This window comes from Clostridium sp. YIM B02551 (assembly GCF_022324735.1).
Classification (GTDB): Bacteria; Bacillota; Clostridia; order Clostridiales; family Clostridiaceae; genus Clostridium_T; species Clostridium_T paridis.
Window position 1 is genome coordinate 115,344 of sequence record NZ_JAKGTF010000003.1, and the last position, 57,671, is coordinate 173,014.

Here is a 57,671-nt window from a genome sequence, read left to right on the forward strand (position 1 = left end):
CTTTCTTTTCTCTTTCAGCATTTGCTTCTGTTATGTTCTTTCTAACATCATCTTTAACTTCAGCAATTGTATCGAATTCTGAAACTTCTTTTGCAAATTCATCATCTAATTCTGGTAATTCTTTTACTTTAATTTCTTTAATAGTTACTTCGAATTTTGCAGGCTTTCCATTTAAATCTTCTTTTCCGTAGTTTTCTGGGAATGAAACATTAACATCCTTGCTTTCTCCAGCTGATAAGCCTACTAATTGATCTTCGAAATCTCCAATGAATGTTCCTGAACCTATTTCTAATGAATAGTCTTTTCCTTCTCCGCCTTCAAAAGCAACTCCGTCTATGTATCCTTTAAAGTCAATAACTGCTATATTTCCTTTTTCAACAGTTCCTTCTGCTTTAGTTTCTACTCTTGCATTCTTTTCTTGCATAGAAGATAATCTCTTATCAACTTCTTCTTCTAATACTGGGTAAGAAACTTTTTCAACTTCTACACCTTTGTATTCTCCAAGTTCAACTTCTGGATATACAGTTACTTTTGCAGTATAAACTAAATCTTTTCCTTCACCAACTTCAACAACATTTATTTCTGGAAAATCAACTGGTGAAATTTCATTATTTTTTAATGCTTCTGGATATGATTCATCCATAGCAATATTTATTGCATCTTCAAGTAATGCTTCTACTCCATAGTATTTTTTTACTATTTGCATTGGTACCTTTCCTTTTCTGAATCCAGGTACATTGAATTTCTTTTGATTCTTTTTAAACGCTTTATTTAAAGCTTCGTTGAACTTAGCAGCCTCAACTCTTATTTCAAGCTCAACAACATTAGTTTCTATTTTTTCCATTTTAACTTCCATTACTTTTCCTCCTGATTTTCTCGCCTTTAGAAAATAGTTATTTTAACTAGGTTATTATATCATAGATACTTTAAAATTATCAAATATTTTAGAAAAACTTTCTAAAATTAAATATTTAATCATTTTTTACTATATTATTTCTTATTTACTATTGTGGTGTTACATTTCCATCTGGCATTAACAGTGATGTATTATTATCAATAGCTACTTGGATTCCACCATCTTTTAAATTGCCAAGTGAAATATTTTTACCTTTTAGATTCCAAACAGCTTTATGCTCTCCAGTCCCTAAATCAATTATCCAAACGTAAGTATCCAATTCGCCAGTTCCGAAATAGGGAAGTTGACTCAAGTATGCAATATGTGAATCATCTATAAATCTAGCATCTTTGCACCATACATATCCACTGTAGGTTGATAACATTTTATCTTTTGGAAATGACTCACCTTTACTAGTTACATATTCTGGCTTTGTTATTACAGTTTCCTTACCATCTGTATTATAAGTTTTAATATCTTGTGTTAGATTATCCATAACAAGTATCAACTTTGATGATGGGTTAATTTCAGCATTTCCGGCATTTGATGAACCTGAAACAAATTTATATACTCTATTGCTTCCATCCCCCTCATATATAGCTTTTAATACTTCTCCATTTGAAAGTTTAATATCCATTGATTTTTCTTGAACAGCTTCTTCTTTTTTAGTATCAGCCGGCTGATTTGCTTCAGCTGAATTACTTTCCTGCTTTGTTGTATCTTCCTTAGTAGAATTCTTATCTGCTTCTTTATTCTTATCTTTAGCAAATATTGAAGTTATGCTATTTTTTGCGTAGGATAAAAATTTAATTGCCTTAGTGTTAAAAATAACACCTACTGACACTAATAATATTATAATTATTGAAAAGATAATTGTATTTCTTCTTCTCTTCATTTTTCTTTCATATTCTCTACTAAAAATACTTGGCTTTCCCAAAGTTATTCCCTCCTAGCTGTTACTCCTAACATGTATATTATACCTTATAGATATAGAAATACTAAATATTTTTCTATTTATATATATTGCATTAAAGAATTTACATACCACTTCAACTCTTAGGCGTTTCAACTAAGACTTATACCATGAGATGTAATATGATTTTCCATTATATTAATTAATTTCACTTGGCATTCATATCAAAATATTCCTAAGTTTGAATTAATTTGGAAATGATAATTTACAATTTATCATCCCTATCTATATATATTGTAATCTATCTCTTTTTACTTTTGCAACAACCACCTGAAGAACAACCACAAGAAGCAGATAATCCAAGTTCCTTCATTTCTTCTAAAGTTAGACTTACAACATTTTCAGTCATCTCTTCATAATCCGGAGTATCCTTAAGCAGAGATTTTCTTTCAATATTTATCATATTTCCTCCTAAAATTTCAAAAATTTTTTAACTTTATACTTTAAATTCATTACCTTTCTTTAAATATTTTACCCTAATTTCATATAAATTCATATTTTTTTATTGAAATTGTTGATTTTAATGAAAAAGTTAGTATAATTAAAATTGTAATTATAATTAAACACTTGTTAATGGATATTATACTAACCCTAAAGATACATATCTACAATTGTTTAATAACCCACACCAATCTAATGATTTACATTAGAATTTATTAAACCCCACACAGTTCATTTATTCCCTTTCTTAAATGAACTTAGCTTTCCTGTGCATTAGTTTGTACAGGAATATTTTTTTACTCATTTAAAGAATTTATAACATTTTAAAGTTTTAAATAATCTTATATTTTTTATAAACAAACCCCAAAATGCTTGTCCATTTTGGGGTTTATTATTATAAGCTCAAATAATTTGCTGGATTAACAGGTACGCCATTTATTCTAATTTCAAAATGAAGATGAGGTCCTGAACTAAGTCCAGTACTTCCCACATATGCTATAACTTGTCCTTGTTTTACTTGTTGCCCTACAGATACTATGTAATTTCTTGTATGTCCATACATGGTTTGTTGACTATTTCCATGATTTATTACTACCATATTCCCATAAATAGAATTCGTCTCTGCTGCAACAACCGTACCATCCTTTGCTGCTACTATAGGAGTTCCTAATGATGCCCCTAAGTCAACCCCCGTATGATTACTTGGTTTTCCAGTTACAGGATGTATTCTAGGTCCAAAGGGACATGTAACAGGTCCAGAAGTAGGTCTAACAAACCCTTGTGAGTTGCTTGAACCCACATTTCCAGTATTGCCTTTGTTCAAATTTGCAATAGCATTATCTAATTGCTTTTGAATATCCTGCTCCCTTGATGCTAGTTCATTATACATCTTTTGTTTTTGATCCTTTAAATTTTGTAATGAACTTTTGTCTGCTTCTAACTTATTCTTTTCATCTACATATACCTTTTGAGCATCAACAACCTCTTGCTGCTTTGTAACCACCTGTTTTTTTTGATCATCTAGAACAGATTGTTTTTCCTCTAAATCAGCCTGCTCTGATGCAAGAGTTTTTTTAGCCTTGTCCACTTCTTCGATAGTATTTTTATCTGTTTCTATTATCTTGCTTACAGCCATGAATTTTGAAATAAAGTCTCCTACATTTCGGCTTTGAAGTAAAACTAAAAATAATTCACCCTCATAATTACTTTTGTACATGTTCCTAAGTCTGCTAGCCAAAAGCTTTTCTTTTTCTTCCTTTTCTTTTGTCTTTTTTTCTATATCTTGTTTCTTAGCATCAATATCCTTCTGAACTTTAGTTAAGTTACCTTGAATAGAATTGATTTGTGATTGTAAGTCATCTATTTTACCTTGATACGAGTTTACACTTTGTTCAGTTTGACTCAATTCAGAATTTTTCGCATCAATTTGATCCTTAACACCTTCTAAATCCTGAGATGCCTTATTCTTATCATTTGTTATAGCATCTTTTTGTTGCTGCAATGAGTTAACAGTCTCAGCATGTACATAATTTACAGGGATTATAGCTACTCCTAGAATTAAACTAATACTTAATGCTACTATTTTCTTTGCCATTCTTTACCCCCCAAACATTTCACTCTCCATATATTATAACAAAAAGATTTATATTTTTCACATTATTCGATAAATTTTAATTAAATTTAATATTTTATACGATTTTTTGTCTAATTAAATCATTTATAGATTTATTCTTTCCTTTTTATCAGGGTATATTGTAGCAAGTATCAATGTTGTTAATCATTTCTTAATATACTTATAATACATTCTTAATGTAATTACCTTATACTATCTGTAGCACCCTAGGTGCAATTTCCATACTTTTTAATTATCACATACATTTTATAGAGGTTCTACTTATATGTAGGCCTCTCTTTTTTCTTTTAAAAAAAGAAAATTCTCTGATATTAAATTCAGAGAATTTTCTATTAACATTTATTTATCTACTAATATAATGTGTATGCAATAATTCGTGGGCCTTTTCACTATTAGGTTTGATCAAATAGTTCTTATATACTTTCTTTATCATTGGGTTCTCATGAGATTTTCTTATTTTTTTGTCCACGTCTTCACTATATAAAACCTCAGCTCTCTTTCTTAAGATATCTCTATTTCCCCTTATGAAAGGCTGCCCCCCTCCATCAATGCAACCAAATGGACACGCCATAACTTCGATCATTGAGTATTCATTGGTTCCATCTTTGATTGATTCCATAAGCTTTCTTGCATTTCCTAAACTACTTGCTACTGCTACCTTTAATTCCAAATCCCCAATTTTAACTTTGGCGTTCTTTATACCCATAAATCCTCTAACAGCTTTAAACTCTATATTTTCTAAAGTTTCTCCTGTTACCCATTCATGTGCAGTTCTTAATGCCGCCTCCATTACTCCACCAGTATTACCAAAAATAACTCCGGCACCACTTGATTCACCTAATGGATTATCAAAGTCTTCATCTTCAAATTCTTTCAAATCTAATCCAGCACTCTTTATCATACTGCTCAATTCTCTAGTAGTTATTACTATATCTACATCTCTAATTCCATTAACTTCTAGTTCTTCTCTGCTGGCCTCAAACTTTTTAGCTGTGCAAGGCATAACAGATACTACTATCATATTTTTAGGATCAATACCTATTTTTTCAGCTAAGTAACTCTTTGCAATGGCTCCGAACATCTGTTGAGGAGATTTACAACTTGATGGTAAGTTTAAAAATTCTCCATAATTATGTTCTAGGAACTTAATCCAACCTGGGCAGCAGCTAGTTAATAATGGTAAGTTTTTGTTTTCTTTTATTCTATTAATTAACTCAGTAGCCTCTTCCATAATAGTTAAATCTGCAGCAAAATCAGTATCATATACTTTTTTAAATCCTAAAGCTTTAAGTGCTGATACCATTTTACCAGTTACATTTGTTCCTGGCTTAAATCCAAATTGTTCTCCTAATGAAGTTCTAATAGCAGGTGCGGTTTGAACTATTACATACTTATCTTCATCATCTAGAGCATCCCATACTCTGTCTTCATCGTTTGCCTCTCTTAATGCGCCAGTTGGACATACAGCAACACACTGACCACAATTAGTGCAATTTGTATCTGCTAATGGTTCTAAGAAGGCAGTGGACATAATTGTGTCAAAGCCTCTTGAAACAGGACTTAATACATTCACAGTTTGAATATTGTTACATACACTCACACATCTTCTACATAATATACATTTATCAACGTCTCTTGTTATAGCAACTGAGGAGTAATCCGTTGGAACTCTATTCATTTCTCCTTCATATCTAATATCTCTTATATTTAAATCAGAGGCTATTTTCTGAAGTTCACATTTCAAGTTCTTTTGACACTTTAAGCAGTCTTGAGGGTGATCTGATAATAGTAACTCAACTATAGTTTTTCTTGCATTTGCCACCTTTTGAGTATTAGTTTTAACAGACATATAAGGTGACACTGGTGTAGAACATGCTGCGGCTAAGTTTTTCCTTCCATCAACCTCTACAACACAAACTCTACAGGATGAAGTACAACTTACATGTTCTCCATCTTGAAGCCTCAAATGGCAAAGTGTTGGTATTTCAATATTTAATTTTCTTGCAGCTTCTAAAATAGTAGCTCCCGGCTGTACCTCAACAACTTTTCCGTTTATAGTTAATTGAACTAATTCCATATCTCTCATCTCCCTCTAAACCAAGTCAATGGCTTTTACTGGACACCCTTCAAAACAAGTTCCACATTTAATACATTTATCTTCATCTATGAAATGTACTTCCTTCAATTTTCCTGATATACATTTCACTGGACATAACCTGCTACACTTTGTACAACCTATGCATTTATCAGTTATCTTATACCTAACAAGCTTTTTACATTTTCCTGCAGGACATCTCTTTTCATTAACATGAGCATCATACTCATCCATAAAATATGTCATAGTGCTCAATACTGGATTTGGTGCAGTTTGCCCAAGCCCACAAAGAGAAGTATCTTTTATTATTTTTGAAAGATCTTTAAGCTTTTTCAAATCATCTTTAGTTCCTTTTCCTTCTACTATTTTATTTAGCATCTCTAAAAGTCTTTTATTTCCTACTCTGCAAGGAGTACATTTTCCACAGGATTCATCAACAATAAATTCTAGATAGAATTTAGCAATGTCAACCATACAGTTATCTTCATCCATTACTATCATTCCACCAGATCCCATCATAGAGCCTATTGCATTTAATGATTCATAATCTATAGGCAGATTTAATAAAACAGATGGAATACATCCTCCCGATGGCCCTCCTGTTTGAACTGCTTTAAATTCCTTATTATTCTTTATTCCTCCCCCTATTTCGTAGATAATTTCTTCTAGGGTTATTCCCATTGGAACTTCCACAAGCCCTACATTATTGATTTTTCCTGCTAAAGCAAATACTTTAGTTCCTTTTGATGTATTAGTTCCTATTGAACTAAACCAAGCAGCTCCATTGTTAATAATTGCAGGAACATTAGCAAATGTTTCAACATTATTAACTGAAGTAGGCTTCTCAAAGAGTCCTTTTTCAGCTGGGAAAGGTGGTTTAGTAGTAGGTTCTCCCCTTGACCCTTCTATTGAATGCATCAATGCAGTTTCTTCTCCACAAACAAAAGCTCCTGCTCCATATCTTATATCTATATCAAAACTAAAATCACTACCTAGTATATTTTCTCCTATTAATCCAAGCTCCTTTGCCTGCTTTATTGCTATCATAAGTCTATGAACCGCTAATGGATATTCAGCTCTAATATAGATAAAACCCTTGCAAGCACCTATTGCATAACCAGCTATAGCCATAGCTTCAATTATGTTATTGGGGTCTCCTTCTAATATAGATCTATCCATAAAAGCACCTGGATCCCCTTCATCTGCATTACAAATTATATATTTTATCTCGTCCTTAGATGCCCTTGCAAAACTCCACTTCTTTCCTGTAGGGAAACCTCCACCACCTCTTCCTCTTAGTCCAGAATCAGTGATTTCCTTAATTACATCCTCAGGAGTCATCTCTGTGAGTACTTTACCCAGTGCTAAATAACCTTTTGCTGCTATATATTCATTGATATTTTCTGGATTTATTACTCCACAATTTCTTAGTGCTATTCTTTTTTGCTTTTTATAAAAACTCATTTCATCTTGTCTTTTAACTTTTTGTTTTAAAGTTGGCTCTTCATATAATAATCTCTCTACAACATTACCATTTATGATATGTTCTCTGACTAATTCCTCTGCATCCTCTGGTGTTACATGAACGTAAAATGTATTGTCTGGCATAAACTTAACTATAGGTCCTTTTTCACAAAATCCAAAGCACCCTGTCATTTCTACATTTACCTTATTAGAAAGATTGTTTTTTTCAACCTCTTCCTTAATATTTTTAATTATTTCATCTGCTCTTGCAGATTTGCAACCAGTTCCTCCACACACCAATATATCAATTTCATGTTCACTTTTGTGCTTTTCAATATTGTTTTCATCGGAGGTTCTTAAACTTAAAAGCTTTTTACATTCTTCATGGAATAGCTTTAATTCCGTATATGATTTTACCTTATCCATCATATATCCTCCACCTATTCAACATATTCTTGAATTAATCTATCAACGTCTTTTCTATTAAAATGTCCATATACTTTTCCATTTACTGAGACTACTGGAGCTAACCCACAAGCACCTACACACCTTAATGTATCTATGGTAAATTTACCATCTGCTGTAGTTTCACCTTCATGGATTCCTAACTTCTTTTCAAATTCCTCTAATACCTCGCCTGCTCCTCTTACAAAGCATGCAGTTCCAGTGCAAACATTTATTACATATTTACCCTTTGCAGTTGTTGAGAAGAATGAATAAAAAGTAACAACTCCATATACCTTTGAATATGGTAAGTTTAGTTTTTCAGCTACAAACATCTGCACTTCTTTTGGTAAATACCCAAAAATCTCTTGAGCCTTGTGTAAGATAGCGATTAATTGTGATTTACTAGAGCCTTGCAATTTAATAAATTCGTCAAGTTCATTATATTTTTTTTCTGATAATTCATTTGAACAGCACATATACTCACTCCTTCCATAACTATATATTTGACATCTACCAAATAATTCCTGCTAATTTTTTCACAATTATTTGAATTTTCAAACTTTTTCACTTTACATTTTATTTTGAACCTTCTCTATATAGAATAAACTTTTAAAAAATAAAAAAAAGAAAAGGCATTTTTTATAAATACCTTTTCTTTCAAAACATTTTATTATTATAATGTATCTTGTCCTTCTTCCCAATTAATTGGGCAAAGTCCATTAGTTTTAAGTGCTTTCAGCACTCTAATAGCTTCCTTAGTATTTCTTCCTACATTCTTATTATGATAAAGTGCATATTGTACAATCCCTTCTGGATCTATTATAAATAGCCCTCTTAAAGCTACTCCTTCTTCTTCAATAAGTACACCTAAATCTCTAGATAGGCTCTTAGTGATATCAGATGCTATTGGGAAATTAATTTTTCCAAGACTACTTTCTATCCATGCTTTATGTGAGTGAACACTATCGACGCTAACTCCTAAAATCTCTGCATCTTCTGACTTAAATTCTTCTATAGCTTGTGAGAATCCAGTAATCTCTGTAGGACATACAAAAGTAAAATCTAATGGATAGAAAAATAATACTAACCATTTTCCTTTATAATCCTCTTTGCTTACGCTAATAAAATCACTTCCATCACCTTTAACTGCTTCAAGCTTGAAATCAGGTAACTCTCTGCCTACTAATCTTTCCATAATAATACCTCCTATAACTGTAAAATTGTCTAACACAATTAAAGCACATATTATTAGTTTTGTTAAACAGCAAAATCCCTGATTATAGCAATATATCTTCCTATAGATTCTATATGCTCCATAATAATACTTATTGATAATTATTATTAATTAATATTATATATCGTTTATGCTCTTTATTATCCACTTATTATCTTTATATTCACATGTAGTCATGAAAGTCTTTTCTTTCTTCTCTTTATTTATTGATATTCCAATAAAATCTTTACCTGTACTGTATTCTATTTTCACTTTTACGTTTCCAGAGTAGACTTTACCATCAAAGTTAAAGGAATCCTTCTCTATTTCGCAATCAATCTTATCCATTCTATATATATTTTTTAATAAAAAGTATTTCTTCATTAAATCTGAATATAATAAAAACTTCTGATCTTCTGAAACATTTTCTATAAGATTGCTATCTTCTTTATTTAATGCATTAATAACACTTTCATAAAAGCTAGTTACATTCTTAGTTATATCTTGTTCAGACTTATCATTTATCATCTGAATCTTTGGTGTTATCTCTGGAAATTTCCCAACTTCAATTTCTTCACTTTGAATTTCTCCCCAAGGGAATATATATTTAAAATACAATTTATTTTTCTCATCAATTGGGAAAAAGCTATAATTTTTAATATCCTTAACTGTTTTATTAATATCTTTATTATTAATATAAACTTCTCCTTCTTGATATGGCGAATTTATTATTGTTATTGCATTACCTTGAAGTTCAAAATCTACTGATTCATCCTTGAATAATGATATTTCCTTGCTACCTTTAGCTTTTCCATAATCATCTCCAGCTATAGCATTAATCGTATATATTCCTGGGAGCTTATCTTTAATAATTAATGATTCATCACTTTTTGTATTACCAACTTCTTTGCTATCTATATCTATTTCTGATGGATAATTTGTGCTTATCTTAATTTGAAATCCTTCTGACTCCAAATAATATCCTTGAAAAATTAATTTTTTCTTATTCTTCAATGTAATTCCCAAAGCTTTTCCATTATCCTTAATATTCTTGATAAATGCATCCCCATTCTTTTCTCTTGATAAATAATCTAACAGTGGCTTTACTTCTTCGCTTGTGACCTTCTTACCATTTACCGTTATTAATGAGGAAAATTTTTTTACATCATTGTTAGTAATAGATTTTTCCAAGGAATTAAGAAAGTACTTTTCTGTACTTCTGCTATACTGAGCTACATAAATAAGTGATATTAAAATTATCACTATAACTGGAACTATCACCTTATAATATTTTTTAAAAACTACTATGCCTATGTCTTTTACATGTAGGATATAATTTTTAAAGTTTATTAAATACTTCCTCATTTTACTCTCCCTAACTTACTCCAAAATATCTATCATCCATTTTTCACACTCAACACATTTATATATTCTTATTACAAATAACTCCAAATTTTCAGGTTCAGAGTCTAATTCTTCAGTTAATAGGAATTCATCTTCTTCGTTAATGAATCCTTTTATTTCTGCAAAATAATTCTCTTTTGTTTGGAAACAACAGTCATTATTATCTACACAACTTATTTTTTCTAAACTAAGCGCCTCTTGGAATTCCTGTATTATTGGTATTATATCCACATATTCTGAATAATCATCCTGAAACTCCTCTTTATAAAATTTTACTCCATCAATTTCAAATAACAACATTTCTACACTGCCTTTCTTTTCTGATTTATTATCTATAATACCACAAATTTCATTAATCTTTATACATTCTTAAGCTTTTTTTAACTAAGCTTTAAGGTTTTTGTAACCTTTTTATAAGGTATGCAATGTATAATATGTATATAAGATTTAATTTTCCCTATAATTTAATGGAGTTCTGAGTCCCCTCTCAGAACTCAAAGAAGCTCCTTTTAGGGGCTTTTTTTATTGTATATAATTATATAACTAGTATGATATAATCTAAATATATGGTTTTAAGTTCAACTAATAACTTATTTATGTATGAATAAATTAAGTTTCCTATAAAAACCCTATAACACAATAACTTAAGAATTAGGAGGAAAATAATGATTTTTGATAACCATATGCACACTATATTTTCTAGCGATTCTAAAATGAAAATTGAAGAAGTGATAGAAGAAAGTAAAAATAAAAATCTTGCTGTTACTCTTACTGAACATATTGATTTAGATTTTCCTGATCCTGCTCTATTTAGGTGCGATGTACCTAAATATATTAAAACCTATGAGCCCTATAGATCAGAAACACTTAAACTAGGAATTGAGATAGGACTTAATTCTTCATTTGTTAGTGATTATAACAACATAATTAATTCAAATCCCTTTGATTACGTTATTGGCTCGGTTCATATGGTAAATGGTAAAGACATTTATGTAGATTTTTATAATCCTGAAAAAAGCAAAGATGAACTTTATATAGAATATTTAGTCGCTATGGAGAAGCTTGTTGACTCATTTGATTGCTTTGATGCACTTGGTCATATCGATTATGCGTGCCGCTATGCTCCTTATGAAGATAAAGAAATCCATATAGAATTGTATGGTGAATATATTGATAATGTTTTAAAAAAGCTACTATCTAAAGATAAATTATTAGAACTAAATACAAGAATGTTACATGAAAAAGAAAGATATATATCTTTATATAAAATTTTTAAAAGATATAACGATTTAGGCGGTAAATATGTAACCTTAGGTTCTGATGCTCACGAAAAGTCAGCAATTGGTGTTAATTTTAAAGAAGCTAATGAGCTAATTACATCTATTGGACTTAAGGCTGTTCACTTTAGTGAACGTAAATTAGAATATTAACGAAAAGACATCCTTAAGAACTATTAATTCCTTTAAGGATGTCTTTTTTATGCAATTTATTTTATTTCATTTACTATTTTTACAACTTCTTTTGCAATATAATCAGCATCTTCTAATTTTAATGTTGAATATACAGGAAGTGTTATTTGATTTTCATATTGAGCATATGCATTTGGATAATCCTTAATATCTAATCCTAAGTTTTTATAAAGAGTTAGCATTGGAAGTGGTTTATAGTGTACATTGGTTCCAATACCTAATTCAGCTAATCTATGAATTAATAGATTTCTCTTAGTCTCATCAAATCCTTTTATTCTTAAGGTGTATAAATGATATGAAGATTCTGTCCCCTCATCATTCTTACTTGGCGGTAAGATTGCCCATTCATAATCTTTTAGTATATTAGAGTAGGTATTAAATATATCAGCTCTTTTTCTTAGCATATCTTCATATCGAGTAAGCTGAACAAGACCAATAGCTGCACTCATGTCTGTCATGTTACATTTAAATCCATCAGTTACAATATCATATTCCCATGCGCCTAGCTTTGTTTTAGATAGAGCATCTTTTGTTTGTCCATGAAGGGATGCTGTCTTAAATTCTTTAAACAAATCTTCTTTTCCATAAAAATTATTATTATTAAAAGTAAGTGCTCCTCCCTCTGCAGTAGTCAAGTTCTTAACTGCATGGAACGAAAAGCTGTGGAAATCACATTGTCCTCCAACCCTCTCACCTTTATATTTTGCTCCAAAGGAATGGGCTGAGTCACATAAAATTACTATATCTTCTCTCTTTTTAGCTTTTAATATTTCTTTTATTGCATCATAATCGCATGGGAAACCGCCTAAATCCACTGGCATTATTACCTTAGTATTAGGGGTTATAGCAGCTTCTAATTTATTTAAATCCATAAAAAATGAATCTTTTTCAACATCAACTAAAGTTGGAGTAATTCCTCTATGAACGGCAACACTTGAAGTAGCTGTATATGTATATGGTGTTGAGATAATTTCATCTCCTGCTTTTATATCAAGAATCTTTAAAACTAATTCCATTGCTGCAGTAGCTGAATTTAGGGCAACTGCCTTATTTACTGATAAATATTTTTGTATCTCTTCTTCAAACTTCACAAGTTTTGGGCCTGATGTGATCCAACCTGATCTTAAAACTTCTGCAACAGCCTCAATTTCGGCTTCTGTTATATCTGGCGGCGAAAATGGTATACTTTTTCTGTTATCCATCTTGTTATTCTCCTTTAATTCTAGATCTAAATTTAATTTACTAAACAAATCCATTTTATATCAATTCGATTAATTTGTCATTTATGTATTTAATTAAAATATGCTAATTTCCACTATTTTAGCTAATATCATTAGGTTTAATTTGTTTTTAATACTTATTATATTATATTCCAATAGGTTGAACTATTGGTAATATTTTATCTTAGTAAAAATTAATAATTATTTTAATGATATTCTATTTTTATTATGTTAAAATGTTTTTAGTTTGTATTTTGCATGTAATCATTTTCTAATACTATCTTGGAGGGGAATTTTTTGATAAACAAAAGCTTTAATTATAAATCCATTATTCAATTTATTACTTATGCCTTAGTTGGAGCATCCAATGTAATAATAGATTTAATTGTACTTAATATACTATGGTTTGCTTCTGGTATGTATATAGGCAGAATCAATTATCTTTTTAAGTTAATTTCGTTTGCTGTATATTCTACTACTGGATATTTACTTAATAAGAAATATACTTTTAAAACAAAAGCTTCAATAAAATCTTACTTTAGTTATATTTCCCTTTTAGCAGTATTAAGTTTAATGGATGCAATTATTTTAGTTAAACTAACAAGATTAAACCCTTTCCACTTACATAGAGGCATGAATGCAAACCTATCAGCCTTTACTGCTGCTATGGCAACAGGCTTGATTGGTTTTATAATTAATAAGTTTATTATATTTAGAAAGAAGTCACACAAAGAACATCCAAATGAAATGGGTGAACTTCACTAAAATTTTGTATATTCCAAAAATCCCTCCATATTTTATCATATGGGGGGATTTTCTAATATTTTTATAGATTTTTTACTTCTTTTCTTTCGCCTTTAAAATTGCCTATCTTCTCACTTCTTTTTTTCAATTCTTCTTCTACTGCTTCTAGTGGTATATCTAGTTCTGCCATTAGTACTAATAAATGATAGGTTAGATCACATATTTCTGCTACTTGATCTTCTTTGCTATCTCCTTTTGAGGCTATAATTACTTCTGTACTTTCCTCACCTATTTTCTTTAATATTTTATCCAAGCCTTTTGAAAATAGATACTTGGTATATGATTCTTCTTCGCCATCTTCTTTTCTAGATAAAATAAGTTTATATAAGCTGTCTAATTCACTTTTCATATCCTTCCCCCATCTATTTTATTGAAAAAGCAACTATTTTTCCCCGTATGGCATGCTGGCCCTTTTGGCTCAACCATCACTAATATTGTATCTCCATCACAATCATAGTACATTTCTTTTACAAATTGTAAATTACCTGAAGTTGCTCCTTTATTCCAATATTCATTTCTACTTCTTGAATAAAACCACGTGGTTCCACTTTCTAAAGTCTTATTAAGACTTTCTTTATTCATATATGCTAGCATTAACACTTCTTTTGTTTTATAATCCTGAACTATTGCTGGTACAAGAGAATTACCTTTGTCAAAATCAATTTTCTCTATATCAAACATAATATCTCCTTTATTTTCTCATAGGAATTTTTCTTTTTCTTAAATAATCCTTAACTTCATTAATTCGAAGTTCCCCATAATGAAATAGAGACGCAGCTAATGCAGCATCAGCTTTCCCACTTTCGAAGGCTTCATAAAAATGTTCTAAACTTCCACAGCCTCCAGAGGCTATAACAGGTACGTTAACTATTTCATCAACCTTTGCAAGAAGTTTATTATCAAAACCTTCCTTTGTTCCATCTCTATCCATGGATGTTAGAAGTATTTCTCCTGCCCCAAGCTTTACCCCTTCTTCAATCCAACTAAGAACGTCTAAGCCAGTATCTATTCTTCCTCCATTTACAAACACATTCCATCCAGTATTATCAGTTCTTCTTTTAGCATCTACTGCAAGTACTATACACTGAGAGCCAAAGTAATAGGATCCTTCTTTAATCAGTTCCTTATTTCTAACTGCAGCAGAATTAAGAGATATCTTATCTGCACCTGCTCTTAATATCCTTCTAATGTCATCTACTGAAGTTAATCCCCCTCCTACAGTAAAGGGAATAAATACTTTTTCAGCAGTTCTTCTAACCACATCCTCCATTATTCCTCTTCCTTCATGAGTTGCCTTAATATCTAAAAACACCAGTTCATCGGCACCTTCATTACTGTAGTATTCTGCGAGTTCTACTGGGTCTCCAACATTTATAAGTCCTTTAAAATTAATTCCCTTAACTACTCTTCCCTTATCTACATCTAGACAGGGAATTATTCTTTTAGTATGCATAATATCCCTCCTAGGTTATTTAACTAAATCCAATGCAGCTTTCAATGAAAGTTCTCCTGAATAAATGGCCTTTCCAGTTATTGCCCCATATATATCTAGTTCCTTTAGTTTTTGAATATCTTCTATATTTTTAACTCCACCAGAAGCTGTAATTTTTATATTTACTTCCTCTTTTAGCCTCTTTAACATTTCAAGATTAACACCTTGAAGGGTTCCATCTCTGCTTATATCAGTAACAATAATATTATCTACACCGTAGTCTGCCATAGTTTTGCTAAAGTGAATATAGTCTAAATTACTTTCTTTAAGCCATCCATTACCGCAGACCTTTCCATCTCTAGCATCAATTCCTACTATAATAGCATCTCCATATTTATCTAATGCTCTTAATAACAATTCTTTATTTTCAATTGCTGCTGTTCCTAGAATAACCTTATCTACTCCATTAGATAGAAGCTTCTCTATTCTATCAAGGTTTCTTATTCCTCCACCTACTTCAATAGACATATCTAAGTCTTTTGCAAGCTTTAGAATAATCTCCTCATTTATTCCTGTTCCTTCCTTTGCTCCATCTAAATCAACTAAATGAAGATTAGTTGCTCCTAAGCTTTGAAATTCTTTAGCTTGATCGAATATATCCTTTGCTACAATTTCCTCTTTAGAATAATCTCCTTGATATAATCTAACAGCTTTTCCACCTCTAATGTCTATAGCCGGTAATATTATCATTAAATCAACTCCCTAAAGTTTTTTAATATCTTAAGTCCTACTTCTCCGCTTTTTTCTGGATGAAACTGTGCTCCATACACCTTACCTTTATTAACTATCGCTGGTATTTTATTTTCTCCATAATTACTATAGGCAATAAGATTTTCATCTTTTATATTTTCTCCTTGAAATGAATGAACAAAATATACATAGCTCTCAACTTGTAACCCTTCCATTATTTTATCTTGCCTATTTACCTCTAAGGAGTTCCACCCAATATGCGGTATCTTAACACTGCTCTCTTTAAGTTTTTTGACTTCTCCTTGTATTATATTTAACCCTTCACATTCTTCGCCCTCATATCCTTTTGAGAATAATAATTGCATACCTAAGCATATTCCAAGCATAGGTTTGCCCTTGTCCACTTCTTCCAGAATTATTTGGTCTAAATTATATTCTTTTAGATTTTTCATAGCATCAGGAAATGCGCCTACTCCTGGTAACAATATTCCTTTTGATGTCTTAATTTCGTTATAATCTCTTGTGACTTTACTCTCTATACCAAGAAATTTAAAAGCATTATATACACTTTTAAGATTTCCCATACCATAATCAATGATGCTTATCATTTTGACCCTCCTTAAAGAGCTCCTTTACTAGAAGGAATTCGGTTCATATTATTTTCATCTATTGTTACAGCTTCTTTCAATGCTCTTCCTAAAGCTTTGAATAGGCCTTCAATTTTATGGTGATCATTCTCCCCATATAAAATTCTTACATGTAAAGTAATCCCTGCATTCATAGCTAAGGCTCTAAAGAATTCCTTTACCATTTCAGTTGAAAAGTTTCCTATACTCTCTCTTGAAAAGTCTCCCTCAAAGTGCAAGAATCCTCTTCCAGATATATCAAGAGAAACTGTAGCTAATGCTTCATCCATAGGTAAAAAGAAGGTGCCATATCTTTTTATTCCTTTTTTATCTCCTAAAGCTTCTTTTATTGCTTTTCCTAGTAGTATTCCTGTATCTTCAACTAAATGATGATCATCAATATATAAATCACCTTTTGCTTTAATATTTAAATCAAAATTCCCGTGAAATGATAATAATGTTAGCATATGATCAAAAAATCCAACCCCTGTTGATATTTCTGAATTACCACATCCATCAATATTAAGTTCCAGTGCAATTTGAGTTTCTTTTGTATCTCTCATACCTTTATAAACTCTTAATGTCATATCCATCATCTCCTTCATAGACTAAAATCTTTCGTAAAGTATCCATTAGTCTTTTATTCTCTTGAGGTGATCCAACTGTTATTCTGAAACTATCATCTTCAAAAGTTCTAATTAAAATATTTTTATTTTTAAGTCCATTTACCAGTGCATCCTTATGAGATGTTTTTCCATATATAAAATTTGATTTAGATGGATAAAAACATATATCAAGTGAGCTTTCAACCTCTAACTCTTTAAGCTCTTCTAATAATTTTTCTCTTTCTGAAATTATTATATTTGTATTCTCTTTTAATAAATTTATATATCCTAATGCAATAGCTCCTAAAGTCTGAGAAAGAGTATTTACATTATAAGGAACCTTATATGCTAAAAGCTCATTTATCTTTTCTTCATTAGAAATTAAGAATCCTACTCTTATAGCTGCTAACCCCCATGCTTTAGATAGAGTTCTCGTCACTATTAGATTATTAAATTTATTAATATACTTAATCATTGATTCACCGTAAAATTCATAGTAAGCCTCATCAACAACTATTGGAATATCTCTAAAGTTTTCGCATATCTTAACTATATCTTTCTCTGCCATCACTGTTCCTGTTGGATTGTTTGGATTTGAGAATATTATCAAACTTACCTTTTCACGTTTCCCTGTTTCTATAAGTTTCTTTACATTAATTTCTCCTTGATCTTCAATTTTAACCTTAACTATTTCTCCGCCTTGAACTGAAGTATAGAAATCAAACATAGAAAAGTCTGGATCCAAGGTTAGTAGTTTCTTTCCCTGTGATATTGTTGAGCTTATAATAAGATTTATCATCTCATCGGAACCATTACCAACAATAATATTTTTTTCCTTAACTCCAGAATATTTTGCATATGCTTTTCTTATACTTAAGGCTTCATCCTCTGGATATCTATTAAACTGAGTAGACGCCAATATTGATGTCATAGAAAATATTGCATCCTTGTATAGATTATTAGATATCTCATTGGCATTAAGTCTAATCTCCTTTGATGTATCCATTGATGTATATGCTTGTATTTTTTTCATCTTAATCTAACCTCACTTTTATAGAATTTCCATGGGCGGTTAACCCTTCCTTATCAGATAAAGTTATAATGTCTTTCGATGCCTTTATTAATTCTTCTCTTGTGTAATATATAAATGAAGATTTTTTAATAAAACTATCGGTAGATAATGCTGAGAAGAACCTTGCTGTTCCTGATGTGGGTAGTACATGATTTGGGCCACCAAAATAATCCCCAACAGGCTCTGGCGTATAGTATCCTAAAAACACACTTCCTGCATTTTTAACTTTCCCTAATAACTCCATTGGATTTTCAATCATTAGTTCTAAATGTTCAGGGGATATTATATTAGAAAGCTTAATACATTCCTCAATACTCTCACATAGTATCCCTATTCCAAACTTAGCCATGGATTTTTTTATAATATCTTTTCTATCTAAATTTTCAGTTTGTTTCTCCATTTCTTGACACACTTCATTTAATAACTCTTCAGAAGTAGTTAGCAAAATTGATGATGCTAAGACATCATGTTCTCCTTGTGATAACATATCTGCAGCAACATATTCCTTTTTAGCTTTTTCATCTGCTATAACTAATATTTCAGATGGTCCTGCTATCATATCTATATCTACAGTACCAAATACTAATTTTTTAGCAGTAGCTACATATATATTTCCAGGCCCAACTATTTTATCAACCGCTTTAATACTTTCAGTTCCATAAGCTAAGGCTCCGATTCCTTGAGCTCCTCCAACCTTATATATTTCATCTACTCCAGCAATTTTAGCTGCAGCTAGAATATAAGGGTTTACTTTTCCGTCCTTCATTGGTGGAGTAATCATTGCAACTGATGAAACCCCTGCTACTTTAGCTGGAATAACATTCATTAATACTGAAGATGGATATGCAGCCGTTCCACCTGGAACATAAACTCCAACTCTTTCAAGTGGAATTACTCTTTGCCCCATAAATACTCCACTTTCATTAGTCTGTATCCAAGAATTTAATTTTTGCTTTTCATGAAATACTTTTATATTTTCTTTAGCTTTTTCTAATGCCTCAATAAATTCTTTTTCAACTTTAAAAAAAGCTTCCTCACTTTCTTCTTTTGAAACTAAAGTTGATTCTAGTTGAACTCCATCATATAACTTAGTGAAATAGCTTAGAGCCTTATCTCCCTCAGCTCTAACCTTGTTTAGTATTTCATTTACTGATTTTAATACCTCTTCACTTTCTTTAACTTCCCTATTCTTTAGTTCTTCTAAAACTTTATTTCTATTTTCTTCGTTGTAATTTAATATTCTTAACATTATAGCCCCCTATATTACATTGCTTATTTTTGAAAGAAAATCTCGAATCTCCTTCTCTTTTAACTTAAAGGCAGTATTATTAACAATAACCCTCGCACTTATATCACAGATTTCATCACGGACAACCAATCCATTTTCCTTTAGTGTTGTTCCCGTTTCCATGATATCTACTATCCCATCACATAACCCTAAAAGCGGTGCAAGTTCAACAGAACCTTCAATCTTGATTATTTCTACGTCCATTCCCTTATCGTAAAAATATTCCTTTGCTACATTTGGATATTTAGTTCCTATTTTAATATGCCCATAGTCTTTAAATAATCTTGACTCTGGAAGAGATGCAACTATGAATTTACACTGTCCTATCTTTAAATCTAAAACTTCGTAATAGTTCAAGTTACTTTCAATAAGCGTATCCTTCCCAACAATACCAACATCCGCTACCCCATGCTCAACATAGGTAATTGCATCAACGCTCTTAACTAGAAAATAGTTATAATCCATTTTCTCATCCTTAAAAATGAGTTTTCTTCCTTTATCTTTTAACAATGACACATCAAATCCAGCTTTTTCAAAGATCTTAACACTTTCTTTTTCTAAACGCCCTTTTGTTAGTGCAATATTTACTGTCATATCCTTCCCCCCAATGAATCATAATAATTTAGAAAGATTAGATTAATATTGTATTTTCATCACTCTCTATTTCTGCGTCGTCATCTTTCTTTTCAATTAAATTAACCTTATAGCCCTTATTTGTTAATTCATTTCCTTTTACCAGTGCCTCAATAAAGTCTTTTTTTGAATATAATATCTTAGTAATCTTTTCTTTTTTACTAATTTTATATACCTCAATTAATGAGTCAATATTTATAGCAAATCCAATTGCCCCATTATCTATTCCAAAAGAATTTATTAGTTTATCATAGCGTCCCCCTTGGAGTACATAGCTTCCAACCCCTTGCACATATCCTCTAATTATCACACCTGTATAATAATTTATTTTAGGTATGATCCCTAAATCTAGGGATACATATTCTTGTAACTTTAATTTTTTAATCGCCTCTGCCAATGCTTTTAAATATAGTATTGGTTCCTTTATTTTTTCATATATTTCAAGTTCACTTATTGAGTCTAAGACTTCAATATTTCCAAAAAGCCATGGAAGCTTTTCTAAAAAGTTTTTAATTTCCTCTGGTATATTAAGCTTATTTAAAAGCCCCTGTAATTCTCCTAGTCTCTTTTTTTCTATTAGAAATGATATTTTTTCTTTAACCTCATCATCAAGATTTAACTCTTCAAATATCCCTGTGATTACCCCCATGTGTCCTAATTCGATTTTGAATTCTTTTAAGCCTAAAGATTTTAGAAGATTAATTGATAGATAGATTATCTCTAAATCACCTTCTAAAGTTTCTCTACCAATTAATTCAGCTCCACAATGAGTTATTTCATTTGGCTTTCCTCCAAAAACCTCATTTACTCTATATACATTCGAAGTATATCTAACTCTAATTGGTCTTTTATAATCTTTTAATTTTGTACTTACTACTCTTGCCATTGGGATTGTCATATCAGGTCTTAAAACAAGAATCTTTCCTTTATTATCAAAGAACTTATACATTTCTTCTTGTTTAAAAGCTTCAGGATGAGAATTAAAAGTATCATAATATTCTAAGGTAGGTGTAATTATTTGTTCATATCCCCAATTTTCTAAGTTTTCTTCTAAAGATTTTCGTATCTCTTCCTTTTTGTAACAATCTTCAGAAATTATATCTCTTGCCCCTTCAGGAAGAAAATTATTAATAGCCCCCATTTTATCCCTCCGTCATTCACTTTATCACTTTATTCTGATAAATTACTAAAGTATACCCTTAATTATACACATTTATACGTAATTGTCAACTTAATATATATTTCCACTATTTCTTTTAAATATGCTAGTAATTATCTATATTTAATAAAAAAAAGATACCCTATATAGGATATCTTTAATAATTTTAAAATGTATAAACTTCCATGTTTTCTATTGCATCTTTAACTAATGCTTCACAATCTAAACTAGATTCTGATTTTTTTATTTCCTCAAGTACTGGTTTTGTCTTAGGATGCTTTGGAACAAAAATAGTACAACAGTCTTCATAAGGTCTTATTGATATATCGTAAGTTTCAATATCTCTTGATATGTCCATTATATCTTCTTTATCCATTGAAATTAACGGTCTAAATACTGGTCTATCTGCTACATCATTTGACACAATTAAACCTTCCATTGTTTGGGAAGCTACTTGACCTATACTTTCTCCAGTTGTAACTGATTGAATGCCTTTTTCCTCTGCTAATGTACATGCCACTCTCATCATAAATCTTCTCATTATTATAGTAAGTTCATCTTCACGGCACTTTTCAATTATTGACATCTGAATATCAGTAAATGGAACTACATATAAATTAACTTTTTCTGTATATGTTGCTAGTACTTTTGCTAAATCCTTAACTTTGTCCTTAGCTCTTTCTGATGTATAAGGATGAGAATGATAGTATACGCAATGTAATTCAACACCTCTTCTTGCCATCATATATCCAGCAACTGGTGAATCTATTCCACCTGAAAGCATTAGCATAGTGCTTCCATTAACTCCGTAAGGCATACCACCTTCACCTTTTACAACATCTCCTAATGTCCATATATAGGCTTTCTTTCTTATTTCAACTTTTACCATACATTCAGGATTTTTCATTTTTACTGAAAGTTCACCATCAAAATTAATTAGAACATGTGCTCCAACTTCTCTAGATACTTCAACTGATTCCATATTAAAATCTTTATTTGCTCTATTAGTCTCTATTTTAAAAGTTTTTGCTCCTGATGCTTTTACTTTTTCGAATGCTAATTCTTTTATTTTGTCAAAATCACTTTCTAGTTCAGTAACAAAACATATTTCCTTAACTCCGAAAACTTTCTTTACTCTATTTGCTACTTCTTCTAAATTTTCTGAAGCTATAAACCATCTGCTCATATCTTCTACAAATTCGAATTCAATTCCGTGTAGTTTTCTTGCAATATTCTTTTTTAATTTTCTTTCAAATTTATTTCTATTTAAACCTTTCAGAAATATCTCTGATGCATATTTTATTAATATTAATTTTCTCATTTTCTTACTCTCCTTAAAAATGTAAGTGCTTTTATAAGCTCTTCTACTGTATAATCTATTTCCTCTTTTGTGCTAAATCTTGAAAAAGAAAATCTAATTGCTCCTTCGCTTTCCTTTTCATTTAAGCCAATAGCCTTAAGTACATATTTTCCTTTACCACCTCTAGAAGAACAAGCTGATCCTGTAGAAACAAAAATATCCTTTTCCTCAAGTAAATGCAATAGTACTTCTGCTTTAATTCCTGGAAATGAAACATTCAAAATATATGGACTTATATATTCCTCTTCCTTAGAATTTATTATTTTATTGTCTAAATCATTTATTAAACTAATGAAATACTTCTTTAGTTCTTTTACTTTATCAAAGTTTTCTTTTATAGATTTATGAGCTATTACTGCTGCCTCAGTCATTCCCATAACAGATGGAACATTTTCAGTACCACTTCTAAATCCGCTTTCCTGTCCACCACCTGATATTAGAGCTTTAGGATTAAGTCCTTTTCTTATGAAACAGAAACCTACACCTTTAGGGCCATGAATCTTATGTCCACTTGCTGTTAAAAAATCTATTTTATATCTATTTACATCTATTTCTATCTTCCCATAACTCTGAACTGCATCCACATGAAATCTTGCTCTACTAGATAATTCTTTTATAGTTTTCCCTATTTCTAATAAATTTTGTATTGTACCTACTTCATTATTAACATGCATTATAGATACTAATACAGTTTCTTTTTTAATGCTTCTTCTAAGTTCCTCTATATCAATTCTTCCTTCTGAATCCAATGTCAATTCAGTAACTTCTGCACCCATATCCTTTAATTCTTTAAGTGTGTTAAGTACTGAAGGATGTTCAAATTTTGTTGTTATAATATGACTTCCCTTTTTGCCAAAAGATTTAAGTATAAAATTATTACCCTCACTTCCACCTGAGGTAAAATAAATCTCGCTTGCAATTGCATTTATAGTACCTGCTATTGCTTCTCTGCAGCTTAATAACTTTCTATCTGCTTCTAAACCAAGTCTATGTAAAGAAGATGGATTTCCAAAGTATTCTCGCATACCAAAATTAACTGCTTCAATTACTTCATCTATAGGCTTTGTTGTAGCAGCATTATCAAAATATACAATCATTTCTGTATCCTTTCTCAATTCTTTTTCCTTTATTTAAAGAACTTTAAATTGTTTGTACTATTCTAGTTATACGGTTTTCCATATGAAACTTAACTTATTCTTGTTTGAATAAGTTATTAGTTGAATTTAAAACACTATAAAAAACCCCTAACTTTAAGATTAATTAAAAATTTATTATATGTCAAAGGAAAGTTTATAAAAAAATAAAAAACTCTTAAATTTATATTGTTGAAACCATTACAATTATTATTTATTAAATTTAGAGAAAATAAAAAAGGAAAAAGATTATTATCTGTAAAAATAATAAAGCATTTTCCTATTAAACTTATTCTATTTCTTCTAATTTACTAAAGAAGTGACTTTTAAATCTTATCCCTACACCAATTATAAGAACAAATACTACTGACAACATTATTATAATAAACTTTTTACCACTTGCTATATTTGCTCCATAATAACTTGATAAGAATAATGCTGGTAATCTTCCTAATGTTGAGTAGATAATAAAGTTTTTAAAATTTATTTTTGATAACCCCGCTAGAAATGCCAAACTATCTTTTGGAAATCCTGGAATTAAGTATACTAAAAAAACAATTAAATTAATTCTCTTGGAATTAAATATTTTCTCGAAAGATCTCTTTACTTTTTTCGGTAAAACCTTTTCAACGAAATTATGGCCAAATCTTCTAGTTGCAAAAAATAACACTGTTGATCCAAGGCTAATTCCTATTATTGAGTATAGTGTTCCAATCCACGTTCCAAATGCATATCCTCCAGCCGCTTGAATAAATTCGCCTGGGATAAAGAAAATAACCACTTGTAGAACTTGTAATAAAATGAATGTTATCCCCGCTAAAGGACCGAAGGATTTAATGTAGTTACTTACTTCATCAGTATTCTTAAGTAACTGCATGAAACTTAGCAATTCATCTTTGTATTTATATATAAATAAAAAAAGCACTAATAAAGTTAAAACTGATAGAGCTTTTTTCCAATGACTTTTAATAAAGTTTATCATGGATTCCGCCTCCATATGTTAGTTTATATCTTTATTGTACTGTGCTTTAATTAATAATACTATTAATATATTCTTAAAATATTCTTAATTCTATTCCATCGCCACAAATTCGACTTTTTGCACACCTTCAAGGGACGAAATCTCTTCTAAAATGTTCCATATATCTTCCCCTAGTGAGCTTACATCCATTGTTATACTAAGATTTGCTGAATTGTTGATTGGAATACCTTGATTTATTGTAAGTATGTTGCCACCTTTTTCTGAAAGAAAATTTAATATACTTGAAAGTATTCCTTTTTTATGTGAAATAATCATATTAAAAGTAAATTTTTTCCCTTGAGAGGTCTCTGAAAACTCGAAAACATAATCCTTGTACTTATAATACACACTTCTACTTATGCCAACTGTTTTCGTAGCTTCAGTTATCTCTTTAACTTTTCCACCCTTTAACAACCTTTTTACTTCTATTACTTTTTCAAATATCTCTGGTAAAACCTTCTTATCAATTACTAAATACTCACTTTTCAATCTTCTCACCCTTCAACTATTTCTGGACCAATGTTATTCTTTTCTAATTCTAGAAGTTTCCATCCTCCATCAAGTGTTTCTAAATACTTTTTAATGCCTTCTTTTATATCAATAGAACCTTTTTTAATAATACACATTATTGTTGGACCCGCTCCACTGAGAAATACACATAGAGCTCCAAGTTCTCTAGCCTTATTTGTTATATTATCAAAATTAGGTATTAAATTACTTCTATAATTTTCATGAAGTTTATCTTTACAAGCTACTTTTAGTAAATCAAAGTTTCCTGAGTAGAAACAACTTAATGTTAGTGCTGCTTTTCCTATGTTATATACACCATCCTTAAATGGTATAACTTCGGGAAGAGCTTTTCTAGCCTTTTCAGTTGAAAGCGTAAATTCAGGAATAAAAGCTAAGAACTCAATCCCATCTTTTATATCAATTCTATTATAATATGCTTTTCCCTCTTCCATTGAAGAAACGACTATGCCTCCAAAGAATGCAGGTGACACGTTATCAGGGTGCCCTTCAATTTCAACTGCTAAATCAAATAAATCATCATTACTAAAAGGACTTCCCATTAAGATATTTGCTCCTATTAAGCCAGCAACTATACAACTTGAACTACTTCCAAGGCCTCTAGATATAGGAATTTCTTCTTTAATTATTCCTATTTTCACGCCTATTTTCTTGTAATTCGCCTTATTAAAACAGCGAATCATAGCTTCATATATAATGTTTTGTTCATTACAAAACTCTTCCTTTACTCCAACAAACTCTAGTCCTTCTGGAATCTCTTCAAAGAAATATTCATTATATAGTTTAAAAGCTAACCCCATGCAATCAAACCCAGCCCCTATATTTGCAGTTGTTGCTGGAACTTTAACTCGTACCATACTATACACCTACTTTTAGTATTTCTTTTAGTGTAGCTTCCATTTTATCACTTGGACACTCTAAATTATGAAGTATAGGAAGATCCTTAAGTTCCTTTAATCCTGCAGGAATTTCTAAAGATGTGTAGTCAGAAAGTTTATTTAATAGTTCTAAATCACTTTCTTCGTCTACTTTTATTTCTAGTGCATTTATTATACTTCTATTAAACTTAAATGGACTTGCTGTTGAAGCTATTAATACCTTTTTATTGTCACCAGTTTTCTCTTGATACTTTTTATATACACTATAGGCTACTGCAGTGTGTGTATCCATTAAATACTCTTCTTTATTATAAACATCTTTTATTGCTTTATATACTTCATCAATTTCTGAATAATCTCCATAAAAATCACTTAACTTCTCCTTCATTTCCTGGGTAATTGAATATTTACCACTGCTTTGAAGGGAATTCATTAATTCCTGAACCTTTTCACTATCTCTATCTGAAAGTTCATATAATAATCTTTCTAAGTTTGAAGAAACTAGTATATCCATAGATGGAGATTCTGTTAGTATAAGTTCTCTATTTTTATCATAGGTCCCTTCCTTGAAGAAGTCTGTTAACACATTATTTTCATTAGATGCACATATTAATTTATCAATAGGTAACCCCATTTGTTTTGCATAGTAAGCAGCTAATATATTTCCAAAGTTTCCTGTTGGAACTGCTACATTGATATTATCTCCTTCTTTTATTTCACCTTGTCTAACCAACTCAAAGTATCCATAAAAATAATATACTATTTGAGGAACCAATCTTCCTATATTGATTGAATTTGCTGAAGATAATGAAATGTTGCTCTTTTCAAGATCTTCTTTCAGTTCCTTATTACTAAAGATTGTTTTTACCCCTCTTTGAGCATCATCAAAATTCCCATCTATTGCTACAACAAAAACATTGTTACCCCTTTGAGTTCTCATTTGCTTTTCTTGCACTTCAGATACTCCTGATTTTGGATAATAAACTACTACTTTAAAACCTTCAACACCACTAAACCCTTCCAACGCTGCTTTCCCTGTATCACCTGAAGTTGCAGTTAATATAACTATTTCATTTTTGAAATTTATTACCTTCTTTGCTTTCTTCATGATTTGTGGAAGAAATAGAAGTGCTGCATCTTTAAATGCAGATGTGGGTCCATGATATAGTTCTAGGAATCCATTCTTTACTTCTACATTAAATCTTCCTTTATATGCATCGCTAATAGCCCTGATTAAATCTTCATTTGGTATGTCTGTAAAATATTGACCTATGATTTTTTCAGCCAATTCTTCATATCCATAATCAACTTTATCCTTTAATTTTGAATAAACTTCTGGAAAACTTGATGGAACAAATAGCCCCCCATCTTTTGCTATTCCTTTTAAGATTGCTTCTGAAGAAGATATATTATCTTCCACGCCTCTTGTACTTCTAAATAACATAAAATCACCCCAAATTTGCATATTACATTATATAGTAATATATAATAAAAAAATTATACCTTGTCTACCTTAAGAATACAACTGTTTTTTTATGAAAGACTTTCTTTAGGGGACGGTTAACATTTTTTTGTTGTATTTTTAAGGTGTTATGCAATCAAAATTGCTTAAATTTCACTTAAAATAGTTTATTTAATTGTTAACCGTCCCCTAAATTTTAAAAGATGAGCCTACACTGTTTGTAGGCTCATCTTTTCTTTTTTACTATTTAATTTGCTTTTAAAATTATTAATTGCTATTTCTGTGTTAATTCTATCCTTTTCTGAAAGTTCTCCTCGTCCGCATCTATCTGCATATGATAATAATGCAATTTCATCTATTGAGGTGTCCATTATTAATCCTTTAATATTTGCAAATGGAAGATTTTTTTCAACATACAAATAATGCATATGATATTTTACTAAATTACTTACCTTCTCTATAAACTGATGGTCCTCCTCAAATGGTCTTATAAAATCTACGACCATCTCGCTTCCTACACTATCGTGGTTATATGATGTCCATCTACCATTTCGCATTTTAGTTGTAGTTAATTTTCCTATATCATGTAGAAGTGCTGCCCACATTAAAGCTCTTTTATCTGTACTTTTACTTCTAAGATTTGCAGCTTCATCCACAACCAACATCACATGATTTAGTACATTTCCTTCTGGGTGATATTTAGGAGATTGCTCAATTGTAGCTAATCTTTCAATTTTGTGAAATACTGTTCCTTTTAATGAGTTATTATTAAAGAGAGTTCTTAAAAATATTGATGGCTTTTCATCCTCCAATAAATGCGTATCAATTTCATTAAAAATTTCTTGATTATTCATTTGTACACCTTCTTTATAAAGCTTTATAAATGTTTATATATATGGTTTGTTTATGATGATTTTTTATTCTATTCATTTTTAAACATCTCTAGTAAACAATCCCTTAGATTTTTTAATAAATAATAATGCTATAACGAACGAAACAAATGCACCTATCTCAACTATAAATATATTAACTATTCCCACTTGGTAAAGCACTGCTGGGAAATCAATTAGTGCATGGAATATAATTGCTAAGAATAAAAATTTATATTTTCGCTCTTTTATCGCATATAAAACAAGTAATGACAGTCCTACTTGAATTCCTAATGCAAATATCCTTTCTATACCTGATATAAGCCAATAATAACTTTGAGTATCTATTAATGCATTTTTTGCATTTTCTAGTGTATTTGCAGCCACTCCTGAAGTATCTATTAATTTATTATAAGTTCCTGTGTTTATCATAATCGATAGAATAAGATTATTTAAAAATCCTAATCCAGCTAGCAAGATAGCTTCAATTCCGCCATGTCCTAAACCATATGCCAAGCCATCTTTCCATTCTTTTTTGTTTTTAAGTACAAATTTAAAAATAATAAACCTTGCCGTTTCTTCAAAGATCCCAGCCATTAGTCCACCATACAACATATATAAGATTGGATTCTTTAAAACTTCAGCTGTAACTGTTATCTTTGTTAAAACGGCTATATGAACTGACTTTTCTAATACTTGTGTTGCTACAAAGAAAGCTACCGCCCCTATTAATACAGTTTTTATTGAAATTCTTTCTTTTTTATAAAAATAGATTACCAATGTTATTGGTAAAATAATAGAAATAATTATTGTTATTGCCATAAAAAAAATAGAAACTGTACTTACCATATCTTCACCTCTTAAAAATATCCTTTAAATTAAATTATAATACTAATAATCTAATGTATGCTTAAGATTTTCTTAAAAGTACTGGGGACGGTTAACAACTATTTGCACTAGTAAAGTATAAATAGTTGTTAACCGTCCCCCAAAAAGAAAGAATTTTCAGAATTAATTTTTTTTATGTCATAAACACTAACAATAAAGCCATTTGTCCAAATTAAATGCAAGAGTTAGATATTTTTTTAACAATATGGTATTGCACTTATAATTTAAAATGATAAAATCTTATTGTCGGTATTCTATTTTAGAAACTGAACTAGGATCAAATTTATAATTTTTTCCGAATTATATCTACTTAAAAGAGTAAGAACGGAGGCTATCAAAATGGAAAGAAAAACAACTATGACTATGAGTATTAGAAAGCTTGTAGTAACAGGGATGCTAACTGGTATCACATTATTTTTAGGATTAACTGGGCTTGGATTTATAAACATACCGCCAGTTAAAGCAACTATTATGCACGTACCCGTAATTATTGGAGCTATTGTTGAAGGACCAGTAGTTGGAGCTGCAGTAGGATTTTGTTTTGGATTATTCTCAATGTACCAAGCATTTACAGCACCTACACCAACTTCATTTATATTCTGGAACCCAATAATCGCTATCTTGCCTAGAATACTTATTGGTTTATTTTCTTATTATGCTTATGCTTCAATAAGAAAGAAATTCCCTAAGACAGGTATTGGTGTTGCTGCTGTTATTGGTACACTAACAAATACAATCTTTGTTTTAGGACTAACATATGTTTTCTATGCTGCAAAATTTGCACAAGCTATTGGTATTAATCCATCAACTGTTGGAAAAGCCCTTTTCACAATAGGACTTTCAAATGGAATTCCAGAAGCTTTGGTTTCAGCAATAATTGCAGTTCCTGTAATAAGTATTTTGAATAAAATTAGATCGTAATTATTATAAGCATCCAAGAATCTTGGATGCTTTTGTGATATGGAGGTATTATTATGAATGAGATAAAATTTACTAATATTGATGGAATTAAGCTTGGTCATGCTCAAAATTTTGAAGGATGCACTGGCTGTTCTGTTGTTATTTGTAAGGAAGGTGCCTCTGGAGGTGTAGATGTCCGTGGTGGTTCTCCAGGAACGAGAGAAACTGACCTCTTAAATCCTATGGAACTAGTTGATAAAGTTCATGCAATCGTATTATCTGGTGGAAGTGCTTTTGGCTTAGATGCTTCTGCAGGCGTAATGGAGTACTTAGAAAAAAACTCAATAGGTTTTGATGTTGGTGTTACGAAAGTTCCAATTGTTTGTAGTGCTGTTTTATTTGACCTTGTTATTGGTAGTTCAGATATTCGTCCTGATAAATTAATGGGACTTCAAGCATGCATTAATTCTGAAGAATATAATGGCGACATAAATGGAAATATTGGAGCTGGTACAGGTGCAACTGTTGGGAAATTTAAAGGACCTGAATTCTCCATGAAAGGTGGACTTGGAACTTATGCAGTACAAGTTGGCGATCTTCAAGTAGGCGCAATCGTTGCAGTTAACGCATTAGGTGATATCATTGATACGGAAACTAATAATATCATCGCAGGTGCTCTAACTGATGATAAGAAAACTTTTGTAAATACTGAAGACTATATGATTTCACAATATGATAAGAGTAAAAATGTTTTTAGTGGAAATACAACAATAGGCGTCATTGTTACAAATGCAATTCTAACTAAGGCTCAGGCTAATAAAGTAGCATCTATGAGTCATAATGGTTATGGAAGAGCGATTAGACCTGCTCATACAATGTTTGATGGTGATACTATATTTACTTTATCTACAAACAAAGTAAATGCTGACATTAATGTTGTTGGACTTTTAGCTGCTAAAGTTATGGAAAAGGCTATTGTTCGTGGGATTAAAGAAGCTAGTTCAGTTCATGGATTAATTTCTTATAAAGAATTTAATAAATGATGTATTTTTTTATTTGTTTTTTATAAAAATATAAAAGTGCATTATTATAACAATTTGTCCTATTTTTTGGTTAGACATGTACACATTTCCTCTTTTACCTCTGATATTATAGTGTATTAAAAACAAGAGTGCACAAAATAATGATGCAAAGCAAATAAAGCTTAGCAAATAAAATATAAAATCCCACAAGGGATAAAAGGAGGAAACTGTTATGGCAAGAAGTAATAGAACATTAGTACCAGATGCAAAAAATGGGCTATCTAAATTTAAAAATGAGGTAGCTAGTGAATTAGGCGTTCACTTAAAAGAATACAATGGAGATATAACTGCTAGAGAAGCAGGTTCAATCGGTGGAGAAATGGTAAAAAGAATGGTTGAACAATATGAAAACAATATAAAATAATTAGTAAACAAAAGGGTGTCTCCTTATAGGAGACATCTTTTTTATTTAAGAATTTTGTCATATAATATATTTTATTAATATCAATATAATCAACATAAGGAGTTGTTTAATTTGAAAAACAGCCTTCGGGTAAAATTTAAAATACTTATTACTCTATTAATATCAGTAAATGCAGTTATTGTAATTATTTCACTATATAATTTTTTCTATATAAAGGATTCTATTAATAGTTTTTATAAATACAATTTTGACAGTATTAATGCTGTTAAAAATATGCAAGATATTACAGAAAATCAGCATTTTGCATTATTAAATTATATTTCTACTAAAAATGAAGTTTATAAGAGCAATTTTTTAGATTTAGAAAAAAATTTTTATGACAATTATGCTATTCAACTTGATAGGACCTCTGAAAATGGGGAATCGGACTTGAATAATCAAACAAAAGCACTATATATTAAATTTTTTAATACAGGTAAAACTACTTTTGATTCTTACGATAAAGGAAATAGTACCTCTGGTTATTATAATGAAATACAAAATAAATATAATGAACTTAAACAAAATTTAGATGCTATATATGAACTTAATAATAATGCTATGAAAGTAAAGATACTAAATTCTCAAGAAAAAATAATTCTTTCTTCGAAATTTTTATTCATATCTTCTTTGATAGTCTTATTTCTAAGTATTCTTTTATCAAATAAATACTTAGATAAACTGCTACTCCCTCTAGTAAATCTTCAGAATGCAATACGCGGCTTTAAAGATGGAAACTTTTCATTTAATAGACCTATTAATTCAGAAGATGAGATAGGCGAAATTTATAAAGAATTTCACAATATGTCAAAAAGAATTAAGGAATTTAAAGACTCAACTTTGGGACAACTTATGGAAGAAAAAAATAAGTCGCTGGCAATTGTTAAAAGTATATCAAATCCTTTAATTGTTTTGGATAACAATTTCAAGTGCATCTTAATAAATGATGCTTGCGAGGATTTCTTTAAGTTTCGTGAAGCCTCACTAATAGGCCAACATATATTAGATTTCATTACAGATGGAGATTTATTTGATTTTATCTCAAAGGCTAAAGAGGTTAACTTTAGTGGTGCATCTAAAGTAATGAATTTTCATAAAGATAGTCATAGTTTTAATGTATCTGTTTCAACTATAAAAAATCGAGATTCAAACCTAAACGGAATAATAGTATATTTTCAAGATATTACAGAACTAAAAAAACTTGATAAATTAAAACAGGACTTTATTAGCACTCTTTCACACGAGTTAAAAACTCCGCTAACTTCAATTATGATGGGCTCTTCAATGCTTGAGGAAAGTGTTATAATTGAAAATGCTGATGAAAGATATAGAATTATCAACACAATACAAGAAGATGCAGAAAACTTATTAAATATGATTGATAATTTTTTAAAGCTTACTCAGTTAGAAACTGATCAAAATTACTTAAATTTTGAGATTGCAGATATTTCTGATATTATTAAGAATTCTATTAAGAATTTTTGTACTATATCTCACGCTAGAAATATAACATTGAATTTTGAAAGAATCGGGGCTTTGCCAATGATTTCTATTGACAAGGAGAAATTTTCTTGGGTTGTTAATAATCTTATTTCCAATTCTATAAAATACTCCTTAGATAACAAACAAGTATTTATTTCTTTATACTCTGATGATAAATCAATAATTCTTACTGTACAGGATCAAGGTATTGGTATTAGCAAATCACAAATAGATAAAATATTTGATAAATTCTATAGAGGCAACGATACATCAAATGGTACTGGACTTGGACTACCTTTATCTAAACAAATCGTTGAGCTCCATAACGGTACAATAACTTGTAATAGTGTATACGGATCTGGAAGTATCTTTAAGGTTACACTTCCAATAATAGGAGGCATATAATGAAAACTATTTTAGTAGTAGATGATACGAAAAATATAAGAGAAATGCTTAAAACTTTTTTAGAAATAGAAGGGTTTAAGGTTTTTGAGGCAAAAAATGCTGAAGAGGCTATAGAAATATTTAATCACCATCAAATTGACTTAATGTTTACTGATATAAAACTTCCAAATGTATCAGGAACAGAACTTTTAAAGCAAGTTAAAAAAATGAATAAATCAACAACAGTTATTGTGATGACTGCTTTTGGAACAATAAAGAATGCTGTAGAATGCACTAAATTCGGTGCTGCCGCTTATCTTCAAAAGCCTTTCACTACCAAAAGAATTAAATCAGTTTTAGACGAAGTTTTAAGAAAACATACTATAAAAAAAGATGTTAACTCATACTTAGTTTTATCTAAAAAATTAATAGACGATAATGACTATTTTAAAGCAGAAGAAGTTTTAAATAAGGCTCTTTCTATTGATAAGGAAAATAAAGAAATTTACCTATTAATAAGTCAAATTGCTGAACTTCAAGGAAATTTTGAAAAAGCGAAAAAGTTTATTTCTATGGCTGAAATACTTGGGGACGGTTAACATTTATTAATTCTATATTTTATATTAAAATTTAAATGTTCTGAATGTAAAAAAGATAGACAAATTAGCTTGTCTATCTTTTTTTCTATTTTACAGCCAAAATTTTAAGTAATTTTTTTAATTTATGCTGACTTTAAAAAATTATAAATTTCGTCATTGTATTCTTTATCATAAATAATTAAATTAATGCCTATTCCACATAACTTAGATACTCTTGAATAAGTTATGTTCCCCAAAACCTCAGAAATCTCACTACATTTAAAGTTTCCTAAACTTTTCATTAACACCACCACAATTGCTTTTGCGTTTAGTGTTTCTCTTCTATTTTTAATATTAAGCATATCACGTCCAAAACCATACTTATCTTTTATATATTTAAAAATTGAGTCTAAAGTGAAATTCCTATCTATAATTTTTCTGCCGCTTATATATTGACTCTTCTCTTTTTTAAATTCGCCTTCATTAATATTTATTCCTGAATATCTGCTAATCTTCTCTGAATACCTTTTACATGCCAAATAGGAATCTTCTGCTATCAAAGAATTTATAAAAGAATTATCAACTATTTGAAATTCATCATTCTTTAAATTCAGATAAGATCCTAAGCTTGAAAATCTATATTTCTCAGGAAATCTTCTGTATCTTTTAATATCTTTAGGATTATTATGTATGTATAATGATAAGTTCATAAGATATCTATCGCTATTTATCAATTTACTTTTAAATCTGTCTTGGAACAAATGTCCATGTCTCTTATATTTGTGATTATAATATCTTGAATACATTAAGTTAACTCTATGCATTACTTTTGATATATCACTTCCACAAGAATCAATAATGAAATGGGCGTGATTATTCATTAAACAAAAAGCATAAATTTTAAAAACATAAAACTTTTGACATTCTTTTAGAAAATCTAAATATTGAATTTTATCAAAATCATTCTTAAATAGTTTTACTTCAGAGATACTTCTAATCATTACATGATAAATTCCATTGCTAACTTTTATTCTTGCAGCTCTAGGCATAAAAATCACCTTCCTTACCTACTGAATTATTGCCATATTTTATTTACCTATTCAATAGATACGTTGATTTTAACGGGGACGGTTAACATTTCTTATATCTAATTTAGATCACTTAAATGTTAACCGTCCCCGATTATATTACCTTGATTACCAGATTTAATTTTAAACCTTAAACACTAATGCACTATCCTCTTCATCGATAGTTACTGTTACTCCATCATAGATTTCTCCTGAAATTATTCTTTTTGCAAGATTTGTTTCTAATGTATTTTCAATATATCTCTTTAATGGTCTTGCACCATATACTGGGTCAAATCCCTCTTCCGCAATTAATTTTTTAGCATTATCAGTTATCTCTAGGATTACATTCTTTTCTTTCATTTTATTTTTAACCTTAATCAAGAATATATCTATTATTTTCTTAATATCATCTAATGATAATGGACTAAAGGTTATTATATCATCAACTCTATTTAAGAATTCTGGTTTAAATCTCGACTTCATTTCATTCATAACTTTAGCCTTCGATTCTTCTGAAACTCTACCATCTTTACTTCCATCTAATAAATAAGAACTTCCTATATTGGAGGTCATTATTATAATTGTATTCTTGAAATCAACAGTTTTACCTTGATTATCAGTTAGTCTTCCATCGTCTAAAATCTGTAGGAACACATTAAATACATCTTGGTGAGCCTTCTCTATCTCATCAAACAAGATAACTGAGTAAGGTTTTCTCCTAACTGCTTCTGTTAGCTGACCACCCTCCTCATACCCTACATATCCTGGAGGCGCTCCTATCAATCTAGAAACAGAATATTTCTCCATGTATTCTGACATATCAATTCTTATAATGTTCTCTTCTGAGTCAAAAAGAGTTCTTGCTAATGTTTTGGCTAATTCAGTCTTACCGACACCAGTTGGGCCTAAGAAAATGAACGATCCTATTGGTCTATTTTCGTCTTTTAGCCCTGCTCTTGCCCTTATAACTGCATTTGTAACTGATTGAATTGCCTCATTTTGACCTATAACTCTTTCTCCTAATTCATCTTCCAATCTTAAAAGCTTCTTCTTTTCCCCTTCCACTAGCTTTGTTACAGGAATTCCAGTCCATTTAGATACTATGTTTGATATTTCATTTTCTGTAACCTCTTCCTTTAAAAGGGCTCCCTCATAGTTTTCTTTAACTTCATTTTCTTTTTCAGCTATTTTCTCTTCAAGGGATGGAATAAGTCCATATTTAAGTTCAGCTGCCTTATTTAGATCGTACTCTCTTTCATATTTTTCAATCATTCCTCTAGCATCATCTAGCTGCTTTTTAAGTTCTCTAATCTCTGATATATGAGACTTTTCTTTTTCATATTTTGCACTCATCTCGTCATTTTTACTTTTTAGTTCCACAAGTTCTTTATCTATTGATTGAGCTCTTGCAATTGATGCTGGATCTTTTTCTTTAAGTAATGCTTCTCTTTCAGTTTCCAATAGAAAAATCTTTCTTCTTACCTCATCAAGTTCCGTAGGCAAGGAGTCTATTTCGCTTCTTATCATAGCACCAGCTTCATCTATTAAGTCTATGGCCTTATCTGGCAAGAATCTTCCTTGAATATACCTATCAGATAATTTTGCAGCTGCAACTATGGCAGAATCATGGATTCTTATTCCATGATGTATTTCAAATCGTTCCTTTAATCCTCTTAAAATTGAAATTGTATCTTCTACTGTTGGCTCATCAATTATAACTGGCTGAAATCTTCTTTCAAGAGCCTTATCTTTCTCAATGTATTGTCTATATTCATCAAAAGTTGTTGCCCCTATACAATGAAGCTCTCCTCTTGCTAAAAGAGGCTTAATTAGGTTTCCAGCATCCATTGCACCTTCTGTTTTACCAGCACCAACTATTGTATGAATTTCATCAATAAATAATATTATTCTACCTTCTGAACTCTGAACTTCTTTTAATACCGCTTTTAGTCTCTCTTCAAATTCACCTCTATATTTTGCACCTGCAATTAATGCTCCCATATCTAACGAAAATATTATTTTATCTTTTAATCCCTCTGGTATATCTCCTCTAACAATTCTCTCAGCCAATCCTTCAACTATAGCTGTCTTTCCAACTCCAGGCTCCCCAATAAGTACAGGGTTGTTTTTAGTTCTTCTAGAAAGAATTCTAACAGTTCTTCTTATCTCCTCATCTCTTCCTATAACTGGATCTAGCTTATGTTTCTTGGCTAATTCAACTAAGTTGACTCCGTATTTGCTTAACGCATCATATGTTCCTTCTGGATCTTGTGTTTCAACTCTTTGACTTCCTCTTATTTCTTTTAAGGCCTTTAAAAATTCATTCTTTGTAACACCATATTTATTTAACAAATTCCCTATTACATTCTTATTTTCTATGTCAATAATCCCTAAGAATACATGCTCTACACTTATATACATATCTTTAAAGTCTTCAGCGTATTTATCTGACTTTATAAGTATTTCTTCTATTTTCCTAGTTGCGTATACACCTGATGAGGACGCAGCTGAACCTAATACCTTAGGCATACCAGATAAAAGTGAATCAGTATCCAATCTTAGTGATTTGATATCTTTTCCCATCTTACTTAAAATATTTGCAATAAGTCCATCTTCAGCATTAATAAGAGCTGCAAAAAGATGTATTGAATCTACACTTTGATGATTGTTCTTAACTGCTATTTCATGTGCATCATTTAATGATTGCTGCACTCTTAATGTCATTTTTTCAATATTCATATTATCACCTCATTAAAATTCTCCTTGTATTTTGCTTTAATTTAATAATAATATAAAAGTCAAAGAAAGTCAAAGTCTATTTTTATCTTCCTTTTATCTCTTTTTTCTCTTTATGATATAATATATTTATAAATAATAATTTGAGGTGAGAACTTGAGAAGAGAACATATAATTTATCCATTAGATATGCCAGTAACAATTTCATATTGCTCAATTGAAGATTATCCTATTCACTGGCACAACGCTATTGAGATAATATTTGTACTTAAAGGTACAATAAATGTAACCATAGATTCAGATACTTATGAAATTGAAGAAAAAGAGATGGAAGTAATCAACAATAATGAATCTCATAGAATATTTTCAAAGGATCCTGATAATAGAGTTTTAATCTTCCATATGGACTCAAGTTTTTTTGAAAAATATTATAATGACATAGAAAATATGTTTTTCTATCTTAATAGTTCAGACGAAGGAGCTCAAGAAAGTCAGGAATATGAAGATCTTAGAATTTTTCTTTCAATAATTCTTTGCGAAGCAATACAAAAAAGAGAAGACTATGATGAAGAAATTGAAAGTACTTTAATAGATATGCTATATCATTTAATTAACAATTTTCACTATTTAACCTATGAGAAGGAAGAGCTAAAGGACAATGAAGAACAATTAGAAAGATATCATAGAATTGCAAAATACATTTTCAATAACTACAATAATAAAATAAGTCTTCAGGAAATAGCTAAAAAAGAATTTTTAAGTGCAGACTATCTTTCACATGAGATAAAAAATGCTACGGGCTATAGTTTTACTGATTTATTAAATCTTACAAGAGTTGAGGAATCTATAAAGCTGCTTTTAGACAGCAATATGAGTATTTCAGAAATATCTGATGAGGTTGGTTTTTCTCATACAAGATACTATAATAAGAATTTTAAATTTTACTACAAATGTACTCCACTTCAATATAAAAAGAAGTATAAATTAGATGAAAAATCTTATGAAAAAGCAAAAAAATTAACTTACTTAGAAACTTCTGAAGCACTTAAATTCCTTTACCCTTATCTAGAGGATTATGACAGATTTAACTATGAAAATAGAATTCATAAAATTCATATTAATATGGATGAAGAAATTTCTCCTTTCTCTGACGACTTTAGAAAAGTAATTAATGTAGGGGATGCCTTCGACCTTCTAATTGAGGATAATAAAGATAACCTTGAAGAAATTCAGGAAGAAATCTCCTTTAGATACGGAAGAATATTTAATCTTTTCCATAGAGATATGGGGATTTTCCCAGGTAGCAGCTTTTACAATTGGAATAAAACAAAGACTGTTTTTGAATTTATGGAATATATTGAACTTACACCTCTAGTTTTATTGGAACAATTAGAGCTTACAGATGAGGAATTGATAAATGCCTTCCATAGCTATGTAGAGTATTTTTCGGAAATAGAGAGTATTGATTTTTATAACATAAAATATCAATTCCATAGCGACTTTCCATCTGAACTTAAAAGTGAGATTATTAAAATTTTAGAGGAAAACTCATTGGAATATGAAGATGAAGGTTATATTGGAAATCACCTAGAAATAAACAAAATATACGACTCAGCTTATATGATACCTTATATTATTCACCAAGTGGCTAATAATAATATATCTTTAAATTTTATTAGAGCTTTTGACGTATTAGAGAAAGAAGTAGTACTTACTAATGAAGTATTTTTTGGTTCTTCAGGGTTGGTAAATGATATGGGAATTAAAAAACCTTCTTATTATGCTTACTATTTACTTGGCAAATTAGGAGATATTCTTGTCCAAAAAGGTGACGGTTATTTAGTTACTAAAAGCGATGATGAGTATCAAATTCTTCTTTATAATTATGGTGAAGAACTTAATAATTTAATTAGCTATGAAGCATTGGAAAAAAGAAGAGGTATTAAAAATACAACTGAAAAGAAAATATCCTTAAATATAGTAAATATAAATAGTAATGCACAAATAACTACCTATATATTAAATGAAAAAATAGGTTCATCCTACAATTACTGGTTAGGTATGGGAAAACCAATTAGATTAAATAAAGAAGAAAGGGAAATTCTTCACAAAGCTTCTTTCCCAGGCATTAATTTTAGATACACAAAGAAAAGTTCTGTTTTAAATCTACTACCTAAACTAAAAGGGTACGGTGCACATTTAATAATAATAAAGAAAGTATAAAACAATAATAAAAAAGTACAAAAACACCTTAATTAAGGTGTTTTTTTGTTTTTACTAATACTGGATTTATGAAGAACTTCTCGCAAATGTACCATTTTATAGCCTTAATTGTCAATGAATTTTACAAAACTTACCTCTATAATAATATTAAGAAATATTAAAGGGAGCGTGAGTGTATGAAAATATTAAAAAGAATATTTAAGCCAATAAAAATAAGCTCCTTCAGTCCAAAATTAAGCTTATTTGAAATAACTTTTGACTTAATTAAAAAATATTAGTATAAATACTTTTCTTCTTATTAATAGTAATAATTGATTTGTATATATACTGATTTTGGCATAAATTAATTTTATATTGCAAATAAAAAGGGTTGTCCTTAATATGAATTCTCATAAGTTAAGGGCAACTCTTTATTATTCTCATAGCCAAAATGTTATAATTTTAACAAAATTTAGTCTTATAAAGTCTTCTCTAAAGATAAAGCAAGTGAAAAATACTTTAAAGCATCTCTTATTTCTCCAAGTTTATAGTACATTTGTCCCATGTCTATGTATCTTTGGTACCTATCTTCCTTATTACCAACTTTTAAGATAGCATCTAATGAAAGATTCATATACATTTCAGCTTCTTTAACCTTATTTTGCTTTTGTAATATTGTACCTTTTAGATAATATGATCTCTCAATTAATTTTATATTATCGCAATCAATAGCTAGATTAAGAGCTTCATCACATATGTTATATGCCCCATCATATTCTTCATAATCTATAAATAGCTTTATACAGTTATTCATAAATTCAACATATTTTATCCTATTATGTTTTGGAAAGATATGTAATCCTTCTTCTATTTCATTTATAGCTCTTTCCTTTTCCCCAATTCCAAAATAACATTCTCCATAATTCCACTTTGAAAGTGCCAATGATATAGGATTGTCCTTTTGAAAACTAAAAGCCTTTTTTACCCAAGCTTCTGCTTCAGATTTTTTTAGCTTTATGCACAATGTTGCTAACAGGTTGTACATTTTCCCCTTATTTATTGGATCTTCAACATATTTAATATATTTCTCTACACACTTCATATCTTCATAAGCCTTATGTATTTCTTTTAACTTATAGTAACATAATGCCTTACTATATAACGTATATGCATATTCGCCTTTATCCTTAAACTTATTGTTACTAAGAACTTCTATAAGTCTTTCATAATATGTTATAGCTTCAGTATATTCTTTATTTTGGCAGAAATACTTACCCATATCATGAAAATAATTTATAACAATTTCTTTATCAATGTTTTTTTGAGATAAATAATAGTACTGAGATACTATCAATTGAATATTTTCATATTTTGACTCATCAAGATAGTATTGAAATAATAAGTGCATTAATTCAAAAGATAAATCAAAATACTCGTATTCATTTGCATATTCTAAGTTATATTTAATATTTTCTTCAATATCTTCCCCTGAAAAAAGATTCTTTCTAATTAATTCTATATTGTCTACAAGCTGTTCTTTAACATCTTTTAATAAATAATCTAAATCCAAAAACAACTTCGCGGCAATATACTCTAGAACTTCTTTTTCAGCCTTAATTTTTTCGTTCTCAATACAACTCATTTTTGAAATGGATATTTTATCCCCACAAAGTTCTTTTAATGTAATTCCCTTATAAACTCTTGCACGCTTTATTTTTTCCCCCGTTGATAGTATTTCCATCATATCACCCAATCTATTATTAATTTCTTAATAACCCTATGTCGCTAAATATATTAATCCCATAATCTAAATATTGTGCTGCTTCTTTGTCCCTTTTATTATCTATGTAGAATTTTCCAAGTATTATCGCTACTTGTCCAGCCTTCTTACTGCATTCATTATTGACTGCATAATTGTATGTTTCTATCAATATATTTTCTGCCTCTTCAAATTCTTCTTGTATTAAACGAAGTCTATAATTTAATAAATTACACTCAATTCGATTATCAATATCATTGTCATCGATCTTGTCATATATCTCATTTATAATTTCTTCACTCTTATCAACATCTTTTAATTTTAAATAGTTTTCACATATATTTATAAGAGTTTCTATTAATTTGTTATCAGCATTTTTGCTTCTTATTTCCTTGGCAATATCATAGTGCATAAAAGACTCTTCTATATTCTCAAATTCATAAAATAACTTTCCTAAATTATTTTCTATTTCTCCAATATTTTTTGTGTCTTCTAATTCCTTATAAACATCTAGTGTTTTTTCAGAATATTTTATTGCATTTGCTAAATCACCTTTTTTATTATATTCTTCTGATAATAATAATAGAGTTCTTGCATATTCTTTTTTGTTATGGATTCGTTTAAATTTTTCTGTTGCTAAAAATGAGTAGTTTATTGATTCACTAATATTTTCAGTTTTGAATAAGGCTGTAGCCATGTAATAATAAATTTCTCCAAGCAACTGATCATTTCCAACACTGTTGTCTAGATACACCTTTTCAGCTTGTTTTAAATAAGAACTAGTAGAATGATACGCCCTAAGCTGTAATGTAATCTTTCCTAAATTAAGAAAAGTTTTTACAATCTCTTCAAAATTGTTGTTTTTTATAAATATAACATTAGAAGATAGGAAATATTGTTGTGCTGCCACTAGTTCACCCTTTAGCATGTGTATTTCGCCTGTTAAAAATAATATTTTTGCTTTTCTATATTCTAAATCATATTTTTCAGAATAATATAAAGCATTTTCTATATATTTCTCAGCTCCAAAATAATCTCCTGATAAAATATATGATTCAGCAATTTGTTCATAGTAAATACATATTTTTTCTGCTTGGGTTTCTTCAGATTCCATTAAATATTCTACAGAAGTCTTTAAAGCATCTGCTAAATATTCTAACAGATCCATAGATGGATTAGATCTTCCCGATTCAACTAAAGAAATTTGTCCAGGAGTTATTCTATCCCCTGCTAAATCCTTTAAGGTCATATTCAATTCTTTTCTTTTTCTTTTGATTTTTTCCCCTAATGAAAGTATTTCCATATCTAATCTTCCTTTTCTATGTATCATGTTTTAAAAAATTATTTAAAATGATTTAATTATTTTAAATTATAACACGAATTTTCAAATTTTAATACATTTTTTTGAAATTTTCATTATTTGCGCAGTAGTTTTCTACAATTTTTTTATTTTTGTATAAGTATTCCATATAATCATATATTTTCTTTTATAATGAAATAACTCGAGAAAATATCTCGAGTTATTTCATCCATCCCATAATATCAACTTTATCTTCAGCCATATCTATTACTTTTCTTCCAACTTTTCTAAATGTCTTTTGAGTTCTTCTGTCTAATTGTGGTAATATCATCATTCCAAAAGCTGCCCCTACTATTGCACCTGTTGTAATTCCACTTAGATATTTTTTCATAAAACTACACCTCTTACTCAATTATTATTTTACAAAACATTAATAAATAAAATTAATATAATGTTTTATAGATATATTATGTGTAGTAATTATTTTTATACTCTTTGAAATATATGGGTATATTATCACTTTTTATTCAGCACTTATTTCTTTAACGATCTCTAAAACTCTTAATTGTTTTTCTTTAGATAACTTATTAAGAATTCTATTTATTTCTTCAGGAATATTACTTTCTATTTCATCCTTTTTACTTTCACTACTTGTATTTTTTTGATTACCTACAACTACAATATTTTCTTCCTTATTATTAGTTATACTTAATATTTCATTTCTTACTTTTTCATTACTTACATATAGAATATTTTTAGCTAACCATTTATCTACAACTCTATCTGAAGCAATAGCTAATTTTTCTTTACATTTTTCATCTGCAAGTTCATTAAAGAATTCCCCAGTATGACTATCTACTTTAACAAATATAACTTCTATTCCTAACTTCATAAGTTCATTCATTCTATTAAAGTATTTTATAGAAGATTCTTCTCTTCTTTCCCAAAAACCTGTAGCATGATGTGCTATTCCTTCATAATCGTGAAAAATAACAGCTTTCTTATCCTTTTTACTCAAAGCATATTCTACGCCTTTGACTGCCGCTTCTAATTCTCCAGCTATCTGCCTTATATTACTCTTAGAAGTATCTTCTGCGGATGCGCTATCAATATATTCAACAACATTATTCCTTACAGCAACTAATCCGTATGAGTATTTTTCAGTGCTTATATTATAACTTCCATCAACGTATATATGTAAGCAATCTTTTGGATATTCATCCACACCCATTTTTAGTAATTTACTTCCTTCTTCTAAGAACCGCTTAGCTTCATTTATATCTTCAAAGCTCTTATATTTTGCTCCCTTAACGCCCTTAACATATTTTAAACACTCTGCCCATGTATTAACAATTTTATTTTCTATTTTTATGTTAGCTTCTGAATCAAAGCCTTCTTTTATAGCATAAACTTTCTTTCCCATTATATATGTGCTCCTTAAAATAATAATCAACTTTTCCTATTAAACAAATGAATCAATCAAGACGTAAAATTTATCTAGTTTATTCCCCTTAGAAAATGATTTTAAATACTCTAATGCATTTTTAAGTACTAATATATTTTTATTACTTCCTTGCCAATTTTCTAAAAGAACTTCTAAAGGCACATCATTAATCAACTTATTTAACGCAAAAAACACCACCGACATATCATCAATCTTCCCAAGCAAAGGAATCTTATCATTTATTATATCCTTTGGAATTATAATATATCCAAGAGAAGATGCTACTGCAATTTTTGTACTTTTACTAACTCTACTATCTTTTAACAGTCTAACTATTAATGCAATAATATCTGGTAAAATAAACAAGTAATCTTCTACTGGTTTAATGCTATCAGGTATTTTTTCCTCTAGGAAGCTTCTTCCATCAGCATAAACATCTTGAACCTTTTCTATATTTTCAGTCTTATCTTCTAATAATAATATCTCATTATTTTCAATTAAGGTTTTCTTATTTTCTGCTGTGGTTAATATCTCATTTTCTATTTTGTCTTTACTATCTTTTTTTATAATATCCTTAATATCTATAATTACATTATGTAAAGTTACATTTATACCACTTTTACTTACTTGTATTTCCTTTATATCCATAGCAAAGTTTTTTATATCTTTCATTAATTTATTAAAGTTAATAATAACCTTATCTTCACTATGCTCAACACCCATATTCTTTAAATCTTTTAATATATTTTTTAGAATAAACTTTCTAACAAGCTTTATAGCCGGAATTCCAAGAACTTTTATCTCTTTTAATCTAAATATTAATTCATCTTTTTTCACTTCAATTATCTCAACTGCAACTCTAAATTTAACTCTTAATATCTTTTTAAAACTTCCTGTAATTCTTATTACTTTATCTATTTCAATATCATCTATTTTAAGTCCTTTAAAGGTAATTACCTCTTCCAATAGGCCTAATATATCTTCTTTAGATAACTTCACACAAATCTCTGATACCCTCATGGTTCCCCCTCCAAAATATCTAGTAATAACCACTTAAGTATAACTCATAATTGGACAATTATCCATAACTTACATTGCCAAAAGTTATGAGATTCGTTAGACAAGAAATTTTAAACCCTTATAATCATAATTGTAGTATATATTAACTAGATAAAAATCTTGGAGGGATGTATGAAAATATTTAAAAGTAAACTTTTAATAATTCCAATAATTATTTTTATTTCATCATTAAGTTTTCTTGCATATACTAACTTAAGTTACAGAGCTCATAAAGATAAATCTTATTTAGACTTTAAAAATGATTTTTCAAGCAACAACATATTAAAAGTCTACTTTTCTACAAATAATAAACTCTTAGTAACCTTAAAATCTGGAGATAAATATTTAACTGAAAATCCTGAAACCCCTAACTTTAAAGAATCTTTACTTAATAAAAGCATTATAATTGAAACTGAAAAGCCACAATCTCTATCAACTGTTTTACCTTCACTTGGTATTATGATATCAGTATTTTGGCTAGCGTTTTACTTCATGAATAATAAAAGGTTCTCTACTAGCAATGGTTTTTCACCAAAAGTTGTATCAGACAATATTAAAACTAATTATGATTTTGATAAAGTTGCTGGAAACGATGAAGCTAAAGAAAGTTTAAAGGATGTTGTGGATTTTTTAATCAATCCAGATAAATACGTAAAATATGGTGCTAGAATCCCAAAAGGAGTTATTTTATACGGGGAACCAGGTACAGGTAAAACTCTTCTTGCTAAAGCTGTAGCTGGAGAAGCAAATGTGCCTTTCTATGCCATGAGTGGTTCTGACTTTATGCAAATGTATGTTGGAGTAGGAGCTTCAAGAATCAGAGATTTATTTAAGAAAGCAAAGGAAGCTGGAAATGGAAAAGCTCTTATTTTTATAGATGAAATAGATGCCATTGGTAAAAAAAGAGATGGAGGAAAGCAGTCTTCTGGTTCAGATGAAAGAGATCAAACCTTAAATGCATTACTTACAGAAATGTCTGGTTTTACTGAAAAAGAAGGTATTGTTGTTATTGCTGCTACAAATAGACTTGATATCTTAGATCCAGCCTTACTTAGACCAGGAAGATTTGATAGACATATAGAGGTTTCATTACCAGATATTAATGCAAGAGAAAAAATACTTAAACTGCATTTAGACAATAAACCTTATAGTGATATTAATATACGAGACATAGCTGAAAAAACTGCGTATTTTTCAGGTGCTAAACTTGAGAGTTTAATTAATGAATCTGCAATACTTGCTGCAAAGAAAGACACAGAATTTATTACAATGGAACATATTAGTGCTGCTTTTGACATTGTTGTAGCTGGTTACGAAAAGAAAGATAGAGATTACTTAAGTGAAAAAGACAGAAAGATTACTGCTTATCATGAAGGTGGACATGCTCTTTGCTCTTTAATTAGAATTCCAGAGGATAAGGTATCAAAGGTAACAATTATCCCAACAACTAAAGGCGCTGGTGGATATACGCTAACTATTCCTAAAGATAGTTCGTATCAAACTATATCTCATTTAAAAAATAGAATAATGGTTCTTCTTGCGGGAAGAGCTGCTGAAGAAATTATTTTCGGAAAAGATAACATAACTACAGGAGCCTATGGGGATTTAAAATCTTCCACTGAAATAATTATTTCTATGTTATCAGAATACGGAATGGGAGCTAAGCTCGGTTTGTTAAAAATGTCTTCTTTAGGTTCTATGGGGAATTCATATGGAAACTTAATTATTGAAGAAGCTAAAGAATTATTAGAAAATTTATACACAGATACGAAAAATCTTTTGAATGAAAATATAGATACTCTTCATTTACTTGCAAAAGAGCTACTTGAAAAAGAAACCTTATCAAATAAAGACTTAGAAGCAATAATTACAAATTAATAGACGTTTCTCAACAATTAAGTTGAGAAACGTCTTATTTTTTTACTTTCTTTTATATAATATAAAACCTAGGACTAATCCAGTTAGCAATCCTCCAATATGTCCATACATATCTATGTTTGGTAGCATGAATCCAATAATTAAGTTCATTGCAATAATTGAAACCAAATTTACTAAAAAGTCTTTACCTATTCTAGTTCTTTCTTTATAGGCAAATACTAATAATCCTCCTAATAGTCCAAAAATAGCACCTGATGCTCCTACTGAAAGAGAGTTAGTAAACATGGATGCACCTGATGCACCAACTGCACTTAAGAAATATATAATTACAAAGTTTCTATTTCCATAAATTCTATTAACTTGGTTACCTGTATAAAATAATGAATACATATTAACTGCTATGTGAACCAAACCTCCATGTAAAAAGGCAGATGTTATTAATCTCCAGTATTCTCCGGATTGAATTGCTTGAGTATATTTCGCACCTAGTTCATAAAGCACATCTGATTTTATATCCATGACACTTCCTGATAAGAATGCACTATATATAAATACAAAAATATTAATTGCTATAATTCCCATTGTTATATATGATAAAGTACTAGTTGTAGGTCTTCTATATAATGAATTTAATATATCAATAAACGGTGTTTTATCATTCCATGACGCAACTACTTGTTTCTCGTCTGGTGAAAAGTAAATTTCGCCTGATTTTAATTCCTCTCCATTATAATTTCCCTCAATTACTTTAATAAATGATCCCTCTTCTGAATCTAATTTAATATCTCTATTTTCCTTAGATACTACCCCTACAAATATTTCTCCATTGTCAACTTTCATTTTAGCGATCCATTTTAAATCTCCCTGATTAACATCCTTAATATAGAAGCCAAATTCTTTTACCAGTTTGTTTAACAGGAGTTGTTCGAAACTCTTCATAAAAATCCTCCTTAAGTTTGCCAAAATATTATGCATTAATTGATATTTTAACACTATTTAGATAAAAATGAAATTTATTTCTTTTTGTATCTCTACATAATTAAAGGACGATTAAATGTTAACCGTCCCCTAATAATTATTTAATTTCTTTTTCTAGCATATCTAATAATTCATTAAATCTCTCTAATGTCGCTTCAAGTGGTTTTGAAGATGTCATATCTACCCCTGCATTTTTTAATATATTAATTGGATAGTCGGAGCCTCCACTTTTTAAGAATCCCTTATATTTCTCTACTGCATCCTTTTCTCCTTTTAATATAGAATTAGCAAAGGATGATGCTGCTGCATAACCAGTTGCATATTGATATACGTAAAAGTCATTATAGAAATGTGGGATTCTACTCCATTCACTTTCTATTTCTTGATCCACTATCATATGCTCTCCATGATATTTCTTATTTAAGTCTAACCAAATACTGTTTAAAGCTTCTGCAGAAAGAGGTTCTCCATTCTCTAAGCTTTCATGAGTTAAAAGTTCAAATTCTGCAAACATTAATTGTCTAAATACTGTAGTTCTAATTTGTTCAAGTTCTTCATTTATTAAATACAACTTTTTATTTTTGTCATTTTCATTCTCTATAAGATAATGAATAAGAAGAGCTTCATTTGTTGTTGATGCTACTTCAGCACAAAAAATTGTATAGCCTGCATAAAAATATGGTTGAAATTTTCTTGAATAATAAGAGTGAATTGAGTGTCCCATCTCATGAGCTAAAGTGGATACATCATGTTGCTGGAAATTATAATTCAATAAAACATAAGGCATAGTATCATAACTTCCCCATGAGTAAGCTCCTGATCTCTTTCCTTTATTTTGGTAAACATCTACCCATCCATTATCAATTCCCTCTTGAAAAATTCCTAAATACTCCTCTCCTAGAGGATTTAAAGCTTTCTTAATTATTTCAATTCCTTTTTCATACTCTATATGCTCTTTTGGAACATCTATTGCTGGAACATATAAATCATACATGTGCATTTCATCTAGTTTTAATAATTTTTTCTTAAGTTTAATGTACCTGTGTAATAACGATAAATTTTCATTTATAGTTTTCACTGAATTTTTATAAACATCTAATGGAATATCATTTGGCTTCAAGGCTTGCTCTAAAGCACTTGAATATTTTCTTGTTTTAGCTGAAAAAATATCATTTTTTATTGATGCACTTAAACTTGCTGCAAGAGTATTTTCTAAAGCCTTATATCCACCATAAAGCTTTTTAAATGCATTTTCTCTTACTGATCTATTTTTACTTCTTACAAAAGTAGAATAGTTACCTTCATTTAATTCCACATCATTTCCTTCGTCATCATTTGTTGTTCCAAAGGTCATGTCTGCATTGGTTAAAAGATTATGAATATTTGAAGGTGCATCTAAACAATCAGATACAGAAGCCATTAATTCTTCCATTTCCTTAGTTAGTACATGTGGTTTTTCTTTTAATATATCCTTAAATAAAAATTCATATATCTTTAGTTCAGGAATTCTATCTATCTCATTTATTAAAAATTCCTCAGTTAATTCCAAAATTTCAGGAACAAAAAATGCACTATAACTTCCAAGTTCAGCTAAGTAAGCATCAATTTTATCTTTTAACACTTGAAACTTAGAATTTGCAGTATCCTCATCACTTCTTAGATGTGCATAAATCATTAACTTTTCAGCTTTTCTAGAAGTTTTTTCACTTAATTTCATATATTCTAATATTTTTTCTCCAGTTTTAAGCTGACCAGAGTACTCCTTTAGCTTTGGTGCCTCAGCTTTAAGTTCCTGAAATTCTTTATCCCACACATCTTCTGAGCTATAAACCTTAGATATATCCCATTTATAAGATTCATCAATTTCATTTCTATTTTTCAATTTTTTATCTTCACTCATTTTTTCACCTCATTTTTTATATAGGATTTTAAGTTCAATGAACAACTTCTTTATGTATAAATAAATTAAGTGCCCTAAAAAACCTATATATACTCGCTTTCTTTGTCTTTTATATCCTCTAGTACTTTTGAAATACACTCATTTATAATTGTACAAAGTTCATTTAGAATTGCTCTAATTTCCTCGTGGTCATCCTCATAATCAAATGTTATCTTCCAAAGTGGATTAAATTCGCTATCTATTTCTTCAATATTGTATCCAAGTTTTTCAAATGCATCCACATCAAACAAATCATATATTGCTGAGAACTCCCAGTCTTCCACGTCCTTACCAGTTCCGAAAAATAAATTTACTACTCCATCCTGTAAATATAACTTTGTTACATATATTGCACCTTCATTTACGCTATAACTGCCTACTTCTCTTATTAAATGCCCTGTTGCTCCATCTCTTTCCATTAAAACTAATGCTGAAAAATCCATTTAAGTCCCATCCTTTCACATAATTATTATATACCTATTATATGTTTTTATAAGCTTCAGATGCAATAACTCTTTATCATTTTACCATAATTTGGTAATATATTATTTGGAGGTGTTTTTATGAGTACTGCAAGAAGATTAGATAATAGAAGAATTTCAAAAAAAACTATTAATACAAATAGTCGTTTATATCGATTTAACATTCGTAAGAAACGAAAAATTAAACTAGTACTTACCAGAGTTATTATTATAGCTTTACTACTTATTCCCTTAACTATAGTAGGAAGGACTTTGTACATTAACTATAAATGCAAAGATATATACTATGCAGTGGATTATTATATGACTTCTAAGTATGCAAAAGATTATAAACTTCTTAGAGTAAAAGAAGTTAACTTGACTTATGAAGACGATAAAACAGCACAAGTAACTGCTTCTGGATTAGAGGATACATCCCCGCATAAATATTCTTCATATAAGGTAACTTTTGAAAAAACATCTAAAGGTTATTGGCAAATAGCTGATATTTCTCAGGTAAGCGATGAAAAGTAAAAATATTTGTGTATTAATATTTTTTGTTGCAAACCATTTGCAATTAGTTATATAATTTAATATGTATTTTAAATATTAAAATATATTAACTACTAACAATTGCAGGAGCTGATTTAATTTGATACAAATAAACAATTTAACCTTTTCATATTCAGGCGGAATGCCTTATATATTAGATGATATAGATTTAAATGTCCCACAAGGAAGTTTTACATCAATAATAGGAGAGAATGGGAGTGCAAAAACTACACTATTAAAGCTATTACTTGGTATATTAACTCCATTAAAAGGAGACATAACTATAGAAAAATGCTCTATTGGTTACGTAGCACAAAAAGTTGATGGATTTAATAGCAGTTTTCCTATTACAGTTTATGAATTACTTAAAATGCACTGCAAAACTATTGGTATAAAAAATTCTAAGTCTATTGATAGTATGCTTGATTATGTAAATATGAAAGATTTTAAAAATTCCTTAGTGGGCTCACTATCTGGAGGGCAGCAACAAAGAGTATTTATTGCAAAAGCTTTACTTGGAGAACCCGAACTTTTAATGTTAGATGAGCTTTCCTCTGGTGTTGATGAAAAAAATCAGAGAGAACTTTATACTTTACTACAAAAACTATGCAGAGAAAAAGGTCTTACTATACTTTCAGTAGACCACAATATTCCAAGAGCTTTAGAGTATTCTACTCATATTATTGAAGTTAAAGATTTCAAAGCCTCTCTTTATGAACTAAATGAATATGAATCTCAAAGAGAAAGGGAGGTATTATAAATGCTATCATACGAATTTATGCAAAGAGCCCTTTTAGCTGGACTAATGATTTCAATACTTTGTCCTAGTATAGGCTTATTTATTGTACTACGCCGTTATTCTATGATTGGAGATACACTTTCTCATTCCTCCTTTGCAGGGGTTGCCATTGGGCTTGTAAGTGGTATCAATCCATTGTTCACCTCTCTTGCTTTTACAACCTTATGTGCAGTTGTAATTGAATTTTTAAGAGGATATTTTAAAAAATATGCTGAGCTTGTTATGTCAATTGTTCTTACCTTAAGCTTAGGGATCGCAATTATACTTGTAAGTTCTGGTAAAACAACTGCCAAAGTAAGTTCGTATCTATTCGGAAGTATACTAACTGTAAACTCCAGTGAGCTATTATTGATATTTATCGTATCCATAATATGCATAGGTGTTCTCTATTTTTTCTATAACCAACTGGTGTATATTACTTTCGATGAGGAAGGAGCAAAGGTTTCTGGCGTTAAGGTAAAAGTGCTTAACTATATTTTCACCTTACTAATTGGAGCAACCATTTCTGTCTCCATTCGAATAATGGGCATATTAGTTATATCTTCCATAATAGTGGTTCCTGTTGCTACCGCTTTGGTTATAAAAAAGGGATTTAAAACTACACTATTTCTTTCGATTTTATTTGGAATGATTGATGTTTTAGGAGGGCTTGTATTATCTTATTATCGTGATACTGCTCCAGGTGGAACTATTGCATTGATGAGTGTTATAACTTTAATATTAGTAATTATATTCAATAAAAAGAATTATTAAAGTAATAGAACCCCTTACTTCATTATTGAAGTAAGGGGTTCTATATTTACTTATTTTTCTTATTACATTCATCACAAATTCCATGTAACTTAATTGAATGTTCTGTTATCTTAAAACCAGCTTCGGAATTTATTATCTCTTGAATTTGTTTAATAGGACATGGTACAAGAACTTCTTTACTACACATATCGCATTTCAATAAATGTTTATGGTCATCTCTCTTTAAAGAATATCCATAGCACCCTTCTGGTAAGAAAAGTTTATCCACTATATCTTTATCGTCAAAAAGCTCCAATGTTCTATAAACTGTTGATAAATTAACATCATTATCCTGTTCACCTAATAATGAATATATCTCTTCAGCAGTTAAACTTTTATTGTTTTCTTCGAGTATATTTAAAATTGCCATTCTACCCTTTGTTATTTTCATTTTCTTTTCTTTTAATAGTTCTTCATATTTCATACTTTGCCTCTAAAAATAAATATTGATTTTATATCAAACATATAAATTTTATTCTTTGATATACATTATATCATAAATATTATAAATTCTAAAAGAGTAAAATAGTTTCCTATAAAAAGCCCTATGCATTATAAAAACATCATTTTAAACCCGAAAATCATCAATATAATTCCACCAATATAGTCTGCATATTTAGCTATGAAGCTTATTCTTTTAGCATACCTGGATATATAAAAAGATATTAGACTTAAAATGAGCGTAGTAATACCAATAATGCTAGTATAGAAAATTACAATTAGTGGATTTATAGTATCATGTAATGCAGTAAATCCAACAACTAAGGCATCAATACTTACAGATATGCCTAGTACAAAATACATTTTGGGATTTAATAGTATACATTCATCCTTTTGCTGCATACCTTCTTTTATCATTAAAACTCCTACAACTGCAATTATAGCTCCCCCTATTATATTAGGTATATTTGCTATATAATTATTAAAATAATATCCTCCTATTGCGCCTATAAGAGATAATAAAAATTGAAAAAATCCAAATGAAATTGCAAAATAAACCTTATTTTTACGTTTAACAGCACAATTAATACCTATACTTAATGCAACTCCAAAGGCATCCATTGCTAAAGCCAATGCAATAATAACTACTCCTATCATTTATACTTCCCCTTTAAGTTCATAATGAGTTCTATATATTTTATTACAAAGTAACATAATTATTCTTACTTAATTTATATGATATTAATAATAAAAATATTAAACAATTAAATAGTATAGCACATTTAATATTTTTTTATTATATAATCGTTTTCTTGTCCTATATGTTGCAAAAAATACCTTTGACATATTAATTACATAGTGTATATTAGTATATGGAGTATTTAAAGCATTAAATAGTATAGCACATTTAATATAATAAGTTTTAAAGGAGATAGTTCATGTCTAATTGTATTATTGCACAATCTGGAGGTCCAACCTCTGTTATAAATTCAAGTGTTGTAGGGTTAATTGAAGCAAATAAAGAATTTAAAGCCTTTGATAATGTATATGGTGGATTAAATGGTATTGAAGGAATTTTAGCGAAAAACATTGTGAATTTGAGTGATGTACCTCAAGACCAACTAGATTTATTTAAATACACACCTTCTTCTGGATTAGGTTCTTGCAGATATAAATTAAAGGATCATACACAATCCCCTGAAGAATATGAAAAGTTAATGACTATATTAAAAGAATTAGATATTACTGCATTCTTCTATGTAGGTGGTAATGATTCAATGGATACTACAAACAAATTGACTGCCTATGGAAAAGAATTTGGAATAGATATTAAGTTTATCGGAATTCCGAAGACTATTGATAATGATCTTATGTGTACTGATCATACTCCTGGTTTCGGTTCAGCTGGTAAGTTTATTGCAACAACAACATTAGAGACTTTTTACGACTCTTCTGTTTATATAAATAATGGTATTTTTATATTAGAAACAATGGGTAGAGATACTGGATGGCTTGCGGCTTCAGCTGCATTAGCTCAAAAGAATGGAAAACCAGTTGCTGATTTTATATATCTTCCAGAAAAAACATTTTCTTTATATAAATTTTTAGAAGATGTAAAGAAAAAATTTAAAGAAAATAATAAAGTTTATATAGTAGCGTCTGAAGGACTTGTTAATGAGAATGGAGAATTCCTTTCATTAATTAACGGAATTAAATCCCTTGATAGATTTGGACACGCTCAACTAGGTGGTGTTGGAAATTATCTTAGAGCTCAAATAATAAAAGCTGGAATAACAGACAGGGTAAAAGCTTTAGAATTAGGAGTTCTTCAAAGATGTTCAATGCATTCAGCATCTCAAACAGACATTGATGAAGCTTATCAAGTTGGTTATGATGCATTAAGATATTCCTTGGAAAACGAGTCTGGATTTATGGTTGCTATAAAAAGAGAAACAAATTCTCCTTATACATATTCAACCTTTACAGTACCAACTACTGAAATAGCTAATAAGGTTAAGTATTTCCCTAAAGAATGGATTAATGATGCTGGAAATCATATAACTGAAGAAGCTATTGAATACTTAAGACCATTAATAGCTGGAGATCCAAATTTTACATTAGAAAACTTTCTACCAAAATTTAAGGTCTTCAATCAATAATATAGGGTTTTAAGTTCAACTATTAACTTATTCATGCCTGAAAATGTCCAGAACCCGATATTTTCAAACAAGAATAAGTTAAGTTTCCTATAAAAAAACCCTATAATAAAAGGTAGTTCCAATTTATAACAAAATGGAGCTACCTTTTTCTTTGAGTATTTTTAATATTTTTTTGATATATATTCCATGGTATTAAGGAATGTCCAAAGTTCATCCAACGTATTATATACTCCAAAACTAACCCTAACCATTCCATCCTTTATCATTTTAGGATTCTCCAAATGCTTCTGAATTTCTGATTTAGGAATTCCAAGAAGTCTCTGAACATATGGTTGTGCGCAAAAACATCCATTTCGGGTTGATATTCCACTTAGAGTAGATAATAGTTGTGATAATTCAGTATGATTTATTCCATTGATATTAAATACACCTATACCTAGTCTATCTTTTTGAACAATAGGTACACCATATACTCTTACTCTTTTTATATTCCTTAATCCTTCAAATAAATTTTTTAATAACAATTCTTCTCTTCTCTCTATAGTTTCGTAGCCTATAGCATCAACTTCCTCCAATGCCCCAAGTAATGCTGCAATTCCTAATATATTTGGTGTTCCTGCCTCATCTTTTCCTTCATTATCTTTCCAAATAACTTTATCATCTGTAACTAACTCGACAGTTCCTCCACCTTTTAAATCAGGTTCTCCATTTATTAAGCCATCTTTCTTTCCAATAATAACTCCTACCCCAAATGGTGCATATATTTTATGAGCAGAAAATACAAGGTAATCAATTTCTTCCCCAGTTCTAACCCCTGACATATTTATTCTTCTATGCGGTACCAATTGAGCTCCATCAACTATTATACGTCCACCATATCTATGCACCAACCTAGCTATTTTATTTATAGGATTTATATATCCTGTAACATTAGATGCACCAGTAATTGCAAGAAACTTAAACCTATCCATGTTCGCTATTAACTTTTCTTCTAAATCATCTAAAGATATTTTTCCATATTCATCTACATCAATATATTCTAGCTTACATTTTCCTCTCCAAGGTAAATCATTTGAGTGATGCTCCATTCTTGTTGTTATAACTAAATCATCTGCAGAGGTTATTAGTCTACTAGCTAACTTATTTATACCTTCTGTCGTATTTTTAACGTATATAACTTCGTAATCATCTCTATTTTTAAGGGAGAAAAATTCCAATATTTTTTTTCTTGACCCTTCAAACAAATCTGTGCTAATTTGAGATTTATATCCTGCCCCTCTTCCAACACTTCCATACCAAGGCAAGAAGTTATTCAAGTACTGTGCTGCTTTTTTAAATGCTGGGGTAGTAGCTGCATTATCAAAATTAATAAAATTTGCTTTTTGTCCATTAAAAAGCTTTATTTCAGAGTTTACCCCTATAAACTTATTTCTTATTCTCTCATCCTCAGGAAACATATGCATTACCTCCCTATGTATAATACTCAAATTTAAAAGTTTTTGTTAAATAAA

The 57,671-nt window shown here is 29.6% G+C and carries 55 protein-coding genes (1 of these 55 only partly in view); 13 read left to right on the forward strand and 42 right to left on the reverse strand.

What is annotated here, in order from left to right; all coding sequences use genetic code 11:
- From tig to L1S47_RS04825, 10 genes are all read right to left on the reverse strand, one after another.
- A protein-coding gene (tig, locus tag L1S47_RS04780) for a trigger factor (RefSeq protein ID WP_238882345.1) crosses the window boundary here: on the reverse strand, positions 1–856 show its 5' portion. 434 nt of this gene lie to the left of the window's left edge; 856 of the gene's 1,290 nt are visible here — the first part of the coding sequence; the start codon lies at positions 854–856; the stop codon falls past the left edge of the window.
- A 148-nt stretch (positions 857–1,004) separates the two neighbouring features.
- Positions 1,005–1,832 carry a hypothetical protein gene (locus L1S47_RS04785; protein ID WP_238882346.1) on the reverse strand — a complete coding sequence of 276 codons (828 nt, stop codon included), beginning with the start codon at positions 1,830–1,832 and terminating at the stop codon, positions 1,005–1,007.
- Positions 1,833–2,109: 277 nt separating this feature from the next.
- Positions 2,110–2,271 (reverse strand): hypothetical protein, encoded by a 162-nt coding sequence (locus L1S47_RS04790; protein ID WP_238882347.1) that lies wholly within the window; start codon positions 2,269–2,271, stop codon positions 2,110–2,112.
- Between the two features lie 432 nt (positions 2,272–2,703).
- Positions 2,704–3,903, reverse strand: coding sequence for a peptidoglycan DD-metalloendopeptidase family protein (locus L1S47_RS04795; RefSeq protein WP_238882348.1), 1,200 nt, complete (start codon positions 3,901–3,903; stop codon positions 2,704–2,706).
- Between the two features lie 382 nt (positions 3,904–4,285).
- Positions 4,286–6,019 (reverse strand): NADH-dependent [FeFe] hydrogenase, group A6, encoded by a 1,734-nt coding sequence (locus L1S47_RS04800; RefSeq protein WP_238882349.1) that lies wholly within the window; start codon positions 6,017–6,019, stop codon positions 4,286–4,288.
- 15 nt (positions 6,020–6,034) lie between these two features.
- Positions 6,035–7,927, reverse strand: a complete 1,893-nt coding sequence (locus L1S47_RS04805; protein WP_238882350.1) for an NADH-quinone oxidoreductase subunit NuoF — start codon at positions 7,925–7,927, stop codon at positions 6,035–6,037.
- Between the two features lie 14 nt (positions 7,928–7,941).
- Positions 7,942–8,424, reverse strand: coding sequence for an NAD(P)H-dependent oxidoreductase subunit E (locus L1S47_RS04810; protein ID WP_202767758.1), 483 nt, complete (start codon positions 8,422–8,424; stop codon positions 7,942–7,944).
- Positions 8,425–8,621: 197 nt separating this feature from the next.
- Entirely contained in the window at positions 8,622–9,143 is a 522-nt protein-coding gene (locus L1S47_RS04815; RefSeq protein ID WP_274226110.1) for a peroxiredoxin, read from the reverse strand.
- A gap of 156 nt (positions 9,144–9,299) precedes the next feature.
- Positions 9,300–10,526 (reverse strand): hypothetical protein, encoded by a 1,227-nt coding sequence (locus L1S47_RS04820; RefSeq protein ID WP_238882351.1) that lies wholly within the window; start codon positions 10,524–10,526, stop codon positions 9,300–9,302.
- A 15-nt stretch (positions 10,527–10,541) separates the two neighbouring features.
- Positions 10,542–10,865, reverse strand: coding sequence for a hypothetical protein (locus L1S47_RS04825; RefSeq protein ID WP_202767760.1), 324 nt, complete (start codon positions 10,863–10,865; stop codon positions 10,542–10,544).
- A gap of 365 nt (positions 10,866–11,230) precedes the next feature.
- On the opposite strand from L1S47_RS04825, the gene L1S47_RS04830 reads away from it, so the two are divergent.
- Complete coding sequence (locus tag L1S47_RS04830; RefSeq protein WP_238882352.1) at positions 11,231–11,995, forward strand: histidinol-phosphatase HisJ family protein; 765 nt, start codon at positions 11,231–11,233, stop codon at positions 11,993–11,995.
- A gap of 56 nt (positions 11,996–12,051) precedes the next feature.
- Here L1S47_RS04830 and L1S47_RS04835 read toward each other — a convergent pair whose 3' ends face one another.
- Positions 12,052–13,236, reverse strand: coding sequence for a DegT/DnrJ/EryC1/StrS aminotransferase family protein (locus L1S47_RS04835; RefSeq protein WP_238882353.1), 1,185 nt, complete (start codon positions 13,234–13,236; stop codon positions 12,052–12,054).
- 315 nt (positions 13,237–13,551) lie between these two features.
- Here L1S47_RS04835 and L1S47_RS04840 point away from each other — a divergent pair, with 315 nt between their 5' ends.
- Positions 13,552–14,019, forward strand: coding sequence for a GtrA family protein (locus L1S47_RS04840; RefSeq protein WP_207753624.1), 468 nt, complete (start codon positions 13,552–13,554; stop codon positions 14,017–14,019).
- A gap of 61 nt (positions 14,020–14,080) precedes the next feature.
- On the opposite strand, the gene hisE is transcribed toward L1S47_RS04840, so the two are convergent.
- The 18 genes from hisE to L1S47_RS04930 all read right to left on the reverse strand — a co-directional run bounded on the left by hisE (position 14,081) and on the right by L1S47_RS04930 (position 29,723).
- A complete protein-coding gene (gene hisE, locus L1S47_RS04845; protein WP_238882354.1) occupies positions 14,081–14,407 on the reverse strand; it encodes a phosphoribosyl-ATP diphosphatase in 327 nt (108 codons plus the stop codon).
- Complete coding sequence (gene hisI / locus L1S47_RS04850; RefSeq protein WP_202767764.1) at positions 14,404–14,739, reverse strand: phosphoribosyl-AMP cyclohydrolase; 336 nt, start codon at positions 14,737–14,739, stop codon at positions 14,404–14,406. The genes hisE and hisI overlap by 4 nt, the downstream gene beginning before the upstream one ends.
- A 10-nt stretch (positions 14,740–14,749) precedes the next feature.
- The gene (gene hisF / locus L1S47_RS04855) at positions 14,750–15,511 is read right to left on the reverse strand and encodes an imidazole glycerol phosphate synthase subunit HisF (RefSeq protein ID WP_238882355.1); all 762 of its coding nucleotides are present in this window, start codon (positions 15,509–15,511) and stop codon (positions 14,750–14,752) included.
- A gap of 15 nt (positions 15,512–15,526) precedes the next feature.
- Positions 15,527–16,240 (reverse strand): 1-(5-phosphoribosyl)-5-[(5-phosphoribosylamino)methylideneamino]imidazole-4-carboxamide isomerase, encoded by a 714-nt coding sequence (gene hisA / locus L1S47_RS04860; protein ID WP_238882356.1) that lies wholly within the window; start codon positions 16,238–16,240, stop codon positions 15,527–15,529.
- Positions 16,240–16,848: an imidazole glycerol phosphate synthase subunit HisH gene (gene hisH, locus L1S47_RS04865; RefSeq protein ID WP_238882357.1), complete on the reverse strand. Its 609-nt coding sequence runs from the start codon at positions 16,846–16,848 to the stop codon at positions 16,240–16,242. The genes hisA and hisH overlap by 1 nt, the downstream gene beginning before the upstream one ends.
- 11 nt (positions 16,849–16,859) lie before the next feature.
- Positions 16,860–17,453: an imidazoleglycerol-phosphate dehydratase HisB gene (hisB, locus tag L1S47_RS04870; RefSeq protein WP_238882358.1), complete on the reverse strand. Its 594-nt coding sequence runs from the start codon at positions 17,451–17,453 to the stop codon at positions 16,860–16,862.
- Positions 17,434–18,504, reverse strand: coding sequence for a histidinol-phosphate transaminase (hisC, locus tag L1S47_RS04875; RefSeq protein ID WP_238882359.1), 1,071 nt, complete (start codon positions 18,502–18,504; stop codon positions 17,434–17,436). Before hisC ends, hisB begins: the two co-directional genes overlap by 20 nt.
- A 1-nt stretch (position 18,505) precedes the next feature.
- Positions 18,506–19,792, reverse strand: coding sequence for a histidinol dehydrogenase (hisD, locus tag L1S47_RS04880; RefSeq protein WP_238882360.1), 1,287 nt, complete (start codon positions 19,790–19,792; stop codon positions 18,506–18,508).
- A 9-nt stretch (positions 19,793–19,801) separates the two neighbouring features.
- Positions 19,802–20,425, reverse strand: coding sequence for an ATP phosphoribosyltransferase (hisG, locus tag L1S47_RS04885; RefSeq protein WP_202767771.1), 624 nt, complete (start codon positions 20,423–20,425; stop codon positions 19,802–19,804).
- A gap of 37 nt (positions 20,426–20,462) precedes the next feature.
- Entirely contained in the window at positions 20,463–21,605 is a 1,143-nt protein-coding gene (gene hisZ, locus L1S47_RS04890) for an ATP phosphoribosyltransferase regulatory subunit (RefSeq protein ID WP_238882361.1), read from the reverse strand.
- 184 nt (positions 21,606–21,789) lie between these two features.
- Positions 21,790–22,944: a tRNA uracil 4-sulfurtransferase ThiI gene (gene thiI / locus L1S47_RS04895; protein WP_238882362.1), complete on the reverse strand. Its 1,155-nt coding sequence runs from the start codon at positions 22,942–22,944 to the stop codon at positions 21,790–21,792.
- Complete coding sequence (locus tag L1S47_RS04900; protein WP_238882500.1) at positions 22,941–24,080, reverse strand: cysteine desulfurase family protein; 1,140 nt, start codon at positions 24,078–24,080, stop codon at positions 22,941–22,943. Before L1S47_RS04900 ends, thiI begins: the two co-directional genes overlap by 4 nt.
- 325 nt (positions 24,081–24,405) lie before the next feature.
- On the reverse strand, positions 24,406–25,098 hold the full coding sequence (locus L1S47_RS04905; protein WP_202767774.1) for a TVP38/TMEM64 family protein: 693 nt from the start codon (positions 25,096–25,098) through the stop codon (positions 24,406–24,408).
- 90 nt (positions 25,099–25,188) lie between these two features.
- Entirely contained in the window at positions 25,189–25,626 is a 438-nt protein-coding gene (locus L1S47_RS04910) for an ACT domain-containing protein (protein WP_238882363.1), read from the reverse strand.
- A gap of 5 nt (positions 25,627–25,631) precedes the next feature.
- Positions 25,632–26,522 (reverse strand): homoserine kinase, encoded by an 891-nt coding sequence (gene thrB, locus L1S47_RS04915; RefSeq protein WP_202767776.1) that lies wholly within the window; start codon positions 26,520–26,522, stop codon positions 25,632–25,634.
- 1 nt (position 26,523) lies between these two features.
- Entirely contained in the window at positions 26,524–27,987 is a 1,464-nt protein-coding gene (gene thrC, locus L1S47_RS04920) for a threonine synthase (protein ID WP_238882501.1), read from the reverse strand.
- A gap of 227 nt (positions 27,988–28,214) precedes the next feature.
- Positions 28,215–28,859 (reverse strand): HD domain-containing protein, encoded by a 645-nt coding sequence (locus L1S47_RS04925; RefSeq protein ID WP_238882364.1) that lies wholly within the window; start codon positions 28,857–28,859, stop codon positions 28,215–28,217.
- A gap of 78 nt (positions 28,860–28,937) precedes the next feature.
- Positions 28,938–29,723, reverse strand: coding sequence for a YhfC family intramembrane metalloprotease (locus tag L1S47_RS04930; RefSeq protein WP_238882365.1), 786 nt, complete (start codon positions 29,721–29,723; stop codon positions 28,938–28,940).
- A 378-nt stretch (positions 29,724–30,101) separates the two neighbouring features.
- Between L1S47_RS04930 and L1S47_RS04935 the strand changes: the two genes are divergently transcribed.
- The 5 genes from L1S47_RS04935 (at position 30,102) to L1S47_RS04955 (ending at position 34,612) form a co-directional block, all read left to right on the forward strand.
- The gene (locus L1S47_RS04935) at positions 30,102–30,683 is read left to right on the forward strand and encodes an ECF transporter S component (protein ID WP_238882366.1); all 582 of its coding nucleotides are present in this window, start codon (positions 30,102–30,104) and stop codon (positions 30,681–30,683) included.
- 53 nt (positions 30,684–30,736) lie between these two features.
- Positions 30,737–31,705: a P1 family peptidase gene (locus L1S47_RS04940; protein ID WP_238882367.1), complete on the forward strand. Its 969-nt coding sequence runs from the start codon at positions 30,737–30,739 to the stop codon at positions 31,703–31,705.
- Between the two features lie 211 nt (positions 31,706–31,916).
- Positions 31,917–32,108 carry an alpha/beta-type small acid-soluble spore protein gene (locus tag L1S47_RS04945; RefSeq protein ID WP_202767782.1) on the forward strand — a complete coding sequence of 64 codons (192 nt, stop codon included), beginning with the start codon at positions 31,917–31,919 and terminating at the stop codon, positions 32,106–32,108.
- A gap of 111 nt (positions 32,109–32,219) precedes the next feature.
- Positions 32,220–34,034, forward strand: a complete 1,815-nt coding sequence (locus L1S47_RS04950; RefSeq protein WP_238882368.1) for an ATP-binding protein — start codon at positions 32,220–32,222, stop codon at positions 34,032–34,034.
- Positions 34,034–34,612, forward strand: a complete 579-nt coding sequence (locus L1S47_RS04955) for a response regulator (protein WP_238882369.1) — start codon at positions 34,034–34,036, stop codon at positions 34,610–34,612. Before L1S47_RS04950 ends, L1S47_RS04955 begins: the two co-directional genes overlap by 1 nt.
- Positions 34,613–34,734: 122 nt before the next feature.
- Here the strand turns inward: L1S47_RS04955 and L1S47_RS04960 are convergent, their stop codons facing one another.
- Together L1S47_RS04960 and clpB are read right to left on the reverse strand one after the other, a co-directional pair.
- Positions 34,735–35,640 (reverse strand): transposase, encoded by a 906-nt coding sequence (locus L1S47_RS04960; RefSeq protein ID WP_238882370.1) that lies wholly within the window; start codon positions 35,638–35,640, stop codon positions 34,735–34,737.
- A gap of 162 nt (positions 35,641–35,802) precedes the next feature.
- Positions 35,803–38,400, reverse strand: a complete 2,598-nt coding sequence (clpB, locus tag L1S47_RS04965; protein ID WP_238882371.1) for an ATP-dependent chaperone ClpB — start codon at positions 38,398–38,400, stop codon at positions 35,803–35,805.
- Positions 38,401–38,553: 153 nt separating this feature from the next.
- Between clpB and L1S47_RS04970 the strand changes: the two genes are divergently transcribed.
- Complete coding sequence (locus L1S47_RS04970; RefSeq protein ID WP_238882372.1) at positions 38,554–40,620, forward strand: helix-turn-helix domain-containing protein; 2,067 nt, start codon at positions 38,554–38,556, stop codon at positions 40,618–40,620.
- 457 nt (positions 40,621–41,077) lie between these two features.
- Here the strand turns inward: L1S47_RS04970 and L1S47_RS04975 are convergent, their stop codons facing one another.
- The 5 genes from L1S47_RS04975 to L1S47_RS04995 form a co-directional block, all read right to left on the reverse strand.
- The gene (locus L1S47_RS04975; protein ID WP_238882502.1) at positions 41,078–42,340 is read right to left on the reverse strand and encodes a helix-turn-helix domain-containing protein; all 1,263 of its coding nucleotides are present in this window, start codon (positions 42,338–42,340) and stop codon (positions 41,078–41,080) included.
- A gap of 19 nt (positions 42,341–42,359) precedes the next feature.
- Complete coding sequence (locus tag L1S47_RS04980) at positions 42,360–43,661, reverse strand: helix-turn-helix domain-containing protein (protein WP_202768118.1); 1,302 nt, start codon at positions 43,659–43,661, stop codon at positions 42,360–42,362.
- A gap of 217 nt (positions 43,662–43,878) precedes the next feature.
- A complete protein-coding gene (locus L1S47_RS04985; protein ID WP_202767788.1) occupies positions 43,879–44,049 on the reverse strand; it encodes a hypothetical protein in 171 nt (56 codons plus the stop codon).
- 132 nt (positions 44,050–44,181) lie between these two features.
- Positions 44,182–45,081, reverse strand: coding sequence for a viroplasmin family protein (locus L1S47_RS04990; RefSeq protein ID WP_238882373.1), 900 nt, complete (start codon positions 45,079–45,081; stop codon positions 44,182–44,184).
- Between the two features lie 39 nt (positions 45,082–45,120).
- A complete protein-coding gene (locus tag L1S47_RS04995; protein WP_238882374.1) occupies positions 45,121–46,122 on the reverse strand; it encodes a DUF1232 domain-containing protein in 1,002 nt (333 codons plus the stop codon).
- Positions 46,123–46,293: 171 nt separating this feature from the next.
- On the opposite strand from L1S47_RS04995, the gene L1S47_RS05000 reads away from it, so the two are divergent.
- Entirely contained in the window at positions 46,294–48,039 is a 1,746-nt protein-coding gene (locus L1S47_RS05000) for an ATP-dependent metallopeptidase FtsH/Yme1/Tma family protein (protein ID WP_238882375.1), read from the forward strand.
- A gap of 42 nt (positions 48,040–48,081) precedes the next feature.
- On the opposite strand, the gene L1S47_RS05005 is transcribed toward L1S47_RS05000, so the two are convergent.
- The 3 genes from L1S47_RS05005 to L1S47_RS05015 all read right to left on the reverse strand — a co-directional run bounded on the left by L1S47_RS05005 (position 48,082) and on the right by L1S47_RS05015 (position 51,399).
- Positions 48,082–48,978: a rhomboid family intramembrane serine protease gene (locus tag L1S47_RS05005; protein WP_238882376.1), complete on the reverse strand. Its 897-nt coding sequence runs from the start codon at positions 48,976–48,978 to the stop codon at positions 48,082–48,084.
- Positions 48,979–49,114: 136 nt separating this feature from the next.
- Positions 49,115–50,917: an oligoendopeptidase F gene (gene pepF / locus L1S47_RS05010; protein WP_238882377.1), complete on the reverse strand. Its 1,803-nt coding sequence runs from the start codon at positions 50,915–50,917 to the stop codon at positions 49,115–49,117.
- 83 nt (positions 50,918–51,000) lie between these two features.
- Entirely contained in the window at positions 51,001–51,399 is a 399-nt protein-coding gene (locus L1S47_RS05015) for a DUF6762 family protein (RefSeq protein ID WP_202767794.1), read from the reverse strand.
- A gap of 120 nt (positions 51,400–51,519) precedes the next feature.
- Between L1S47_RS05015 and L1S47_RS05020 the strand changes: the two genes are divergently transcribed.
- From L1S47_RS05020 to L1S47_RS05030, 3 genes are all read left to right on the forward strand, one after another.
- Positions 51,520–51,951 carry a hypothetical protein gene (locus tag L1S47_RS05020; RefSeq protein WP_238882378.1) on the forward strand — a complete coding sequence of 144 codons (432 nt, stop codon included), beginning with the start codon at positions 51,520–51,522 and terminating at the stop codon, positions 51,949–51,951.
- Positions 51,952–52,069: 118 nt separating this feature from the next.
- Entirely contained in the window at positions 52,070–52,729 is a 660-nt protein-coding gene (locus L1S47_RS05025) for a metal ABC transporter ATP-binding protein (protein ID WP_238882379.1), read from the forward strand.
- Positions 52,730–53,521, forward strand: coding sequence for a metal ABC transporter permease (locus tag L1S47_RS05030; protein ID WP_238882380.1), 792 nt, complete (start codon positions 52,730–52,732; stop codon positions 53,519–53,521).
- A 46-nt stretch (positions 53,522–53,567) separates the two neighbouring features.
- On the opposite strand, the gene L1S47_RS05035 is transcribed toward L1S47_RS05030, so the two are convergent.
- Positions 53,568–53,984, reverse strand: a complete 417-nt coding sequence (locus tag L1S47_RS05035) for a Fur family transcriptional regulator (protein WP_202767798.1) — start codon at positions 53,982–53,984, stop codon at positions 53,568–53,570.
- Positions 53,985–54,112: 128 nt separating this feature from the next.
- Positions 54,113–54,658: a manganese efflux pump MntP family protein gene (locus L1S47_RS05040; RefSeq protein WP_238882381.1), complete on the reverse strand. Its 546-nt coding sequence runs from the start codon at positions 54,656–54,658 to the stop codon at positions 54,113–54,115.
- Between the two features lie 281 nt (positions 54,659–54,939).
- Here L1S47_RS05040 and L1S47_RS05045 point away from each other — a divergent pair, with 281 nt between their 5' ends.
- Positions 54,940–56,160, forward strand: coding sequence for a 6-phosphofructokinase (locus L1S47_RS05045; RefSeq protein WP_238882382.1), 1,221 nt, complete (start codon positions 54,940–54,942; stop codon positions 56,158–56,160).
- A 161-nt stretch (positions 56,161–56,321) separates the two neighbouring features.
- On the opposite strand, the gene L1S47_RS05050 is transcribed toward L1S47_RS05045, so the two are convergent.
- A complete protein-coding gene (locus L1S47_RS05050; RefSeq protein WP_238882383.1) occupies positions 56,322–57,617 on the reverse strand; it encodes an aminotransferase class V-fold PLP-dependent enzyme in 1,296 nt (431 codons plus the stop codon).
- Between the last annotated feature and the right edge of the window lie 54 nt (positions 57,618–57,671).

What these genes read in the sequence shown, in the direction of transcription:
- L1S47_RS04790 (WP_238882347.1), bottom strand. Translation starts at nt 2,271, where the DNA reads ATGATAAATATTGAAAGAAAATCTCTGCTTAAGGATACTCCGGATTAT.
- L1S47_RS04795 (WP_238882348.1), bottom strand. Translation starts at nt 3,903, where the DNA reads ATGGCAAAGAAAATAGTAGCATTAAGTATTAGTTTAATTCTAGGAGTA.
- L1S47_RS04800 (WP_238882349.1), bottom strand. Translation starts at nt 6,019, where the DNA reads ATGGAATTAGTTCAATTAACTATAAACGGAAAAGTTGTTGAGGTACAG.
- L1S47_RS04805 (WP_238882350.1), bottom strand. Translation starts at nt 7,927, where the DNA reads ATGGATAAGGTAAAATCATATACGGAATTAAAGCTATTCCATGAAGAA.
- L1S47_RS04810 (WP_202767758.1), bottom strand. Translation starts at nt 8,424, where the DNA reads ATGTGCTGTTCAAATGAATTATCAGAAAAAAAATATAATGAACTTGAC.
- L1S47_RS04815 (WP_274226110.1), bottom strand. Translation starts at nt 9,143, where the DNA reads ATGGAAAGATTAGTAGGCAGAGAGTTACCTGATTTCAAGCTTGAAGCA.
- L1S47_RS04820 (WP_238882351.1), bottom strand. Translation starts at nt 10,526, where the DNA reads ATGAGGAAGTATTTAATAAACTTTAAAAATTATATCCTACATGTAAAA.
- L1S47_RS04825 (WP_202767760.1), bottom strand. Translation starts at nt 10,865, where the DNA reads ATGTTGTTATTTGAAATTGATGGAGTAAAATTTTATAAAGAGGAGTTT.
- L1S47_RS04830 (WP_238882352.1), top strand. Translation starts at nt 11,231, where the DNA reads ATGATTTTTGATAACCATATGCACACTATATTTTCTAGCGATTCTAAA.
- L1S47_RS04835 (WP_238882353.1), bottom strand. Translation starts at nt 13,236, where the DNA reads ATGGATAACAGAAAAAGTATACCATTTTCGCCGCCAGATATAACAGAA.
- hisE (WP_238882354.1), bottom strand. Translation starts at nt 14,407, where the DNA reads ATGAAAAGTGAATTAGACAGCTTATATAAACTTATTTTATCTAGAAAA.
- hisI (WP_202767764.1), bottom strand. Translation starts at nt 14,739, where the DNA reads ATGTTTGATATAGAGAAAATTGATTTTGACAAAGGTAATTCTCTTGTA.
- hisF (WP_238882355.1), bottom strand. Translation starts at nt 15,511, where the DNA reads ATGCATACTAAAAGAATAATTCCCTGTCTAGATGTAGATAAGGGAAGA.
- hisA (WP_238882356.1), bottom strand. Translation starts at nt 16,240, where the DNA reads ATGATAATATTACCGGCTATAGACATTAGAGGTGGAAAAGCTGTTAGA.
- hisH (WP_238882357.1), bottom strand. Translation starts at nt 16,848, where the DNA reads ATGATAAGCATCATTGATTATGGTATGGGAAATCTTAAAAGTGTATAT.
- hisB (WP_238882358.1), bottom strand. Translation starts at nt 17,453, where the DNA reads ATGACATTAAGAGTTTATAAAGGTATGAGAGATACAAAAGAAACTCAA.
- hisC (WP_238882359.1), bottom strand. Translation starts at nt 18,504, where the DNA reads ATGAAAAAAATACAAGCATATACATCAATGGATACATCAAAGGAGATT.
- hisD (WP_238882360.1), bottom strand. Translation starts at nt 19,792, where the DNA reads ATGTTAAGAATATTAAATTACAACGAAGAAAATAGAAATAAAGTTTTA.
- hisG (WP_202767771.1), bottom strand. Translation starts at nt 20,425, where the DNA reads ATGACAGTAAATATTGCACTAACAAAAGGGCGTTTAGAAAAAGAAAGT.
- hisZ (WP_238882361.1), bottom strand. Translation starts at nt 21,605, where the DNA reads ATGGGGGCTATTAATAATTTTCTTCCTGAAGGGGCAAGAGATATAATT.
- thiI (WP_238882362.1), bottom strand. Translation starts at nt 22,944, where the DNA reads ATGAGAAAATTAATATTAATAAAATATGCATCAGAGATATTTCTGAAA.
- L1S47_RS04900 (WP_238882500.1), bottom strand. Translation starts at nt 24,080, where the DNA reads ATGATTGTATATTTTGATAATGCTGCTACAACAAAGCCTATAGATGAA.
- L1S47_RS04905 (WP_202767774.1), bottom strand. Translation starts at nt 25,098, where the DNA reads ATGATAAACTTTATTAAAAGTCATTGGAAAAAAGCTCTATCAGTTTTA.
- thrB (WP_202767776.1), bottom strand. Translation starts at nt 26,522, where the DNA reads ATGGTACGAGTTAAAGTTCCAGCAACAACTGCAAATATAGGGGCTGGG.
- thrC (WP_238882501.1), bottom strand. Translation starts at nt 27,987, where the DNA reads ATGTTATTTAGAAGTACAAGAGGCGTGGAAGATAATATATCTTCTTCA.
- L1S47_RS04925 (WP_238882364.1), bottom strand. Translation starts at nt 28,859, where the DNA reads ATGAATAATCAAGAAATTTTTAATGAAATTGATACGCATTTATTGGAG.
- L1S47_RS04930 (WP_238882365.1), bottom strand. Translation starts at nt 29,723, where the DNA reads ATGGTAAGTACAGTTTCTATTTTTTTTATGGCAATAACAATAATTATT.
- L1S47_RS04935 (WP_238882366.1), top strand. Translation starts at nt 30,102, where the DNA reads ATGGAAAGAAAAACAACTATGACTATGAGTATTAGAAAGCTTGTAGTA.
- L1S47_RS04940 (WP_238882367.1), top strand. Translation starts at nt 30,737, where the DNA reads ATGAATGAGATAAAATTTACTAATATTGATGGAATTAAGCTTGGTCAT.
- L1S47_RS04945 (WP_202767782.1), top strand. Translation starts at nt 31,917, where the DNA reads ATGGCAAGAAGTAATAGAACATTAGTACCAGATGCAAAAAATGGGCTA.
- L1S47_RS04955 (WP_238882369.1), top strand. Translation starts at nt 34,034, where the DNA reads ATGAAAACTATTTTAGTAGTAGATGATACGAAAAATATAAGAGAAATG.
- L1S47_RS04960 (WP_238882370.1), bottom strand. Translation starts at nt 35,640, where the DNA reads ATGCCTAGAGCTGCAAGAATAAAAGTTAGCAATGGAATTTATCATGTA.
- clpB (WP_238882371.1), bottom strand. Translation starts at nt 38,400, where the DNA reads ATGAATATTGAAAAAATGACATTAAGAGTGCAGCAATCATTAAATGAT.
- L1S47_RS04975 (WP_238882502.1), bottom strand. Translation starts at nt 42,340, where the DNA reads ATGGAAATACTATCAACGGGGGAAAAAATAAAGCGTGCAAGAGTTTAT.
- L1S47_RS04980 (WP_202768118.1), bottom strand. Translation starts at nt 43,661, where the DNA reads ATGGAAATACTTTCATTAGGGGAAAAAATCAAAAGAAAAAGAAAAGAA.
- L1S47_RS04985 (WP_202767788.1), bottom strand. Translation starts at nt 44,049, where the DNA reads ATGAAAAAATATCTAAGTGGAATTACAACAGGTGCAATAGTAGGGGCA.
- L1S47_RS04990 (WP_238882373.1), bottom strand. Translation starts at nt 45,081, where the DNA reads ATGGGAAAGAAAGTTTATGCTATAAAAGAAGGCTTTGATTCAGAAGCT.
- L1S47_RS04995 (WP_238882374.1), bottom strand. Translation starts at nt 46,122, where the DNA reads ATGAGGGTATCAGAGATTTGTGTGAAGTTATCTAAAGAAGATATATTA.
- L1S47_RS05000 (WP_238882375.1), top strand. Translation starts at nt 46,294, where the DNA reads ATGAAAATATTTAAAAGTAAACTTTTAATAATTCCAATAATTATTTTT.
- L1S47_RS05005 (WP_238882376.1), bottom strand. Translation starts at nt 48,978, where the DNA reads ATGAAGAGTTTCGAACAACTCCTGTTAAACAAACTGGTAAAAGAATTT.
- pepF (WP_238882377.1), bottom strand. Translation starts at nt 50,917, where the DNA reads ATGAGTGAAGATAAAAAATTGAAAAATAGAAATGAAATTGATGAATCT.
- L1S47_RS05015 (WP_202767794.1), bottom strand. Translation starts at nt 51,399, where the DNA reads ATGGATTTTTCAGCATTAGTTTTAATGGAAAGAGATGGAGCAACAGGG.
- L1S47_RS05020 (WP_238882378.1), top strand. Translation starts at nt 51,520, where the DNA reads ATGAGTACTGCAAGAAGATTAGATAATAGAAGAATTTCAAAAAAAACT.
- L1S47_RS05030 (WP_238882380.1), top strand. Translation starts at nt 52,730, where the DNA reads ATGCTATCATACGAATTTATGCAAAGAGCCCTTTTAGCTGGACTAATG.
- L1S47_RS05035 (WP_202767798.1), bottom strand. Translation starts at nt 53,984, where the DNA reads ATGAAATATGAAGAACTATTAAAAGAAAAGAAAATGAAAATAACAAAG.
- L1S47_RS05040 (WP_238882381.1), bottom strand. Translation starts at nt 54,658, where the DNA reads ATGATAGGAGTAGTTATTATTGCATTGGCTTTAGCAATGGATGCCTTT.
- L1S47_RS05045 (WP_238882382.1), top strand. Translation starts at nt 54,940, where the DNA reads ATGTCTAATTGTATTATTGCACAATCTGGAGGTCCAACCTCTGTTATA.
- L1S47_RS05050 (WP_238882383.1), bottom strand. Translation starts at nt 57,617, where the DNA reads ATGTTTCCTGAGGATGAGAGAATAAGAAATAAGTTTATAGGGGTAAAC.